The organism is Kosakonia sp. YIM B13588 (assembly GCF_042788165.1).
In the GTDB taxonomy this organism is placed as follows: domain Bacteria; phylum Pseudomonadota; class Gammaproteobacteria; order Enterobacterales; family Enterobacteriaceae; genus Kosakonia; species Kosakonia sacchari.
The window spans coordinates 216,866-266,829 of record NZ_JBHZPO010000006.1 but is presented as its reverse complement, the minus strand read 5'-3'; the positions used below and the strand labels follow the sequence as shown (position 1 = coordinate 266,829).

51 protein-coding genes (1 of these 51 cut by a window edge) are annotated in these 49,964 nt (G+C 54.7%); 21 read left to right on the top strand and 30 right to left on the bottom strand.

The window, feature by feature from the left end:
* Positions 1–162 precede the first annotated feature (162 nt).
* Positions 163–618 carry a YehR family lipoprotein gene (locus tag ACFX4U_RS13240; RefSeq protein WP_249881323.1) on the top strand — a complete coding sequence of 152 codons (456 nt, stop codon included), beginning with the start codon at positions 163–165 and terminating at the stop codon, positions 616–618.
* A gap of 84 nt (positions 619–702) precedes the next feature.
* On the opposite strand, the gene ACFX4U_RS13235 is transcribed toward ACFX4U_RS13240, so the two are convergent.
* From ACFX4U_RS13235 to ACFX4U_RS13225, 3 genes are read right to left on the bottom strand one after another with little or no spacing between them, the layout of a single operon-like run.
* On the bottom strand, positions 703–1,188 hold the full coding sequence (locus ACFX4U_RS13235; RefSeq protein WP_305735536.1) for a DUF1456 family protein: 486 nt from the start codon (positions 1,186–1,188) through the stop codon (positions 703–705).
* A gap of 53 nt (positions 1,189–1,241) precedes the next feature.
* The gene (btsR, locus tag ACFX4U_RS13230) at positions 1,242–1,961 is read right to left on the bottom strand and encodes a two-component system response regulator BtsR (protein ID WP_017459820.1); all 720 of its coding nucleotides are present in this window, start codon (positions 1,959–1,961) and stop codon (positions 1,242–1,244) included.
* The gene (locus ACFX4U_RS13225; RefSeq protein WP_349350520.1) at positions 1,955–3,643 is read right to left on the bottom strand and encodes a sensor histidine kinase; all 1,689 of its coding nucleotides are present in this window, start codon (positions 3,641–3,643) and stop codon (positions 1,955–1,957) included. The genes btsR and ACFX4U_RS13225 overlap by 7 nt, the downstream gene beginning before the upstream one ends.
* Positions 3,644–3,862: 219 nt before the next feature.
* On the opposite strand from ACFX4U_RS13225, the gene mlrA reads away from it, so the two are divergent.
* Together mlrA and ACFX4U_RS13215 are read left to right on the top strand one after the other, a co-directional pair.
* Entirely contained in the window at positions 3,863–4,594 is a 732-nt protein-coding gene (mlrA, locus tag ACFX4U_RS13220; RefSeq protein WP_313506687.1) for an HTH-type transcriptional regulator MlrA, read from the top strand.
* 60 nt (positions 4,595–4,654) lie between these two features.
* Entirely contained in the window at positions 4,655–4,768 is a 114-nt protein-coding gene (locus ACFX4U_RS13215; RefSeq protein WP_086868231.1) for a protein YohO, read from the top strand.
* On the opposite strand, the gene ACFX4U_RS13210 is transcribed toward ACFX4U_RS13215, so the two are convergent.
* The 4 genes from ACFX4U_RS13210 to ACFX4U_RS13195 are packed head-to-tail and all read right to left on the bottom strand — an operon-like array spanning position 4,743 to position 8,484.
* Positions 4,743–5,480 (bottom strand): ABC transporter permease, encoded by a 738-nt coding sequence (locus ACFX4U_RS13210; RefSeq protein WP_305735532.1) that lies wholly within the window; start codon positions 5,478–5,480, stop codon positions 4,743–4,745. The genes ACFX4U_RS13215 and ACFX4U_RS13210 overlap by 26 nt on opposite strands.
* Complete coding sequence (locus ACFX4U_RS13205) at positions 5,464–6,411, bottom strand: ABC transporter ATP-binding protein (protein ID WP_305735531.1); 948 nt, start codon at positions 6,409–6,411, stop codon at positions 5,464–5,466. The genes ACFX4U_RS13210 and ACFX4U_RS13205 overlap by 17 nt, the downstream gene beginning before the upstream one ends.
* Positions 6,404–7,558 carry an ABC transporter permease gene (locus ACFX4U_RS13200; RefSeq protein WP_313506684.1) on the bottom strand — a complete coding sequence of 385 codons (1,155 nt, stop codon included), beginning with the start codon at positions 7,556–7,558 and terminating at the stop codon, positions 6,404–6,406. Before ACFX4U_RS13200 ends, ACFX4U_RS13205 begins: the two co-directional genes overlap by 8 nt.
* A gap of 8 nt (positions 7,559–7,566) precedes the next feature.
* Complete coding sequence (locus tag ACFX4U_RS13195) at positions 7,567–8,484, bottom strand: ABC transporter substrate-binding protein (protein WP_065370526.1); 918 nt, start codon at positions 8,482–8,484, stop codon at positions 7,567–7,569.
* A 688-nt stretch (positions 8,485–9,172) separates the two neighbouring features.
* Here ACFX4U_RS13195 and ACFX4U_RS13190 point away from each other — a divergent pair.
* Genes ACFX4U_RS13190 through ACFX4U_RS13170 form a run of 5 tightly spaced genes read left to right on the top strand, consistent with a single transcriptional unit; the run spans position 9,173 to position 14,326 of the window.
* Entirely contained in the window at positions 9,173–11,452 is a 2,280-nt protein-coding gene (locus ACFX4U_RS13190; RefSeq protein ID WP_313506683.1) for a fimbria/pilus outer membrane usher protein, read from the top strand.
* Positions 11,443–12,483 (top strand): spore coat U domain-containing protein, encoded by a 1,041-nt coding sequence (locus tag ACFX4U_RS13185; protein ID WP_313506682.1) that lies wholly within the window; start codon positions 11,443–11,445, stop codon positions 12,481–12,483. Before ACFX4U_RS13190 ends, ACFX4U_RS13185 begins: the two co-directional genes overlap by 10 nt.
* An 18-nt stretch (positions 12,484–12,501) precedes the next feature.
* A complete protein-coding gene (locus tag ACFX4U_RS13180) occupies positions 12,502–13,029 on the top strand; it encodes a spore coat protein U domain-containing protein (protein ID WP_313506681.1) in 528 nt (175 codons plus the stop codon).
* A gap of 23 nt (positions 13,030–13,052) precedes the next feature.
* Positions 13,053–13,769, top strand: a complete 717-nt coding sequence (locus ACFX4U_RS13175) for a molecular chaperone (RefSeq protein WP_313506680.1) — start codon at positions 13,053–13,055, stop codon at positions 13,767–13,769.
* A 26-nt stretch (positions 13,770–13,795) separates the two neighbouring features.
* Positions 13,796–14,326 carry a spore coat U domain-containing protein gene (locus ACFX4U_RS13170; RefSeq protein ID WP_305735525.1) on the top strand — a complete coding sequence of 177 codons (531 nt, stop codon included), beginning with the start codon at positions 13,796–13,798 and terminating at the stop codon, positions 14,324–14,326.
* A 56-nt stretch (positions 14,327–14,382) separates the two neighbouring features.
* Here ACFX4U_RS13170 and bglX read toward each other — a convergent pair whose 3' ends face one another.
* Positions 14,383–16,680, bottom strand: a complete 2,298-nt coding sequence (bglX, locus tag ACFX4U_RS13165) for a beta-glucosidase BglX (protein ID WP_044489420.1) — start codon at positions 16,678–16,680, stop codon at positions 14,383–14,385.
* A gap of 308 nt (positions 16,681–16,988) precedes the next feature.
* Between bglX and dld the strand changes: the two genes are divergently transcribed.
* The gene (gene dld, locus ACFX4U_RS13160; protein ID WP_313506678.1) at positions 16,989–18,725 is read left to right on the top strand and encodes a D-lactate dehydrogenase; all 1,737 of its coding nucleotides are present in this window, start codon (positions 16,989–16,991) and stop codon (positions 18,723–18,725) included.
* Between the two features lie 100 nt (positions 18,726–18,825).
* On the top strand, positions 18,826–19,380 hold the full coding sequence (locus ACFX4U_RS13155; RefSeq protein ID WP_313506677.1) for an N-acetyltransferase family protein: 555 nt from the start codon (positions 18,826–18,828) through the stop codon (positions 19,378–19,380).
* On the opposite strand, the gene pbpG is transcribed toward ACFX4U_RS13155, so the two are convergent.
* Positions 19,381–20,325 carry a D-alanyl-D-alanine endopeptidase gene (gene pbpG, locus ACFX4U_RS13150; RefSeq protein WP_313506676.1) on the bottom strand — a complete coding sequence of 315 codons (945 nt, stop codon included), beginning with the start codon at positions 20,323–20,325 and terminating at the stop codon, positions 19,381–19,383.
* A gap of 170 nt (positions 20,326–20,495) precedes the next feature.
* Positions 20,496–21,083, bottom strand: a complete 588-nt coding sequence (locus ACFX4U_RS13145; protein WP_017459802.1) for a Yip1 family protein — start codon at positions 21,081–21,083, stop codon at positions 20,496–20,498.
* A 170-nt stretch (positions 21,084–21,253) separates the two neighbouring features.
* On the opposite strand from ACFX4U_RS13145, the gene ACFX4U_RS13140 reads away from it, so the two are divergent.
* Positions 21,254–21,838, top strand: a complete 585-nt coding sequence (locus ACFX4U_RS13140; protein ID WP_200550414.1) for a DedA family protein — start codon at positions 21,254–21,256, stop codon at positions 21,836–21,838.
* On the opposite strand, the gene ACFX4U_RS13135 is transcribed toward ACFX4U_RS13140, so the two are convergent.
* Positions 21,835–22,608 (bottom strand): SDR family oxidoreductase, encoded by a 774-nt coding sequence (locus tag ACFX4U_RS13135; protein ID WP_313506675.1) that lies wholly within the window; start codon positions 22,606–22,608, stop codon positions 21,835–21,837. The genes ACFX4U_RS13140 and ACFX4U_RS13135 overlap by 4 nt on opposite strands.
* Positions 22,609–22,714: 106 nt before the next feature.
* Here ACFX4U_RS13135 and yohP point away from each other — a divergent pair, with 106 nt between their 5' ends.
* On the top strand, positions 22,715–22,801 hold the full coding sequence (yohP, locus tag ACFX4U_RS13130) for a small membrane protein YohP (RefSeq protein WP_017459799.1): 87 nt from the start codon (positions 22,715–22,717) through the stop codon (positions 22,799–22,801).
* A gap of 39 nt (positions 22,802–22,840) precedes the next feature.
* Here the strand turns inward: yohP and ACFX4U_RS13125 are convergent, their stop codons facing one another.
* Entirely contained in the window at positions 22,841–23,797 is a 957-nt protein-coding gene (locus ACFX4U_RS13125) for an MBL fold metallo-hydrolase (protein WP_313506674.1), read from the bottom strand.
* Between the two features lie 73 nt (positions 23,798–23,870).
* On the opposite strand from ACFX4U_RS13125, the gene ACFX4U_RS13120 reads away from it, so the two are divergent.
* On the top strand, positions 23,871–24,785 hold the full coding sequence (locus tag ACFX4U_RS13120) for a LysR family transcriptional regulator (protein ID WP_313506673.1): 915 nt from the start codon (positions 23,871–23,873) through the stop codon (positions 24,783–24,785).
* 32 nt (positions 24,786–24,817) lie between these two features.
* Positions 24,818–25,096 carry a hypothetical protein gene (locus tag ACFX4U_RS13115; RefSeq protein WP_305735518.1) on the top strand — a complete coding sequence of 93 codons (279 nt, stop codon included), beginning with the start codon at positions 24,818–24,820 and terminating at the stop codon, positions 25,094–25,096.
* A gap of 124 nt (positions 25,097–25,220) precedes the next feature.
* Here ACFX4U_RS13115 and dusC read toward each other — a convergent pair whose 3' ends face one another.
* Positions 25,221–26,171 carry a tRNA dihydrouridine(16) synthase DusC gene (gene dusC / locus ACFX4U_RS13110; RefSeq protein ID WP_305735517.1) on the bottom strand — a complete coding sequence of 317 codons (951 nt, stop codon included), beginning with the start codon at positions 26,169–26,171 and terminating at the stop codon, positions 25,221–25,223.
* 220 nt (positions 26,172–26,391) lie between these two features.
* Between dusC and ACFX4U_RS13105 the strand changes: the two genes are divergently transcribed.
* The 4 genes from ACFX4U_RS13105 to sanA all read left to right on the top strand — a co-directional run bounded on the left by ACFX4U_RS13105 (position 26,392) and on the right by sanA (position 29,340).
* Positions 26,392–26,790, top strand: a complete 399-nt coding sequence (locus ACFX4U_RS13105; RefSeq protein ID WP_313506671.1) for a CidA/LrgA family protein — start codon at positions 26,392–26,394, stop codon at positions 26,788–26,790.
* Complete coding sequence (locus tag ACFX4U_RS13100; RefSeq protein WP_200550409.1) at positions 26,787–27,482, top strand: CidB/LrgB family autolysis modulator; 696 nt, start codon at positions 26,787–26,789, stop codon at positions 27,480–27,482. Before ACFX4U_RS13105 ends, ACFX4U_RS13100 begins: the two co-directional genes overlap by 4 nt.
* A gap of 129 nt (positions 27,483–27,611) precedes the next feature.
* On the top strand, positions 27,612–28,499 hold the full coding sequence (gene cdd, locus ACFX4U_RS13095) for a cytidine deaminase (RefSeq protein ID WP_313506669.1): 888 nt from the start codon (positions 27,612–27,614) through the stop codon (positions 28,497–28,499).
* A gap of 121 nt (positions 28,500–28,620) precedes the next feature.
* Positions 28,621–29,340, top strand: a complete 720-nt coding sequence (sanA, locus tag ACFX4U_RS13090) for an outer membrane permeability protein SanA (RefSeq protein ID WP_017459792.1) — start codon at positions 28,621–28,623, stop codon at positions 29,338–29,340.
* Between the two features lie 4 nt (positions 29,341–29,344).
* Here sanA and ACFX4U_RS13085 read toward each other — a convergent pair whose 3' ends face one another.
* The 9 genes from ACFX4U_RS13085 to ACFX4U_RS13045 all read right to left on the bottom strand — a co-directional run bounded on the left by ACFX4U_RS13085 (position 29,345) and on the right by ACFX4U_RS13045 (position 38,513).
* Positions 29,345–29,770 (bottom strand): hypothetical protein, encoded by a 426-nt coding sequence (locus ACFX4U_RS13085; RefSeq protein WP_313506668.1) that lies wholly within the window; start codon positions 29,768–29,770, stop codon positions 29,345–29,347.
* A gap of 135 nt (positions 29,771–29,905) precedes the next feature.
* Positions 29,906–30,133 carry a hypothetical protein gene (locus ACFX4U_RS13080; RefSeq protein ID WP_305735514.1) on the bottom strand — a complete coding sequence of 76 codons (228 nt, stop codon included), beginning with the start codon at positions 30,131–30,133 and terminating at the stop codon, positions 29,906–29,908.
* A 179-nt stretch (positions 30,134–30,312) separates the two neighbouring features.
* On the bottom strand, positions 30,313–31,323 hold the full coding sequence (gene mglC, locus ACFX4U_RS13075; protein WP_017459789.1) for a galactose/methyl galactoside ABC transporter permease MglC: 1,011 nt from the start codon (positions 31,321–31,323) through the stop codon (positions 30,313–30,315).
* A 15-nt stretch (positions 31,324–31,338) separates the two neighbouring features.
* On the bottom strand, positions 31,339–32,859 hold the full coding sequence (mglA, locus tag ACFX4U_RS13070; RefSeq protein WP_305735513.1) for a galactose/methyl galactoside ABC transporter ATP-binding protein MglA: 1,521 nt from the start codon (positions 32,857–32,859) through the stop codon (positions 31,339–31,341).
* 81 nt (positions 32,860–32,940) lie between these two features.
* Positions 32,941–33,939, bottom strand: coding sequence for a galactose/glucose ABC transporter substrate-binding protein MglB (gene mglB / locus ACFX4U_RS13065; protein ID WP_313506664.1), 999 nt, complete (start codon positions 33,937–33,939; stop codon positions 32,941–32,943).
* A gap of 294 nt (positions 33,940–34,233) precedes the next feature.
* Positions 34,234–35,259 (bottom strand): HTH-type transcriptional regulator GalS, encoded by a 1,026-nt coding sequence (gene galS, locus ACFX4U_RS13060; RefSeq protein WP_305735511.1) that lies wholly within the window; start codon positions 35,257–35,259, stop codon positions 34,234–34,236.
* A gap of 155 nt (positions 35,260–35,414) precedes the next feature.
* Positions 35,415–36,575 (bottom strand): DUF418 domain-containing protein YeiB, encoded by a 1,161-nt coding sequence (yeiB, locus tag ACFX4U_RS13055; RefSeq protein WP_313506663.1) that lies wholly within the window; start codon positions 36,573–36,575, stop codon positions 35,415–35,417.
* Between the two features lie 18 nt (positions 36,576–36,593).
* Positions 36,594–37,259 carry a GTP cyclohydrolase I FolE gene (gene folE, locus ACFX4U_RS13050; protein WP_017459784.1) on the bottom strand — a complete coding sequence of 222 codons (666 nt, stop codon included), beginning with the start codon at positions 37,257–37,259 and terminating at the stop codon, positions 36,594–36,596.
* Positions 37,260–37,385: 126 nt separating this feature from the next.
* The gene (locus ACFX4U_RS13045; protein WP_313506662.1) at positions 37,386–38,513 is read right to left on the bottom strand and encodes a YbfB/YjiJ family MFS transporter; all 1,128 of its coding nucleotides are present in this window, start codon (positions 38,511–38,513) and stop codon (positions 37,386–37,388) included.
* 150 nt (positions 38,514–38,663) lie between these two features.
* Here ACFX4U_RS13045 and fghA point away from each other — a divergent pair, with 150 nt between their 5' ends.
* A complete protein-coding gene (gene fghA, locus ACFX4U_RS13040; RefSeq protein ID WP_313506661.1) occupies positions 38,664–39,500 on the top strand; it encodes an S-formylglutathione hydrolase in 837 nt (278 codons plus the stop codon).
* A gap of 39 nt (positions 39,501–39,539) precedes the next feature.
* Here the strand turns inward: fghA and cirA are convergent, their stop codons facing one another.
* The 7 genes from cirA to yieE form a co-directional block, all read right to left on the bottom strand.
* Positions 39,540–41,519, bottom strand: coding sequence for a catecholate siderophore receptor CirA (gene cirA, locus ACFX4U_RS13035; RefSeq protein WP_313506660.1), 1,980 nt, complete (start codon positions 41,517–41,519; stop codon positions 39,540–39,542).
* A 275-nt stretch (positions 41,520–41,794) separates the two neighbouring features.
* Entirely contained in the window at positions 41,795–43,264 is a 1,470-nt protein-coding gene (locus ACFX4U_RS13030; RefSeq protein WP_313506658.1) for an amino acid permease, read from the bottom strand.
* A 182-nt stretch (positions 43,265–43,446) separates the two neighbouring features.
* On the bottom strand, positions 43,447–44,184 hold the full coding sequence (locus ACFX4U_RS13025; RefSeq protein WP_313506657.1) for an amino acid ABC transporter ATP-binding protein: 738 nt from the start codon (positions 44,182–44,184) through the stop codon (positions 43,447–43,449).
* Positions 44,165–44,821 (bottom strand): amino acid ABC transporter permease, encoded by a 657-nt coding sequence (locus tag ACFX4U_RS13020; protein ID WP_017459776.1) that lies wholly within the window; start codon positions 44,819–44,821, stop codon positions 44,165–44,167. The genes ACFX4U_RS13025 and ACFX4U_RS13020 overlap by 20 nt, the downstream gene beginning before the upstream one ends.
* Positions 44,821–45,486, bottom strand: coding sequence for an amino acid ABC transporter permease (locus ACFX4U_RS13015; protein WP_313506655.1), 666 nt, complete (start codon positions 45,484–45,486; stop codon positions 44,821–44,823). Before ACFX4U_RS13015 ends, ACFX4U_RS13020 begins: the two co-directional genes overlap by 1 nt.
* 3 nt (positions 45,487–45,489) lie before the next feature.
* Positions 45,490–46,269, bottom strand: coding sequence for a transporter substrate-binding domain-containing protein (locus ACFX4U_RS13010; protein WP_313506891.1), 780 nt, complete (start codon positions 46,267–46,269; stop codon positions 45,490–45,492).
* 182 nt (positions 46,270–46,451) lie between these two features.
* Complete coding sequence (gene yieE, locus ACFX4U_RS13005) at positions 46,452–47,318, bottom strand: DNA-binding transcriptional regulator YeiE (RefSeq protein ID WP_200550397.1); 867 nt, start codon at positions 47,316–47,318, stop codon at positions 46,452–46,454.
* A gap of 101 nt (positions 47,319–47,419) precedes the next feature.
* Here yieE and ACFX4U_RS13000 point away from each other — a divergent pair, with 101 nt between their 5' ends.
* A complete protein-coding gene (locus tag ACFX4U_RS13000; RefSeq protein ID WP_313506654.1) occupies positions 47,420–48,469 on the top strand; it encodes a YeiH family putative sulfate export transporter in 1,050 nt (349 codons plus the stop codon).
* Positions 48,470–48,540: 71 nt separating this feature from the next.
* On the top strand, positions 48,541–49,398 hold the full coding sequence (gene nfo / locus ACFX4U_RS12995) for a deoxyribonuclease IV (RefSeq protein WP_305735503.1): 858 nt from the start codon (positions 48,541–48,543) through the stop codon (positions 49,396–49,398).
* A 50-nt stretch (positions 49,399–49,448) separates the two neighbouring features.
* Here the strand turns inward: nfo and fruA are convergent, their stop codons facing one another.
* Positions 49,449–49,964, bottom strand: partial view of a PTS fructose transporter subunit IIBC gene (gene fruA, locus ACFX4U_RS12990; protein WP_305735502.1) — the final stretch only. The gene runs 1,176 nt beyond the window's last position; only the last 516 of its 1,692 coding nucleotides appear in the window; its start codon lies beyond the right edge, outside the window; it ends in the stop codon at positions 49,449–49,451.

Below are 49,964 nucleotides of genomic sequence, written 5' to 3'. Positions count from 1 at the left end.
AAAGGGGTTTTAATAACTGGCTTAAAGCTGAAAGCTTTACGGAACCACCAGCCTAGCTGGTGGTTTTCTATAGACAAAAATAAGGCGCTGAATTCAGCGCCTTTTTCTATACTCAATTTTGCATTACCAAACATTACTTCACATGGAAAACAGGGGATTATCGTGAAATTCAGTAAACTCATCGCCGCACTCTTTTCTGTCGCTTTACTCATTGGTCTGACCGGCTGTGGGGAAAAAGAGCAGAGCAAAACCTTTACCTTTGCTCAGGCGGGCACAGAAGTGACGTTGACCTATTACTACAAAGGTGACGAAGTTGAGCGTCAAACTGCCAAAAACAAAATTGAGTACGCCTCTATCGGTGCGAAAACCAAAGAAGATGCCATGAAAGTGCTGGATCCGATCAGCAAAAAATACCAGAGCATTAAAGGGATCAAAGAGAGCGTCGATTATCAGGAAACCTACGCGCAAGAGACGCTGGATGTGGATTACAACGAAGTCGATTTTGCTGCGCTGAACAACCTGCAGGGTTCCGAGTTTACCGGCACGGTCAATGGCAAAATCAGCATGAAGAAATCAGAAGAGCTGCTGAAATCACGCGGCTTTAAAGAAGTTCAGTAAGTCCTGTTCTCCTTCAGGCTGCGCGTTGTTGGCGATGCCCGCCTGGCGCTAAACCACCAGCGATGCAGCCTGAAGGATTATCGATTATTCCGCGTCGGTTTTACCCTTCGGTTTTTGCTCGCGTACCGCCAGACCACGTAGAAAATAGCGCATCACCTGATCGCCGCATTCGCGGAAGTTCTTATGATCCGGCGCACGCATCATCGCAGTGATTTCCGGCATCGAGATGCGGAACTGCTGGGCGGTCAGAATAGCCAGAATATCGTCCGTCTTTAGCGAGAAAGCGATACGCAGTTTTTTCAGCACGATATTGTTATTCAACTTGCGCTCAACAACCAACGGCGGCGCGGTTTCATCTTTGCCTCGCTTTTCATAGATAAGGCCATTCAGAAACGCGGACAACACAATATCCGGGCACGGCTTATAACCTTCCTCGTCTTCTTTGCGCAGCCAGGGTGCCAGCTGTTCAACGGTCACTGCCGTGTCCGCCAGCGCCAGAATGCGCACCAGCGCGGTGTTATCAGCTTGCAGGGTGTAACGCACGCTGCGCAGGATATCGTTATTAAGCATATTTATTTCCGGAAATGATGAACCAGCGCGCAGTGTAGGCATCGCACAGGAATTTACAACCCCAACGCCTCTTTTAAATTTTTCAGATAACGTCGGCTCACCGGCACCGTCAGGCCATCGCGCAGCAGTAGCTCCGCCTGGCCGTTATCCTCGAGGCGGATCTCTTTAAGGTGCGCCATGTTGACCAGGTACTGGCGGTGGCAGCGCACCAGCGGCGTACGGCTCTCCAGCGTACGCAGCGTCAGCTCGGTAAACCCCTCTTTGCCTTCCTGGCTGGTCACATACACGCCGCTCATGCGGCTACTGACAAACGCCACTTCATCCATCTGCAATAGCCAGATCCGGCTATGCCCGGTACAGGGAATAAATTTCAGCGCTTCCTGGTTTTCCGGCAGCACCGACACATCCTGCACGTTTCGCTCAAGACGCAAACGGCTGAGGGTTTTCTCCAGGCGGCGAGCTTCTATCGGTTTGAGCAGGTAATCGAACGCATGTTCTTCAAACGCCTGTACTGCGTATTCGTCAAACGCCGTCAGGAACACGACATACGGCCGGTTTCCCGGATCGAGCATCCCGACCATCTCCAGCCCGCTAATGCGCGGCATCTGGATATCAAGAAACAGCACATCCGGGCGCAATTTATGCACCGCGCCAATCGCTTCGACGGCGTTGCCGCACTCTCCCACAATCTCAATGTCGCTCTCTTCCTGAAGCAGAATACGCAGGTTTTCCCGGGCCAGCGGTTCATCATCAACAATCAGCACTTTTAACATGCGTGTTCCTCCAGCGGGAGTCGTAGGGTAATGCGGGTAAACCGATCCGGCTCACAGGCAATGGTAATGCCGCACTCATCGCCAAACCGCGCGCGCAGGCGCTTATCCACCAGGCTCATGCCTAATCCACTGGCGTCGGTTTTCGGCTGGTACAACCCGGCATTGTCTTCAATGTCCAGCACCAGATGCCGCCCGTCCTGGCTGGCGTTAATCACAATCTCGCCCACGCCAAGCAGGTGCGACGTGCCATGCTTGATGGCATTTTCCACAATCGGTTGCAGGGTAAACGCCGGAAGTTGCAGGTGCGACAGCGCCTCAGGCACATGCAATTGCACCTGCAAACGCGACTGAAAACGCGCTTTTTCAATTTGCAGGTAGGCATTCACATGTTCAATTTCGTCCGCGAGCGTCACCACTTCCGACGGGCGTTTTAAATTTTTACGAAAGAATGTCGAGAGATATTGCACCAGCAATCCGGCCTGATCGCTGTCGCGGCGGATCACCGCTTTTAGCGTGTTCAGAGCATTAAACAGGAAATGCGGGTTTACCTGCGCATGCAGCAGCTTAATTTCCGACTGAGTGAGCAGCGCCTTTTGCCGCTCGTACTGCCCGGCAAGGATCTGCGCCGAGAGCAGTTGCGCTATCCCCTCGCCCAGGGTGCGGTTGATGGAGCTGAACAGGCGGTTTTTCGCTTCATATAATTTGATGGTGCCCACCACGCGCTGGTTTTCGCCACGCAGCGGGATCACCAGCGTTGAACCGAGTTTGCATTGCGGATGGAGCGAACATTGGTAGGGCACTTCGTTACCGTCGGCATAAACCACTTCGCCGGTTTCAATGGCGCGCTGCGTCCACACCGACGAGATAGGTCGCCCCGGCAGATGGTGATCGTCCCCGGTGCCGGTGAAGGCCAGCAGTTTTTCCCTGTCGGTTATCGCCACCGCGCCAATATCGAGCTCTTTATAGAGCACCAGCGCCACCTTCATGCTGTTCTCTTCGTTAAAGCCCTGGCGCAAAAACCCTTCCGTCGACGCCGCCACTTTCAGTGCGGTAGCGGAAAACGCCGAGGTGTACTTTTCGAACATCGCGCGCTTATCGAGCAGGATGCGCATAAACAGCGCCGCGCCAACGGTATTGGTGACCATCATCGGCGCAGCGATGCTTTGCACCAGGTGCAACGCGCTATCAAACGGACGGGCGATAAGCAGGATAATCAGCATCTGGATCAGTTCCGCCACGCAGGTCACCGCCCCGGCGGTAAACGGGCTAAACACCAGATCGGTGCGCCCGCGTTTGATCAGTGCGCGGTGTACCAGGCCGCCGAGCAGCCCTTCAACAAACGTAGAGAGCATGCAGCTCAGCGCGGTCATACCGCCCATCGAATAGCGGTGAATACCGCCGGTTAACCCGACAAGCCCCCCCACCAACGGGCCGCCGAGCAGACCGCCCATTACCGCGCCAATCGCGCGCGTGTTGGCGATAGAATCTTCGATATGCAGGCCGAAATAGGTGCCGAGGATGCAAAAAATGGAGAAGGTGACATAGCACAGCAGCTTATGCGGTAAGCGCACGGTTACCTGCATCAGCGGAATAAACAGCCGCGTTTTGCTCATCAACCAGGCGATAACCAGAAACACGCACATCTGCTGAAGCAGCAGCAACACCAGATTGAACTCGTACATACCCGCAACACCACATCAACCAAAGCGCGTAACATACAGGGTGTTTTCAGATGTTTCTTTGAAGCGCTGCAAAAAAATACAAAATCGTGCTCCGCATCACAAAGTAAGCCAGTGTGATTAACCGTTCGCACACATTTTGCGCAATTTTGCGGCTGCGCATCCTGTGCCAGGCGGCAGCGGCTACAGTTATACAGGGAGTCGGCTGGCGAGGGTAACACCATGGCGCTTTACACAATCGGTGAAGTGGCGTTGTTATGCGACATCAACCCCGTGACGCTGCGGGCCTGGCAGCGACGTTATGGACTATTACAACCCCAGCGCACGGATGGCGGCCACCGGTTATTCACCGAAGAGGACATTGACCGTATCCGGGAGATCAAACGCTGGATCGAGACCGGCGTGCAGGTCAGCAAAGTGCAAAAGCTGCTCTCCCCGACACTGGAAGAGACGCAAGATGGCTGGCGCGCCCAGCAGGAAACCGCCCTGCAATACCTGCAACAGGGCGACCCGCATCGCCTGCATCAGTGGATTAAAGAGCACGGGCGCGATTACCCGGCGCAGGCGCTGGCAACGCATCTGCTTATCCCCTTACGATTGCGGCTACAAACTCAGCAGCCCGCCCTGCTGGCGATGCTGAGCCTGCTTGACGGGATCCTTATTAATTACATTTCCGGCTGCCTGGCGTCTGCGCGTAAAAAACCGGGCAAAGACGCGCTGGTGATTGGCTGGAACGTGCAGGACACCACGCGGCTGTGGCTGGAGGGCTGGATGGCAAGCCAGCAGGGATGGCGGGTGGATATTCTGGCGCACGCCCTGCCCCAACTGCGCCCGGAGATGTTCCCCGGACGGACACTGCTGGTATGGTGCGGTGAAACGCCGGGTGAAGCACAGCAACAGCAGATGCTGGCATGGCGCGAAGCGGGGCACAGCGTCTGGTTGCTCGGCATTTAATGTTTTATTAACAACTCAACTTGCCTTTATAATGTCAGCCTGATTCAGAAGGAGCATAAAATGAAGTCTGGTAAAATTCTGGTTATCGCTATCTTTTTGCTGATGGCTATCGGCGGCATTGGTGGCGTGATGCTCGCCGGTTATTCGTTTATTGTGCGTGGCGGTGTCGGTTGAGCCGCTGCGCCAGTCGCTCAAATCCCCGATCGACAATAATTGCTGCCAGCGCCACCAGCACCGCCCCCTGCACCACATAAGCCGTATTAAAACCGCTCAGGCCAATGATGATTGGCGTACCCAGCGTACTTGCGCCCACCGTTGACGCGATGGTGGCGGTGCCGATATTAATAATTACCGACGTGCGCACCCCGGCGATAATCATCGGTGCTGCGAGCGGCAACTCCACCTTTAACAACCGCTGCCACGCGCTCATGCCCATGCCTTTCGCCACGCTTTGCACGCTTTCCGGCACCGAGGCGATCCCCGCCAGCGTGCCCTGCAAGATCGGCAATACGCCATACAGTACCAGCGCAATTATCGCCGGTTGTTTACCAAAGCCCATTACCGGCACAGCAATCGCCAGCACCGCCACCGGGGGAAAAGTTTGCCCTACGGCGGCAATGGTTTCCGCCAGCGGGCGAAACTCCCGCCCGGCAGAACGTGTGACCGCAACGCCTGCCCCAACGCCCAGCACAATCGCAATCACGCTGGAAACCGCGACCAGCGAGAAATGGGCGACGGTCAGCGAAATAAAACTCTCCTGCAGATAGACCGGGCGCGGAAGTTGCGGAAAGAACGCGCTAAACAGCGCCGCACTGTGCGGTAACCAGACCAGTAGCGCAACAAACAGCGCCATCAGCCACAGCAGCGGGTCACGCAGGATCTTCACAAGCGGCCTCCACGCGCAGCAAATCGCGAAAATGCAGGCTGCCGCAGGGCTGTCCCTGCGCATTATTCACCGGCAGCACCTCGCACTGCTGAGCAACAAACGCCGAGAGCGCTTCACGCAGTGTCATCGCCTCCTGAAGCGGTTCGCCGATATCAACGCGTTCACTGCGCAGATAACCGCTCACCTGGCGCAGCGAGAGCAGCCGCACGCCAAGCTCGCTGCGGCCAAAAAACTCGCGCACAAAATCGTTATGCGGCGCAGTCAGCATTGATAACGGCGTTCCCTGCTGGACCACCTTTCCGCCATCCATCAGCACCAGGTGATCGGCCAGTTGCAATGCTTCGTCAATGTCATGCGTCACCAGCACAATGGTGCGCCCGAGCAAGCGGTGAATGCGCACCATCTCTTGCTGTAACGCCGCGCGCGTAACAGGATCAAGCGCGCCGAAAGGCTCATCCATTAACAGTACTTCCGGGTCGGCGGCAAGCGCGCGGGCAACGCCCACACGCTGCTGCTGCCCGCCAGAAAGCTGATGCGGGAAGCGCTCACGCAGAGCAGGCTCCAGCCCCAGCAGGGCCATGAGCTCATCGACCCGCGCGTCACGCTTCGCGCGCGACCATTTTTGCAGTTGCAGCACGGTGGCAATGTTCTGCGCCACCGTCCAGTGAGGAAATAAACCAATCGACTGAATGGCATAACCCATGCGACGGCGCAACTCCAGCACCGGCAGCGAGCGGATATCCACCCCGGCAAAGGTAATTGTGCCTTCGTCATGCTCCACCAGCCGGTTAATCATCTTCAGGGTGGTGGATTTTCCGGATCCCGAGGTGCCAATCAGCACCGAGAACGCGCCAGTTTTAACCTGTAAATCGAGATGGCTTACCGCGGGCTGCCCGGCAAAGGTTTTACTGACGTTGTTAAATTCAATCATGATGTTTCACCTTCAGCAGCGCTATCCCTAAGGCAAATAACGCATCAACGATCACCGCCATGGCGATGACCGGAATGACGCCCAGCAGCACCAGATCCAGCGCGCTGCTCAGCAGCCCCTGAAAGACCAGCGCACCAAACCCACCCGCACCAATCAATGCGGCAATCACCGCCATCCCGACCGTTTGCACCGCCACTACCCGCAGGCTGCGCAGCAACAGCGGAAGCGCCAGCGGCACGCGCACCTGCCAGAAACGCTGGCGCGCGCTCATGCCCATCGCTTCGGCGCTTTCCAGCACCTCCTGCGGCACCTGGTTTAACCCGGCGACCACACCGCGCACCAGCGGCAGCAAGGCATAGAGGATTAACGCAATCAGAGCCGGTGTCATGCCGGTGCCGGCAATCCCCAACTGGCTAAGTTCGGGGAATTGTTTTACCAGCCCGGCTAACGGCGCAATCAGTAAGCCAAACAGTGCCACCGACGGAATGGTTTGAATGACATTGAGCACCGCGAACACCGGTCCCTGGCGGGAAGGATGACGATAGCACCACAGCCCGACGGCAAAGCCGACCACCAGCGCAGGCAGTAGCGTGCCAAACAACAGCGTTAAATGCTGCGCCAGCGCATCGTTGAACACATCCTGGCGATTGGTGTATTCGCGTAACAGCGAGAGATTATCCAGCGCGCCGCTGAGCAATAAATAGAGAGGAAAGCACCACACCTGCGCATGCAGCAGCCAGCGCCATACGGGGTTGGAGACAACCCGGCGAATCGCATCGCTACAGGCCAAAAGCGTTAGCGCCAGCCACAGCCACAACCCGCTGCCGGGCGACGTGCGCGCCAGCGGGCTGCCGGTCTGCACAAGATCGGTCGCCGCCCTGCCCGCGCTCCATACCAGCACGCAGAACAGTACTTCGGTGAACAGCAGAGTTGCCACCTGCGCACCGCGACCGGGAATAAAGCTCATCGCCAGTAAGAGACAGGGTGCAACTAGCCACAACGCGGAAAAAAGCTGCCATAAGGCGCGGCTTTCACCGGAAACCAGCCGGTTTGGCGCATAGTTCACAAACGGCAGCCACGCCGCCAGCCCGCCCAGCACCGCCAACAGCAACAACACACGGTTATGGCAGCGTATCGAAACATCCATAGGGGTAATTATTTCACCAGGCCTTTTTCTTTCAGGTAGTCTGCCGCGACTTTCTTCGCATCCAGCCCCTCAACCGCAATGCTGGCGTTGAGTTTTTGCAGCGTTTTTTCATCCAGGCTGGCAAAGACCGGTTTCAGCCACGTATCCAGTTCCGGGTAGGCTTTCAGTACAGATTCACGCACCACTGGCGTTGGCGCATAAATGGGTTGCACACCTTTCGGATCGCTCAGGGTTTGCAGACCGAGCGCTGCCACCGGGCCATCCGTACCGTAGGCCATCGCCGCATTCACGCCTGAGGTTTGCTGTGCCGCCGCTTTGATGGTTACCGCTGTATCTCCACCGGCCAGCGACAGCAGTTGATCCTGTTTCAGCTTAAAGTCATAGGCTTTTTCAAAGGCGGGCAGCGCATCGGTGCGCTCAATGAATTCAGCCGAAGCGGCGAGCTTAAAGTCACCGCCCTGTTTCAGGTAGCGGCTCAAATCCTCAAGCGAGTTAAGCTTGTTTTTCTGCGCCAAATCCTGACGCACCGCGATAGTCCAGGTGTTATTCGCCGGGGCGGGGGTTAGCCATACCAGCTTGTTTTTTTCAGCATCCAGCTTTTTGACTTTCTCGTAGCCCTGCTGCGCATTTTTCCACGCGGCATCGTTCTCATCTTTAAAGAAGAACGCGCCGTTGCCGGTGTACTCCGGGTAAATATCCAGCTCGCCAGAGGTAATCGCGCCGCGCACCACTGGTGTGGTGCCGAGTTGCACTTTATTGACCGTTTTTACGCCGTGACTTTCCAGAACCTGCAAAATGATATTGCCCAGCAGCGCCCCTTCGGTATCAATCTTGGAACCGACCTTTACCGGCTCCGCCGCCTGCAGCGGCAGGCTCACCGCAGCCATCAACCCTATTGAGCACGCAATCTTTTTCATGATTGTCATTGTACTTCCCTCATTTTTTACCGACTTTTTCAGCAGCTTGAGAAAAAAGCGTAGACGAAAAACACAGTTTTGCCTGGCTAAGGCCCCAGCGGGAAATGCGGGGGTTAAACACGTTGTATTACCCACAATGCGTAACGCATCCTCGCTTTGAATTGAAAATCATGCCAAAAAAAAGCGACTTATCGATATTATATTTTGTTTTATCATATTTCCCTTTTGAATCGCCGTCGGTTAATGAGAACAAAAGTATGAAAGTTCTTAATATCCAAATTTTTAAAGAGAAAACAACCAGTATTAAACTTTCCGTCTCTCCACTACCTTTGAGCAAAAATAAAAATTAAAAACTAAATTTAATGACATGACACGTTAATTAAATAACCAAAAGCAAAACTGATGATGTTTAAACCTGCTCATTGATGAATTTTCAATATCAAACCGCATTCAAATGATGATATGGCAAACCCGATTCGTATTAATTTTTTTACTCAACTACAGCACTGTTTATGGTCTGGCGCAGGCGCAGAGAACGCCGCTTTCGCCGCTCACTATACCGCCAAGCAACCAGGATATTACCCAGCTTTCTGTACCGCAACCTTCGTCGGAAGAATTAGTACGCTATCCCTCTCCACTGGTTATTCCAAAGAACACGATAATGAAAAATAGCGACCTTACAGCCCTGGTACTTGATGTGAGAATTAATCAATCAAAAACCGAAGATTTTGGTCAATTCCAGCAAAACCCGCAGGGTGAAATATTGGCGTACGGTCGTGATCTGCGTAAATTACGCATTAACATCGCATCTGATATTGCCGATAACCAATTGGTAAAGCTTAACGACATTCCTCAATTACGTTATCAATATCATGTTGAAACCCAGAGCATTGATATTAACCTACCCACCACCAGGCTTACTCCTTACCAGCTAAACATGGCTTCGGATCAATATCAGGAAAAAACCAATATGGATGCCGGGGGAATTAACGCAGGGGTACTGAATTATAACCTTTATAATGAAAATAATGACGCGGGTAATTTCTTCTCAGCCAATATGGAAGGAATTTTCAGCAGTAACTACGGTAATTTCGTCTCATCCGGGCTTTATAATAATGGCAGTTCTCGTTTTGTTAATAATGATTTCGTTCGCCTCGACTCTTACTGGCAATATGTCGATGCGAAGAATATCCGCTCATGGCAACTCGGGGATTTTGTCAGTAACACGGTTGAATGGGGCAGTAGCGTGAGGCTCGCCGGTTTACAGATTGCCAGCGCTTACCAGCAACGCTCCGATATTATTACCACTGCTCTGCCCTCTTATTCTGGTTCGGCAGCACTGCCTTCTTCACTCGATCTCTATGTTAACCAGCAGCGTATTTACAGCGGGGAAATTCCCTCTGGCCCGTTTGATTTGAAAATGTTGCCTTCGGTTTCCGGTAATGACGTCACACTGATCACGCGCGATGTTAACGGTCGGCAAATAGCTACAACCCAATCTTACTACTACACGCCGAAGGTATTGCGTGAAGATCTCAAAGAGTACTCGGTTGATATCGGTGTTCCCCGCTTTGGCTATAGCACCGCATCAAATGATTACGATAATCATCTGTTTGCCATCGGCTCTGTTCGTTATGGCTGGCGACCGACCGCAACATTAACCGGCCACACGGAATATACCTCCGATGGTCTAGCCAATATTGGTGGCGGCATAGCTAAAACCCTTGCCGGAATATCAGCCATCAATCTTGATGCTGCCCACAGTGAATATAAAGGGGCATCGGGTAACTTAGTGCTGGCAGGAATTGAGGGCCGCGTGACGAAAAACGTCTCTTTTAATGCCAGCACACAACGTACTTTCGGTAATTATTATGATGTAGCCCGGGTGGCAAATATTATCGCGCAGAAAAAATATGCCAATGTATTACGCACACGAACCTATGCAGAAGATTTTATTAACACCAGCGCTATTGCCGAGCGCATCGATCGCTATGGTTTATCCTGGTCACCGACGTCGGGATTGTCTTTTAGCGCCTATTACAATGAAATAGCCTGGGCGCAGGACACCTATCGAACCGTATCGCTTAACGCCAATAGCAGTATTCGTAACAACGCAACGCTATATGCCAACCTTTATAAAGATCTTAACCACAACGATAACTGGAGTCTGTGGCTGGGGCTTCGCATCAGTTTTTCCGATCGCCTTGACGCGACGACGAGCGTCGTAAAAAACAGCAATGACACCAGCTATAGCCAGGAAATCAGCAGTAGCAGCAATCAGCAACTTAATTCATTTGGCTGGGGTATCAATGCAACCCACTACGATAATGGCAACAATCTGCTCAGCGCGCGTGGTGATTACCGGGCGCGCGCCGCATGGCTGAATGCGCAACTCTCGCAATATGGCAGTCAGCGGCAATCTACCCTTGCCGCCAGCGGCTCGCTGGTCGCTGCCGGAGGCCATCTCTTCGCCGCCAATGAAATTGGTGACGCATTCGCAGTGGTGAAAAATGCCGGGCCAAACAGCACCGTCCTGAACGGCGGCGTTGATTTAGGCAAAAGCGATGCGAACGGTAATTTTCTTATTCCGCACATTTTACCCTGGGTTGATAACGAGATTTACCTTGATACCAGCGATATGCAGGAGGGCTGGGAAGCCGCCAGTACCGAACAAATCGCCGTTGCTGGTTGGCGGCGCGGCAGCATTGTCGATTTCCGCACGGAGCAAATCAACAGCGCCACGGCAAAACTGTTGCTTGCGGATGCACACCAGATGATTTCGCCGGGTTATGCGGTAACGCTCAACGGTCAACAATCCGGCGTCGTTGGCTATGACGGGTTGGTTTATCTGCGGGGATTAAAAGAAGGCGCAAACGATCTGAGCGTGGACCTGCTTGATAAAGGCAGTTGCCGGTCGCGTTTTAGCTGGCATAAAGCCACTGCACGCCATAACGCAGGAGAGATCGTATGCCGCTAAGCCGCCTGCTCCGCTGCGTGATGGCTCTGGGTTTAGCCTGTGCGGCCTACTTTGCACCGATGCGCACTGCTCAGGCGGATTACTGTACCAGCAGCAATCACGCCACGACATTCACCTATACCGCCGCAACGATTGCCCAGGCGCAGACCATCACCATCAATGACAGCTGGAGTTGCAACTCGGGGACTATTTTCTACCCCAGCTACAGCGACTGGGTCTGCCTGTATATGGACGCCTATACCGGGCAGTCGAGTGCGATAGCCTATAACGGAACCAACTACACCCTGGGCTACAGCCTGTTTTCCACTGCGGGTACAGGTGCAGCTTCGCCCAACCCCGCGCCAGCCAGCGTCGCGGCGGGTGCCGGTAGCTGGTATGGAACCGGCGGTACCACAACCGTCGGCACCTCGGGGACATCCTCCGGGCCACTGCTCAGTTCAATCCGCATCACGATCCCGGCAGGCGCGGCGAGAACGGTTCCCCCGGGTGTTTATACCGTTACGGTTCGCTTTACCCTCGATATGCAGGGGGGGTCCACCAGCACTTCCCTGTGCAATAAAGCCGGTCAGGGCGGCCCCAATGGCGACGGGCAGGACTGGGGCACTACCACTTACACGTTTACGGTTGTTGTACCCAAGGTCTGTTCCATTAACGCGGTGGATACCATCAATTTCGGTAATATCGCCGCCGTTAATACCCTTGCAGCTGATGTCAGAGCACAGGGTAATGTCTATTTCACCTGTAGTCTCAGTACCCCTTACACCCTCTATCTGGGCGATGGCCTGAACCGCGATGCAGCAGGCAGCGGCAACCGCAATATGCTCGGCAGCGACGGTAGCAGCAGGATACCTTATCAGCTGTATACCACAGCGGCGGCGACCACGATTTGGGATAGCGTCAACGGCATGAGCGGTACCGGCTCGGCAACCCAGACCTTTAATACTGTTTACGGCAAGATTGCCGCCGGATCCGCCCTGCCCTCCGCGTTAGGGACCTATCAGGACAGGGTGATTGTGACGGTTTCCTATTAACAAGAGGAGGACGTGGAAATGAGAGCAACACTATTTAGCAGCGCAGTCAGCGTGTTGTTTTGCGCCTGTGCGATTGCAGATACCGCCACGGACACCATGACGATTCAGGCGACGCTGGTGGCAACCTGCGTCGTCAACACCGGCAACTTTCGCGACGCGCCATCACCTGCGTTGCTCAATTTCGGCACCATTACCGCCGGGCGCCCCACCCGCGCGGATACTAACGCAGCGGCCGCAGGCTCAGGTGCCGCGTCTGTCATCTGTTCAACGGGCGTACCGTGGACGCTCACCGCCGATGGCGGCAACCACCTTAACGGCACACAGCGGCAGATGAGTGACGGCGTCATGATGCTGCCCTATAGCCTCTATAGTGATGGAGGATACGCCTTTCCGATTGGCATCAATGACCCGGCGAACCCCGTCGCGTCTGGCACCGGAACCAGTGCCGTGCAACTCACGCCAATGTACGGGATCGTCACGGCGGATACGCCTATCCCCAGCGTGGGAAATTACAGCGACAGTGTGACGCTGACGGTCAACTACTAGCAGCGGGAAGGAGGAAAACGGGTATGAGAACGTCACTGCGGCCCTGCTGCATGCTGTTTTTGCTGATAACAGGCCACGCAAGTGCGGTTGCGCTGACAATTTCCCCGGTCTCTTTGCAAATGGATGCCGGGCAAAAAGCCATTTCGATGACTATCAAGAATGACTCAGCAGACGCCGCGCCGATTCAGCTGCGCGTCTTTCGCTGGACGCAGGAAAAGGGCAATGACCAGTTTCGTGAAACCGATGAGATTGTGATTAGCCCACCGTTTGTCACCCTCTCCGCCAGCCGCTCCTATAACGTGCGGATTTTCAGGAAAGATACGCGCACACCCGCGCAAGAGCTGACGTATCGCATCATTATCGATGAGATCCCGCGTCCTGTTGACGCCCGAAGCGCGGGCGGCGGCGTCAAAATGAGCCTGCGGACATCACATCCTCTGTTTATCACCACGCAAGAAGCGGTTGCCACGGTGACATGGGGCATGAAGCGCGACAGCCGTGGCTGGTACGTTTCCGCGCGCAATGACGGCAACCGCCACGCCTTGTTGACCGATGTTTACCTGGTTGATCACAACAGCAGTCAAAAAGTGGCGCTGAATGTTAACTCCGTGAATGGCTACATCCTTGGGCATAGCTACCGGGATTATGACATTCGCGGTACGCCGTTCACTCCCATGACCGGCCACCGATACGCCGTTGAAGCAAAAATCAATGGCAAAGCCATTACCGGTACGTTGTAACGGGAACCCACCCGGAGGAGAACGAAATGAAGAGTTCAAATTTGTGCTTATACGCGTTGTTATCCGTCCCGTTTGCCGCCAGCGCCGTGACAGCAACCGGGACGTTACAGGTCCAGGCGGTGGTGCAATCCACCTGCTCAGTCAATACCACCTCGACGGGTGCGACCGGCCCGGCGCGGCTTAATTTTGGCACTATTACCAATCTGACCGCCGATGTCACGGCCGATACCACCTCCGGCACCGTCGCCAACGGCGCGGTATCAACACTTTGCTCTACCGGAACGGCGTGGACACTGACCGCTGACGGCGGTTTGCATGCCAGCAGCTCGCAGCGTCAGATGGCGGATACAGCAACAGGTTTGCTGCCCTACAATCTCTACTCCGATGCCGCACACAGCAGCACGATTGGCATTAATGATGCACAAAACCCGGTAGCGACGGGAACGGGGACAGGATCGGCGGAAACCACGCCGGTTTACGGTTTAATTCCGGCGGGAACGCCAATGCCTGAAGCGGGAAGTTATGCGGATACGGTGACCTTAACGGTCACCTATTAGAAAGGTGATTAAAAGCACCGCGCCAGCTGCGCGGTGCTTTGACTGCGTCAATTCGGTTAACGCAGTTCAAACTCGCCTTGGTTAACACGCGCGGAATCAACGCCGATAAAGACATTGAATTTGCCCGGCTCCGCATCGTACTTCATCTTCTGGTTCCAGAATTTCAGCGCATTAATATCGATCGGGAAGCTAACGGTTTGGGTTTCGCCCGGTTTCAGGTTCACCTTATCAAAGCCGCGCAGTTGTTTTACCGGGCGACTCATTGACGCGGTGACATCCTGCAAATACATCTGAATAACCGTTTCGCCTTCGCGTTTGCCGGTGTTGGTCACTTCAACGCTGGCGGTCACTTTGCCGGTGCGCGTCATCGACGGTGCAGACATCTTCACGTCAGAAACCTTGAAGGTGGTATAGCTCAGGCCATAACCAAACGGATAGAGCGGGCCGTTCGCTTCGTCGAAGTAACGAGAGGTATATTTGTTCGGTTTATCGGCATCATACGGACGCCCGGTGTTGAGGTGGCTGTAATAGACCGGGATCTGCCCGACAGAGCGCGGGAAGGACATCGGCAGTTTGCCGGACGGGTTGTAATCACCAAACAGAATATCGGCAATGGCGTTGCCGCCTTCGGTGCCGGCAAACCAGGTTTCCAGAATCGCGTCGGCTTGCTGATCCTCTTTCACCAGCGCCAGCGGACGACCGTTCATCAGCACCAGCACCAGCGGCTTACCGGTGGCTTTCAGCGCGGCAATCAAATCGCGCTGGCTCTGCGGAATGGTAATATCGGTACGGCTGGAGGCTTCATGCGCCATGCCCTGCGCTTCACCGACAACCGCAACAACCACGTCGGATTTTTTCGCTGCGGCGACCGCTTCATCAATCATCGCTTGCGGTGAGCGCGGATCGACAACCACAGCCGGTTCATAAAGATTGAGGAAATTAACGATGTCTTTGTCATTGGTGATGTTTGCCCCTTTGGCGTACACCACTTCCCCTTTCCCGGCCAGCGCGTTACGAATACCGGTCAGCACGGTAACGGACTGATCGGCAACGCCTGCCGCAGACCAGCTGCCCATCGAATCGCGTTTGCTGTCGGCCAGCGGGCCAACCACCGCCACGGTGCCCGATTTTTTCAGCGGCAGCGTTTCCAGACGGTTTTTCAGCAGCACCATGCTTTCACGCGCCACTTCACGCGCTTCTTTGCGGTGCAGACGGCTTTCGGCATTGGTGTCTTTCGGGTCGCTCTCTTTCGGTCCCAGGTGGCTGTACGGATCGTTAAACAGCCCCATATCGTATTTCACATTCAGCACGTGGCGGGTGGCATCATCCAGCTCAGCCATCGTCACTTTGCCGGATTTCACCAGGCCCGGCAGGTATTTGCTGTAGTACTCATCACTCATACTCATGTTGATGCCGGATTTCAGCGCCACGCGCACGGCGTCTTCCGGGTCGGCGGCGGTGCCGTGTTTAATCAGCTCTTTAATCGCCCCGTGATCGGAAATGGTGATGCCTTTAAAGCCCCACTCATCACGCAGCAGATCTTTTAACAACCACGAGTCAGATGACGCCGGCGTGCCGTTAAGTGAGTTCAGCGCCACCATCACGCCGCCGCTGCCAGCGTCCAGCGCGGCTTTGTACGGCGGCATATAGTCGTTGAACAGACGCTGCGGGCTCATATCAACGGTGTTGTACTCTTTACCGCCTTCTACCGCGCCATAAGCAGCGAAATGTTTCACGCTGGTCATCACCGCGTAGCGATCCGCCGGGCTTTTGCCCTGCATCGCTTCGACCATGGTGCGCCCCATTTCTGAGGTCAGGTACGTATCTTCGCCAAACCCTTCGGAAACGCGGCCCCAGCGCGGATCGCGCGAGACATCGACCATCGGCGCCCAGGTCATATTCAGGCCGTCATCAGCGGCTTCATAGGCTGAAACGCGGCCAACCGTTTTGACCGCATCAAGGTTAAAGCTGGAGGCAAGACCGAGGCTAATCGGGAAGACGGTACGCTGGCCGTGTACCACGTCATAGGCGAAAAACAGAGGGATTTTCAGGCGGCTTAGCTGCATCGCCTGATCCTGCATGGCGCGAATATCCTGCCGGGTGACGGTGTTAAAAATCGCGCCGACCTGGCTTGCTTTGATCATGTCGCGAATGGCTTCTTTTGGGTTATCCGGCCCGACGCTGATTAAACGCAGCTGGCCGATTTTTTCATCGACCGTCATTTTCTTGAGCAGTTCAGTGACAAACGCATCCCTTGCTTCTGGCGTCAGCGGATGGTTGCCGAACATCTCTTCCGCCAGCGCTGGTTGCAGCGCGAGGCTCACAGCGACACCTACAGAACATAGCCATTTCATGTCGTTTACTCTCTTGTTTTTTCACCCATAACCGCGGTCACTGGCCGCGAAAGAAACGCAGTGTGCCATAATCCTGGCACGTGTTGCAGAGTGGGACTCTGATTTTTATGCGAATTCGCTCCCCCGTTTGGTTTTACAGGGCTAACATTAATGCGCACTTTACACGTCATCATGCATAACGCGCCAAAGCGGCAGGTCTTCACATTCTTATGAGGCTTACTGAGATAAGCTTCCGGGTGCCAACACCACTCAAAGGTGGCCCGAAGAATGAAGTGTATTGAACAATGATTAGCCACAAGGAGTGGATAATGTCACATCCAAACAACGCCTTTATCAGCGAACTCAAACGGCTGGTTGGCGCTTCTCACCTGCTTACCGACCCGGCCAAAACGGCCCGCTATCGCAAGGGTTTTCGTTCAGGCCAGGGCAACGCGCTGGCGGTGGTTTTTCCCGGTTCGCTGGTCGAATTGTGGCGCGTTCTGCAGGCCTGTGTTAACGCCGATAAAATTATTCTGATGCAGGCGGCGAACACCGGGCTGACAGAAGGTTCGACACCAAACGGCAATGATTATGACCGGGACATCGTGATTATCAGTACCCTGCGCCTTGATAAGCTGCACCTGCTGGATAACGGCGAACAGGTGCTGGCCTACCCAGGTACCACGCTCTATTCGCTGGAAAAAGCGCTTAAACCGCTGGGCCGCGAGCCGCATTCGGTGATCGGCTCCTCGTGCATTGGCGCATCGGTGATTGGCGGGATCTGCAATAACTCCGGCGGTTCGCTGGTACAACGCGGCCCGGCCTACACCGAAATGTCGCTGTTCGCGCGTATCGATGAGCAGGGCAAACTGGTGCTGGTGAACCATTTAGGTATTTCGCTGGGGGAAACGCCGGAGCAGATCCTCAGCAAGCTTGATGACGATCGTGTCAGCGATAGCGACGTGCTGCACGACCAGCGCCACGGCCACGATCATGATTACGTGACCCGCGTACGCGATGTCGATGCCGACACCCCGGCGCGTTACAACGCCGACCCGCAGCGGCTGTTTGAATCTTCCGGTTGCGCAGGGAAACTGGCGGTTTTCGCCGTGCGTCTGGACACTTTCCCGGCCGAAACACGCCAGCAGGTCTTCTATATCGGCACCAATCAAACGGCAGTGCTGGCGGAGATCCGTCGTCATATTCTGGCGAACTTCGAACACCTGCCGGTCGCCGGGGAGTATATGCATCGCGATATTTACGATATCGCCGAACGCTACGGCAAAGACACCTTCCTGATGATCGATAAACTCGGCACCGACAAAATGCCGTTCTTCTTCACCATGAAAGGCCGCACCGAAGCGCTGCTGGAAAAGGCGACGGTATTTAAGCCGCATTTTATTGATCGCTCATTGCAAAAAATCAGCGGCTTTTTCCCGTCTCACCTGCCGCCGCGCATGAAAGCGTGGCGAGATAAATATGAACATCATCTGCTGTTGAAGATGTCCGGCGATGGCATTGCAGAAGCAGAAAACTGGCTGAAAACCTACTTTGCCAGTGCCGAGGGTGATTTCTTTGTCTGCACACCGGAAGAAGGGAGTAAAGCATTTTTACACCGCTTTGCCGCCGCCGGTGCGGCAATTCGTTACCAGGCGGTCCATGCCGATGAAGTGGAAGATATTCTGGCGCTGGATATCGCGCTGCGCCGCAATGACAGCGACTGGTTTGAGCATCTGCCGCCGGAAATCGACAGCCAACTGGTGCATAAACTCTATTACGGCCACTTTATGTGCCATGTTTTCCACCAGGATTACATTGTGAAAAAAGGCGTGGATGCCCATGCGCTGAAAGAGCAAATGCTGGAACTGTTACGCCAGCGTGGCGCGCAGTACCCGGCTGAGCATAATGTCGGGCATCTGTATGAAGCCGCCGAGCCGTTAAAACGTTTTTATAAAGAAAACGACCCGACAAACAGCATGAACCCCGGCATCGGTAAAACCAGCAAGCGTAAGTTCTGGCAGGAAGAATCTGCTACGGATAACGCATCGTCAACGGCGATGAAATAACCCGGCGACGGGCTGTATTGTGTGCTCCTTTCGTAATAGAGTAGCGAACAGCGCCAGAGAAACGTTTCTCTGGCCGCCTCTTTGAAGGAGCACACCCGTCATGTCAGCTGTCGATATCTTATCCGGTCCTGCGGTGGTAGTGCGCGACGCCTGCCCTGACGACGTTCACGCCATCGCCTCGCTTTATGCCTGGCATGTTCTGCACGGCCGCGCCTCCTTTGAAGAAGTCCCGCCCACTATTGATGAAATGCGCAGCCGTATGAATCGCATCGCGAAAGAGGGTTTGCCGTGGATGGTGGCGCTCTATCACGGCATCGTGGTCGGGTATTGCTATGCCGGTTATTACCGTCCGCGCGAGGCCTATCGTTATACGCTTGAAGAGTCGATTTACGTGGATGCCAGCATGACCGGGCGCGGCATTGGCAGCACGTTGATGAGCGCGTTGATCGCACGCTGCGAAGAGGGCCCGTGGCGGCAACTGATTGCGGTGATTGGCGATGGCAACAATAATTTGGGTTCGCTGCGGCTGCATAAAAAGCACGGGTTTGAGATTGCCGGGCAGTTGCGAAGCGTCGGCTACAAGAAAGGCGACTGGCGGGATACGCTGATTATGCAGCGTCCACTCAACGACGGTGACTGGACGCTGCCGGAATAATTAATCGTTTTGCGCGGTCTGCTCACCCGCAGACGGATTTTGCGCCATCTGCGCCGCTTTCTGGCGCTTATAGCTTAATGCTGACGCCGGAACCGGCTGCACTTTGCCGGTTTCAATCCAGGTGCGTAAACGGCTGGCATCGGCAAAGTGGGTAAATTTGCCAAACGCATCCATCACCACCAGCGCCACCGGTTTGTTGTTAATCACGGTGCGCATCACCAGGCAGTGCCCTGCCGCATTGGTAAAGCCCGTTTTGGTCAACTGAATGTTCCAGTTATCGCGGTACACCAGGTGGTTAGTATTGCGAAACGGCAGCGTATACGCCGGGTTGGCAAAGGTCGCCATCTCTTCTCGCGTGGTACTGAGCTGACCAATCAGCGGATACTGTTTGGTGGCAATCAGCAGCTTGCTCAGATCGCGGGCGGTCGAGACGTTGTGAATCGACAAACCGGTCGGTTCAACATAGCGCGTATTCGTCATGCCTAACGCTTTCGCCTTGGCGTTCATCGCCGCGATAAAGGCGTTATAACCGCCCGGATAGTGGTGCGCAAGGCTCGCCGCCGCGCGGTTTTCCGAGGACATCAGCGCCAGCAGCAGCATATCTTTACGGCTGATTTCGCTATTAAGGCGCACGCGAGAGTAAATCCCTTTCATCTCCGGCGTCTGGCTGATATCCACTTTGAGTTTCTCATCCAGCGGCAGGTGCGCATCCAGCACCACCATCGCCGTCATCAGCTTGGTAATGGAAGCAATAGGACGCACCAGATCAGGGTGGCTGGAGTAGATAACCTGATTGGTTTGCAGATCGACAATCATCGCGCTACCTGAAGCGATTTCAGGTTGTACGGCGGTGGTCGCCGCTGTGGTTTTCGCGACGGCAAACGGCGCCACGGGCGCAGCCAGTATTAACGCCAGGCTTAATAAGGAAACTCGAAATTTCTGCATGGTGAGACTTCTGAAAATTATTCACGCACGTTATTACGCACACCGCTTCTGTCAGCCGGAGCAATAACAGAGCTGGCTTTGGCATAATAGCCGCCACGCAGGGTTGTCGCCAGAGGATAATCGTTGCGAGAGATTGCGTTGCCGACATTTACGCCAGCAACGCAACAGGTTTAGAACAAGCGGTAACCGTAACCCCACAGGATCACCGTCAGCGCCAGCAGCACTTCGAGCACCAGTACACCGATCGCCAGCGTCGAGCTTGAGAAACTTAAGCCCTCTTCTTTGTTGATATTCAGGAAGGTCGGGATACCGACATACAACAAGTAGCCGGTGTAAAACAGCGCCACCGTCCCCACCAGCGCGCAAAGCCACACCAGCGGATAGAGCGCCACAATCCCACTGAGAAACAGCGGCGTCGCCACATAACCGGCGAACACCATACAGCGCCCTAATGAAGGCCGCTGCGGCAAGCTACGCGCCATCCACCAGATAACGCGGCCCATCACCGCCACGCCTGCCAGCATCAACGCATAGAACAGCACAGCCAGATAGAAACCGGTAAACAATGACAGCGTCACCACACTGTTTTCGCCAAAATTCCAGCCGATTTGCGTGGTACCAATAAACGCACAGACAACCGGAATGGCCGCCATGATTAATACATGGTGGGTGTAGTGATGCGAAATTGTCTCGTTTTCGCCTTTGATAACCTGCATTTCACGATCGGGATGGGAAAAGAGTCCCCAGACATGGTTCATAACGCCCCCTCGCTGAAAGCCCGAACATCGACACAATCAGTATAATTCACTATTGAGATTATTTTTTGTACAGCAACAAAAATGCCGCGACAACGAAACGGCGTCATTCCGGCGAAGGCGCGATATCGGGTGTATGCTTATAAGCGTTTTACCGGGAGGACGTAAAAACAATGGATATCAATCATCTGATTAGCCAGTACGGCTACGCCGCGCTGGTGATTGGCAGTGTGGCTGAAGGGGAGACAATTACCCTGCTGGGCGGTGTTGCCGCACACCAGGGGCTGTTACGGTTCTGGCTGGTGGTGGTATCCGTGGCGCTTGGCGGCATGATCGGCGATCAGCTGCTTTATCTCGTCGGCAGACGCTACGGCACGAAAATCCTGCGCCGCTTCTCCCGCCACCGGGACAAAATCCACCAGGCGCAGTCGCTTATTCGCCGCCATCCCTACCTGTTTGTTATCGGCTCACGTTTTATGTACGGCTTTCGCATTATTGGCCCGCTGTTGATTGGCACCAGCCGTTTGCGACCGAAAATTTTTCTGCCGCTCAACATTGTTGGCGCCATCGTCTGGGCTCTGCTGTTTACCACGCTCGGTTACGTAGGCGGGGAAGTGATTGGCCCGTGGCTACACCAGTTCGACCAGCATGTAAAACGCTGGATCTGGCTGATTCTCGCCATCGTGCTGGTGGTCGCGCTGCGCTGGTGGTTCCATCATCGGCGGAAAAAACGCCAGCGCAACGCGTCAAACGACTAAGCCGTTTTCGGTTTGAACTGCGGGTTAGCCAGCATAAAACCGCCATCAATAATCAACGATTGTCCGGTGGTGTAGCTGGCATGTTCTGAACAGAGCCAGGCGACTATGCTGGCTATCTCTTTGGTGGTGCCCGGTCTTGTCAGCGGAACAATAGGCAACGAACCCGGTTTTGCATCTTCATCGCGCATGTTATTCATCGGCGTGGCTATCGCCCCCGGCGCGACGGCGTTCACCAGAATATTGTGATCCACCAGCTCCAGCGCCATCGATTTGGTTAACCCGCCGAGCGCGTGTTTGGCGGCGGTATAGGCGCTGGCGTCCGGCAACGGCGTGTGCTCGTGCACCGAGGTGATATTGACGATGCGCCCGCCCTGCCCCTGCTGCACCATATGCCTGGCGGCGATTTGCGAACAGAGAAACGCGCCGTCGACATCCACGGTGAAAATGCTGCGCCAGTCCTCAAATTTCATATCAAGAAACGGGGCTTTGCTCATCGCCCCAGCGTTATTCACCAGTACATCAATGCGCCCGAAGCGGGAAATCAACGTCTCAATTGCCTGCGCCCCTTCCGGCAACTGGCTGAGATCAAGGTGGATGGTTTCCGCCCGCTGCCCAAGATCCTCAACATGCAACGCAGCCTCTTTCGCGCCATTTTCGTCCGAATGCCAGGTAATGCCGATATCAAATCCCTGTTCCGCCAGCATCAGCGCACACTGTCGGCCAATCCCGGAATCGGCGGCGGTCACAATCGCAACTTTGGTTACAGGCATAGGTCGTCCTCTGGTTAACAAATAGACAGGTAAGTATAGGAAAAAGGCACAACTGCGTGAGATTGCCTACGCTTTTACCTACCTGCATATAAAAAGGACGAAGAAAATGATGAAGATATTGCTTTGGGCAATCCTGATTATCTTTCTGATTGGTCTGCTGGTGGTCACCGGCGTGTTTAAGATGATCTTCTAAATGCACCGCCGGGTAGCGCCCGCTACCCGGCATTACGGATTAATTCCCTTTCGCGCTGTAATTCACCGGCACCCAGCGATAGCCGTTCTCCGCTTTCATCACTTTACCGATACCGGGAAAAGCAATATGCGCCGCTGCGACCCAGTCCCCTTCGCGCGCGACCTGCGCCAGCACGTTTTCACGGGTTTTTACCGCCTGCTGCTGGTTAACATCGAAATGGATCGCCACTTCCGGCTGCGGTAGTTGCACCGGATGCGCATGAATAATATCGCCCCACAGCATCAGCGTCTTACCACCGTGGGTGACACGGTAAATCACGCTACCTGGCGTATGTCCCGGCGCCGGGATCGCTTCAATGCCGGGGATAATTTGCGTCGGCGCGCGAAAGGGGCTGAGCTTACCGGCATCCATCACCGGGCGCAGTGAGCGTTCCGATTCCGCAAAAGTATGGCGCTGCCCCTCTTCCACCTCTTTTTCATGTGCCGGGTTGAGCCAGAAATCGACATCCCGCTGATCGACCCGCACGGTGGCATTCGCAAACACCGGTTTGCCGTCGCGCTGCACGCCGCCGGAGTGATCGGCATGGATATGCGTTAACAGCACAGTATCGATGGTGGTCGGATCAATGCCCGCCGCGCGCAGGTTTTCCGGCAGATGACCGCCTGCATCACCAAATAACTGCCCGGCTCCGGCATCCACCAGGATTAACTGCTTACCGGTGTTAATCACAAAGGTGTTGATCGAGGTTTCGGCATTGACGGGTAAACTGGCCTGCGCCATCCGTTCCTGCAACTGCTCCGGGCTGATATGGGTCAGCAGTTTATCAAACGGCACCGCGACGGTGCCATCGGAAACGGCGGTGATTTGCCAGTCGCCCATTGCCATGCGGTAAAAGCCCGGCGCTTGCAGCTGGTGCGTTGAGAGCGGTGTGGCAGCAATAGCGCCAAAACTCAAACCTGCCGTCGCCAGCGCCAACAGAAGTGGATAATGTTTCATACTCTTCTCCAGTCGTTTTCATTGCGCCAGTATCCGGCAACGGCTACTATCACTCCAATTGATTGGAGCAATAATGACTATCAAAGAGAATGATTTCCGCAAAATCGATCTTAACTTATTGATCGCTTTTGCCGTGCTGTTTCGCGAACAGAGCGTTTCTGCGGCGGCGGATAAGCTGCATCTGGGTCAACCGGCGGTGAGCGGTGTGCTGTCGCGATTGCGCACCTTGTTTGACGATCCGCTGTTTATTCGTAGCGGCCATAAAATGCAGCCTACCGCGCGCGCCGTAGAGCTGCATACCGAGCTGCTGCCGTTGCTGGAGCAGTTGCAAAGCGCGCTGTTTCAGCAAACAGCCTTTGATCCACAAACGGCGACCGTTACGCTGACGCTCGGCATGGCGGACTGGGTGGAAATGTGGTTGATGCCAAAGTTGATCCCGGCGCTGCAACAGGCCGCGCCCGGTATGCGTCTGAATGTGGTGGCCAGCGATCCGTTCAGCGACGCAGGTCGGCTGGAAGGCGGCGAGATGGATATGGCAATAAGCGTCGCCGAGGCCGGGCCACGCTGGCTGGAGCGCGAAGCGCTGACCACCATGCCGTTTATCACGCTCTGGCACCCGCAACAACTGACGTTGAGCGCACCGCTGGATATCGACACCTTTTCCGCGCAGCCGCATTTAATGGTCAGCTACCGGGAAGCCACCAGCAGCCACTTCGACACGTTGCTGGCAAAAACCGGCCATCAGCGCCGCATCCACTACACCACGCCGCATTTCGCAGCCCTGCCGGGATTACTGGAGACCATGCCAGCACTGGCGACCGTACCAGCAGGTCTGGCGCAGGAGTGGCAGCGCACGCGAGGGTTTGCCAGCAGCCCGCTGCCGCTGGATGTGCAGCCAATTGAGGTGGCGATGCTGTGGCATCAGCGTCACAGCAGCGATCCGGCGGTAATGTGGCTGAAAGAATTTATCGCGAAACGCCTTAACTGACGCGTCTGCCCGGTTTCAGCGGGAAGACGCGTGTGTTATTTCAGGCTTTCACCGTTACTGGCGCGATACCCGTAGAAATTTTTCTCAGGGCTGCGCGTCCTGGGTGCCTTGCGGTTATCATCGCGATCGGCATCAATAAAACCGTAACGCCTGGCGCTCTCCGCTTTGGCGGCGCTTTCCAGATCAACCGGCTTTCACCAGGTGTAACTTATCACTACTTGTGCGCGCGGCTGCCGCCCGGCGCCACGACAACAACGTGGTTTACTATTTTGGCGCTATTCATTCCGACCCCGGAAACAAAAAAAACCTGACCTCCGGCAGTTGCCAGATGATCAGGTTTCGCCTGCTTACGCAGTAACAATCGCCGCCCGCACTGCAAACCAGCTTTATTCGAGCGAATAACGAGACAGCCTGCGAAAGGTTCATCGGCACAAGTCAGACGCCAATGCGGCTGCGCTGGCGTGCGATCGCTTGTGCGATATCGGCGGAATGTTTATAGGCGCGGATCTCGGTAAACAGCTCGCTGGCCTCAAGATATTCTTTGCGTAAATAGCCGAGCCACTGTTTGATGCGCGCAACATGATACAAACCGGTATCGCCCTGCTTTTCCAGCCGTGAATATTTCGCCAACAATTCGACAACCTCCGGCCACGGCATACGCGGTTCGTTATATTTCACCACCCGGCTCAGATTGGGCACATTCAGCGCGCCGCGACCAATCATCACCGCATCGCAGCCAGTGGCAGCCATACAATCCTGCGCACTTTGCCAGTCCCAGATCTCGCCGTTGGCAATCACCGGAATGGTTAAGCGCTTGCGGATCTCGCCGATGGCGTGCCAGTTGATGCACTCCGCTTTGTAGCCCTCTTCTTTAGTGCGCCCGTGTACCGCCAGTTCGCTGGCGCCGGCCTGCTGCACCGCATCGGCAATTTCAAAAGCGCGTGCGGGGCTGTCCCAGCCCAGCCGCACTTTTACCGTCACCGGCAGGTGCGACGGCACAGCTTCACGCATCGCTTTTGCGCCACGGTAAATAAGCTCAGGATCTTTGAGCAACGTCGCGCCGCCGCCGCTGCCATTGACCAGCTTCGACGGGCAACCGCAGTTGAGATCGACGCCCCAGGAGCCCAGTTCAACCGCGCGCGCCGCATTTTCCGCCAGCCACTGTGGGTATTGCCCTAAGAGTTGAATACGCACCAGCGTACCGGAAGGCGTACGGCTTTGACGATGCAGTTCAGGGCAGATTTTATAGAAGGATTTTACCGGCAGGCGTTGATCCACCACGCGTAAGAATTCGGTGATGCACAAATCATAATCGTTAACCTCGGTCAGCAGCTCGCGCACCAGCGAATCGAGCACACCTTCCATCGGCGCCAGTAATACACGCATATCTCGCCCCATAAAAAAGAGGCGCCATAGTAGCGTCTCTGTTCAGACGTGGAAAGTGCCTTTCTTCACTACACTTTGGGCTATGCCTGGCGGTAAATCTTGTGGGAATGCATAAAGTTCCTGAATGGAATGTTTGGTATGCTCACAATTCATGATGTGATCAGTAGCACGTTTTTAGCTTTAATTGTATGATGAATGCGTTTCGACAAGGGCTTTCACCATGAGTAACTCACTGAATATTATCTGGCAGTATCTTCGTGCGTTTGTGCTTATTTACGCTTGTCTCTACGCAGGCATTTTTGTTTCATCGCTGCTGCCTATTGCTATTCCGGGCAGCATTATCGGCATGCTGATTATGTTCGTGCTGCTGGCGCTGCAAATTCTGCCCGCCAAATGGGTTAACCCCGGCTGCTTTATTTTGATCCGTTATATGGCGTTGCTGTTCGTGCCCATTGGCGTAGGCGTGATGCAATATTACGACCTGCTGCGCGCGCAGTTCGGCCCGATTGTTGTTTCCTGTGCGGTGAGCACAATTATCGTCTTTTTGGTGGTGAGCTGGAGCACCCATCTGGTGCACGGCGAGCGCAAAGTGGCAGGACAAAAAGGTCGGAAAGAATGATGACGTATATCTGGTGGTCGTTACCGCTGACGCTGGCGGTGTTTTTCGCCGCGCGTAAACTCGCCGCGCGTTTCAAGCTGCCGCTGCTCAACCCGCTGCTGGTGGCGATGGTAGTGATTATCCCGATCCTGCTGGTGACGGGCATTCCGTATGACCACTATTTCCAGGGCAGTAAAATTCTTAACGATCTGCTGCAACCCGCTGTTGTCGCGCTGGCGTTTCCGCTCTATGAGCAGTTACATCAAATTCGCGCCCGCTGGAAATCGATTATTACGATCTGCTTTATCGGCAGCATGGTGGCGATGTTTTCCGGTACCGCCGTGGCGCTGCTGATGGGCGCGACACCGGAAATTGCAGCGTCGATATTACCGAAATCCGTCACCACGCCGATTGCAATGGCCGTTGGCGGCAGCATTGGCGGTATCCCGGCAATCAGTGCGGTCTGCGTGATCTTTGTCGGCGTATTGGGCGCCGTGTTCGGCCATACCTTGCTGAACCTGATGCGTATCACCACGAAATCAGCACGTGGGCTGGCGATGGGTACCGCCTCGCATGCGCTGGGTACCGCGCGCTGCGCCGAGCTGGATTATCAGGAAGGGGCGTTCAGTTCGCTGGCGCTGGTGATTTGCGGGATTATCACCTCGCTGGTCGCACCGTTTCTGTTCCCGGTTATCCTCGCGTTGCTGGGCTAAAATTTGCGATACGTCGCGCATTTTTAATTTGAGTTTCATAAGTTGCACATACAGTGTGAAGTGAATCACACATAGAGGCTATGCAGCCCCGTAAACTACGATTCCAATACACTGCTATGAGGCACAGCTATGCATTCACGTTTTCACCCTGCTTTTTCCGGGCTTGCGGAGAATTTACAGTCCGCACTGGCTCCTCTGCTGGCGGATGAGCACTTCCCCGCCATGCTGAGCGCAGAGCAGGTGGCAACATTGCAAAGCGCGACGGGGCTGGACGAGGACGCGCTGGCGTTTGCGTTGCTGCCGCTCGCCGCCGCCTGCGCCCGCACCGACCTTTCCCACTTTAACGTGGGTGCGATTGCGCGTGGCGTCAGCGGAACATGGTACTTCGGTGCCAATATGGAATTTGCTGGCGCGACGATGCAGCAAACCGTGCATGCCGAGCAGAGCGCCATCAGCCACGCCTGGCTGCGCGGTGAAAAAGCGCTCTCTTCCATCACCGTCAACTACACGCCGTGCGGCCACTGCCGTCAGTTTATGAATGAACTGAACAGCGGCCTGAATCTGCGCATTAACCTGCCGGGGCGCGCACCGCATACGCTGGGCGATTACCTGCCGGACGCGTTTGGTCCCAAAGATCTGGACATCAAAACGCTGTTAATGGACCAACAGAATCACGGTTTTTCACTGAACGGGGATGAGGTAACGCAGGCGGCCATTCATGCAGCCAATAAAAGCCACTCGCCTTACACTACCTCACCCTCAGGCGTGGCGATTCTTTGTCGCGACGGGCGCATCTTCAGCGGGAGCTACGCGGAAAACGCCGCCTTCAACCCAACGCTGCCGCCGTTGCAAGGCGCACTGAATCTGCTTAGCCTCAGCGGTTTTGATTACGCGGATATTCAACACGCGGTACTGGCGGAACGTGCCGATGCGCCGCTCACCCAATGGGATGCCACCGCCGCTACGCTGCGCGCGCTGGGATGTGATAAAGTCAAACGCGTTTTGCTGAGTAAATAATTCTCGCTGCGGGTTCGCGCCCGCAGTGATGAAAAACCCCGCAATTGAACTGCCGTTTCTTGCGCTTGCCGTACGGGTAAAGTAGCCTGAGGGACATTCTAATCCTGTTCGAGTCTGCTGCATGTTAAAGCGTTTTACTTACAGCTTGTTAGTCCTTATCGGCTTACTGCTGTTGACTGCGCTTGGCTTAGACCGCTGGATGAGCTGGAAAACCGCTCCCTATATTTACGACGACTTGCAGGATCTCCCCTGGCGCCAGGTCGGCGTCGTCCTCGGCACCGCGAAGTACTACCGCACCGGCGTTATCAATCAATATTACCGCTACCGGATCCAGGGCGCGCTTAATGCGTATAACAGCGGCAAGGTTAACTACCTGTTGCTGAGCGGCGATAACGCGCTGCAAAGTTACAACGAACCGATGACCATGCGTAAGGATTTGATTGCTGCCGGTGTCGATCCTGCCGACATCGTGCTGGATTACGCCGGTTTCCGTACGCTGGATTCGATAGTGCGCACCCGGAAAGTCTTCGACACTAACGATTTCATTATCATTACCCAACGTTTCCATTGCGAACGCGCGCTGTTTATCGCCCAGCATATGGGCATTCAGGCGCAGTGTTACGCCGTGCCGTCGCCGAAAGATATGTGGAGCGTACGCGTACGCGAGTTTGGCGCGCGGCTGGGCACTATCGCCGATCTCTACATCTTCAAGCGTGAGCCGCGCTTCCTCGGCCCGCTGGTGCCCATTCCGTCAATGCAGGAAGTGCCGGACGACGCGCAAGGCTACCCGGCCGTCACCGCCGAGCAGCTTATCGATATGCAAAAGAAAGGAAAAAACTGAAGCGTCAGTTAATGGATGCGTTGCGGCTGTTGGTTTTTACTGGACGGACAAGCGTAAAACCACGCTCAACAAAATGGCGGTGATCAATAACCGCACGGCTGGCTTTATCGAGCGTCCAGTGACCATTAAGCGCGTTGAAGGACAATGCTTTCTCCCCGTCCGGCGTATTAACCAGGTATTCCCCGCTTTTTAAGTACCCTGTGCTACATACAATTCGCGCTGGCGGGCTGTTCTTCATTCTGAACTCTATTTTGCGAAAGCCGGTGGGTACCGGGCAAAAGTAAAAGAACGGCAAGGACGTGATTTTGATATCGCCAAGTGAAGCAATCACGTCGCCATCGCGCAACAGTTCGACATTTTTCAAAGAGAAGTTAACAGGTGAGTTTTTTTCATGCGGTAAGTTATCAACAGTAAAATAAACAAAATTCATAAGCGCCCCTGAGCTGCGGATACAACCTCATTCACAGATTCATTCTTTCAAGCGTAAGTAGCTATGGGCATACAGGCATTCAGAATTGACTTAAATATCGGGCACATGGAATGTACCCGAAGTGCAAGCGAAGCGTCAGGCCACTTTGCTCTCATGCTGTTGCAGGCTACGCTCAAGGTCGTAGATCAGGCTTCTCACCATATCAGGCGTTAAATTAAAAAAGGGCGAATCAAACGTCGTTGCTCCCGCCTCGCAGGGGCCTGTGCTGCACCCAAACTTCACGACCACACCATCTAAATCTTCAACCACCCCAACCTGCCAGCCAATCACCGAAAGTGCAGGAAATGCGCACTCACTGTTCATCCCCAATCTCCTTATTAATATTGCGACTTTATTGAGCGTAGCACCGAAGCAAAAAATTTAACAACTCGCCGCGAGCGAAGTTTTTTGGGGGGAAGGCCGTGGGTTTAATCCATGGCAGAAGGCGGCAAAACAGGCAAAAAAAGCCCGCTCGTTGAGCGGGCCGGGTACAGACGATGGGATTATTTTTTACGGGCGTATTTCAGCGAATCCAGCGCCACGGCGAAGATAATGATGCCGCCCTTGATGATGTACTGCCAGTACGGGTTAATACCGATATAGGTCAGACCGTAGTTGATGACGGTGAAGATAATCACACCGGTCACTACGCCAAGCACGGTACCCACACCGCCGCTGAAGGAGACCCCGCCAACCACGCAGGCGGCGATGGCGTCCAGTTCATACATAAAGCCAAGGTTGTTGGTGGCAGAGCCGATACGACCCGCTTCCAGCATCCCGCCGAAGGCATAGAACACACCGGACAGCGCGTAAATCATCAGCAGGTTCAGCGCCACGTTAACGCCAGAGACTTTCGCCGCTTCCGGGTTACCACCGATGGCGAAAATGTTTTTGCCAAAGCGGGTTTTGTTCCACAGCACCCAGACGAACGCCACAGCGATCAACGCATAGAAGGTGATATACGACAACCGGAAACTGCCCAGCGCAATAAAGCCCTGCGTAAAGGTCGAGAAGCCGCTGTCGAAGCCGGAAATCGGCGACGCGCCCACAAAGTCGTAGTACAGGGAGTTGATACCGTAAACGATGATCATCGTACCCAGCGTGGTGATAAACGGCGTCACGTTGAGGTATGCAATCACGATACCGTTCACCAGGCCAATCACCGCACCGATGGCGCAAACAATCAGGATCACCACCGGAATCGGCATTGTCGCCATATCCGGGAATACCTTGTTGACGTTTTCCATCGATTGCAGCAGCGTTGCGGCAACCACCGCCGCGAGGCCAACCTGGCGCCCGGCGGAAAGGTCAGTACCCTGAGTAACAATCAGCCCCGCCACACCCAGCGCGATAATAATACGCACGGAGGATTGGGTCAGAATATTACTTAAGTTCAGCAGACTTAAGAACGTGGGATCCTGAAAAATGATAATGGCCAGTAACACTAAAAGAACAACGTAAATACCGCCGTCTTTCAGATAAGTGAGAAAAGTTTTCTTATTTAACGCACTCATGAGGAGCCCCTGATCTTAAAGGTGCAAAGACGCAAGACGGAGAATTTCGTTTTGCGTTGTCGTTTTAGTATCAACAATTCCGGAAACGAGGCCATTGCTCATAACCAGAATACGGTCAGTGATGCCTAACAACTCAGGCATTTCAGAGGAAATAATAATGATCCCCTTATTCTTTTTCGCCAGTTCGGCAATCAGTTGGTAAATTTCAAATTTAGCCCCAACATCAATACCACGGGTCGGCTCATCGAGCATTAAAATTTCTGGCTGTGTTAATAACCAGCGACCAATAACCACTTTTTGCTGGTTACCACCGGAAAGCGAACCAATTTGTGTACGGTGACCGGGTGTTTTAACACGCATGGAGTCAATAACCCACTGGGTATCACTCTTCATGCGGCTATTATCCAGCAAGCCGACTTTATTTTTGTAATTCTGAATATTCGAGATTAATGAGTTAAATCCGATATCAAGATACGCATAAATACCGGTAGAACGGCGTTCTTCGGTCACCAGCGCAAAGCCATTATTAATTGCTTCATTAGCGGTGTGATTATTAATCAGTTTGCCATGAAGTTTAATGGTGCCAGCGGACTTTTCACGAATGCCAAATAACGTCTCAACAATATCAGTACGTTTCGCCCCGACCAGACCTGCGATACCGAGAATTTCACCTTTGCGCAAATCAAAGGAGATATCGCGAATAGAGGGCTGGCGCAACGAGGTGAGATTACGCACTTCAAGAATGGTTTCGCCCGGCACGTTGTGCTTGTCCGGGAAGCGCTGGTTCAGGGAACGACCAACCATCATCGCGATGATCTTGTCCATATCCAGCCCTTCCAGCGGCTGGGTGGCAATCCACTGGCCGTCGCGCAGAATCGTAATTTCATCGCACAGCTGGAATATCTCTTCCATTTTATGGGAGATATAAACAATTCCGCAGCCACGCTCTTTCAGTTTACGGATAATTTTAAACAGATGATTGACTTCTTTTTCCGTCAGCGAAGAAGTCGGTTCATCCATAATGACAATTTTGGCGTCGTAAGAGAACGCTTTGGCAATTTCAATCATCTGCATTTGCGATACAGATAATGTTCCCACGCGTGCTTTAGGGTCGATATCAATATCCAGCTCATCAAAAATGGCTTTGGTATCGTGGAACATTTTCTCCTGATCGACAAACATGCCTTTGGTCGGGTAACGACCCAGCCACATATTGTCCATCACGGAACGTTGCAACACCAGGTTGAGTTCCTGGTGAACCATCGAAATACCATTTTCCAGCGCTTCTTTCGCGGAATGGAAGTCGATCTCTTTCCCCTGAAAAAGAATGCTACCGGAATCTTTTTGATAGATCCCAAAAAGACATTTTAATAATGTTGATTTCCCCGCACCGTTCTCGCCCATTAATGCATGGATCGAATGCGGACGGACTTTCAAATTGACATTATCGAGTGCCTTTACGCCTGGAAAAGACTTGTTGATATTGCTCATTTCCAACAAGAATTCACCTGACGACTGAGTATTATTGCTGACCATAATTATACCTTGTTGGCCTGGCATATCGTGTTATAAGGGCGCAACAGTCGTTGCGCCCAATGAGAACATGCTTTCTTAATATTATTTACCGGCGATTTCAGCCAGGTTGTCTTTATCTACACCTACGTAAGGAATACGAACAATTTTATTTTCGATTTTCCAGTTGGTGCCATCTGCCGCGCCTTTACCTTCGGCCAGGTTTTTCGCCAGATCAAAGCTTGCTTTCGCCTGGTTGTTCGCATCGTTCAGCACGGTACCGGCCATTGCACCGGATTTCACCAGCGCCAGAGCTTCTGGCAGCGCATCGACGCCAAATACCGGAATAGCAGATTTGTTGTGCGCTTTCAGTGCTTCAACCGCGCCCATTGCCATCGCGTCGTTGTTAGCGATAACCACTTCAATTTTGTTAGCGTTCGGGCCAGAGAGCCAGGCGTCCATTTTGTCTTTCGCCTGAGCGGTATCCCACATTGCGGTATCCAGAGCCAACTGCTGGGTTTTAATGCCCTTATCGTTCAGCTCTTTGATAACGTAAGTGGTACGCGCTTCAGCATCCGGGTGGCCCGGCTCGCCTTTCAGCAGTACGAACTGGATCTGGCCATCTTTGTTCAGATCCCAGCCCGGGTTCGCCGCCCAGTGTTTAGCAATCAGGTCGCCCTGAATCACGCCAGATTCTTTGGAATCGGTACCCACGTAGTAGGCTTTATCGTAGCTATCCAGCGCTTTGCGAGAAGGTTCTTTGTTAAAGAAAACAACCGGAACGTTTTGACCACGCGCTTTCTCAATCACCGTACCTGCCGCAGCCGGGTCAACCAGGTTGATCGCCAGTGCTTTTACGCCTTTCGCCAGCAGCACGTCGATCTGGTCGTTCTGTTTGGATTGGTCATTCTGCGAGTCGTTCATCAGCAGCTGAACATCTGGCGCTGCTTTGGCGTCTTTCTCAATAGCCTTACGGACAACGGACATAAAGTTGTCGTCATATTTATAGATGGTCACACCAATGCGGGTATCCGCTGCGTGTGCGGCTGCGCCAAAAAGCATGCTTGCCATAACAGCAGACAGAGTCAACACCTTCTTATTCATGGTATCTCCGGTTTTTTTATATGCAGGGTAGTTCTTGTGAATAATGCTCGGCGGGTCAGTTGTTACGAAGACGTTACTGCCGACCGAAGTTCACTCTAAAAATCCATTCGTCCGTGTCCGGGTAACGCTCCAGAAGTTCGCTTTCTTCGATGTTTCAAAGCGCTCACTAATAGTGAAAGTGATTAATCACCGTTACATCGTGTTTCAGCTTCTAAAACGCTGACATCATAGTCAGCGCCTTGTTAAGATACTGTGAATTTACTCACAGATTGAAAACGGTTACATCATCGAAGTTTATAAGTTAGTGATCGGTGCCACAGTTTGCCGCGCGGTCACGGAATGGCGACGTACCAGCGTCGGCATAAAGCAGTGCGCAGCCTCTGGATCCAGCTTACCTGCGGCTCCCTGCAACGCCAGCTCGGTTGCCAGGCGCGCCATTGACGCGACCGGATAACGCACCGTCGTCAGTTGCGGGTCGGTGTAACGCGCAATGGGAATATCATCGAAACCAATCAGTGATAAATGCTGTGGCACCGCAATGCCGTTGTCTTTCAGCGCCGTCAGTGCACCCGCCGCCATGCTGTCGTTATAGGCGAAGACCGCGGTCAGTTGCAGGTTGCGCCCGAGCAATTCCACCATCGCCGCTTCACCACCCTGCATGTCCGGCGAACCGGTGCCAACCCAGCTGTCCGGGGCGTTAATCCCCTGCTCTTCCAGTGCGCGGAACCACCCCTCGCGGCGCATATCGTTGTCTTCGATTTGATGGCTGGACGCCAGATAACCGATGCGCTGATGGCCGTTATTGAGCAGCATGCGTGTCGCCATCACCGCCCCGCTGACGTTATCAAGGCAGACGCAGCGGTGCGCATAGCCTGGCACCAACCGGTTGATCAGCACCATGCCGGGGATCTGCTCCATAAAGCCTGTCAGCTCCTCATCGCTTAGTGCTTTTGAGTGAACAATCAGGGCGTTACACCGCTGGCGGATCAGGACTTCAATGGCGTGACGCTCCTTTTCCGCCTCGTGATAACTGTTGCCAATCAGCACATATTTTTGGTGCTGCTGCGCAACCGTATCTACTGCTTTCACCAGCGCACCGAAAAAGGCATCAGAGACGTCCATCACCACCACGCCAATGGTGTCGCTAACCTGCGTCGCCAGCGCCTGGGCGTTGGCATTCGGGCGATAACCCAGCTGGGCGACGGCTTTCATCACCGTTTCGCGCGTTTCCGGGCTGACCAGCGCGCTGTTATTGAGCACGCGGGACACCGTCGCGACAGAGACGCCCGCATGCCGGGCAACGTCACGAATGGTGATCATTTTTACCCACCTTTTCTGGATTGCGGCAGTTCACAGCCACCCCCTGTGTTAAGTAAGGAGGCTATTCTGGCAGCGAGCAGGCGATTGCTACGTGAGTGGCATCACATGAATGGAAACGGTTACATCCGTTTTGTTAATGATTGTGATCCAGATCGTTATCTGGATGTGCGTGCTAATGATGTCCCTGCAGCACGAGCGGTCAATTGCCGCCATAGCCATTCCAGTGGTCCCTGACGAAAACGCCTGAGCCAGAACAGAGAGAAGAGGATATTCACCGCCCACACCGCAGGCACAAAAGCCAGCAATTGCAAGCGATCGAACTGCATAAACAGCCCGAAACGATTGAATAAGGTGATGCAGATTAGCGTTTGCAGCAGGTAGTTAGTGAGCGCCATGCGTCCAACGCAGGCAATGGCATTGACCAGTTTGTAACCGCAGATTTGCGGCCAGAATCCCCACGCCAGCGCCGCGTAACCCACCGCCTGTAGCGGCGCGCCAAGTTCACGCGGCGCTTGCAGAAGAAAAGCGCACCAGCGATACGACCAGCCAAGCTGCCACTGGGCAATAATCGCCGGGATATTTATCAGTAGCCCTAAGCCAATCAGCAGCGCCCCCGTTCGGCGGTAATGGCGCAGGCTGAATTGCCCTTTCAGCCAGCCGCTGCGCATCAGCGCCGCGCCTATCAGCATCATGCCCGCCAGTTGCCAGCCATATTGCGCCCCCAGCGCCAGCAGCGCGTTAGAGAGCATATCCGCACGATTGCTGATGGCCTCACCGAGGCTGCCACTCACTCGCCACCAGGTTTCGTACTGGACATTTGCCGCATCCGGCAACCAGGAGCGGTTCGGCTGCGAACCCGAAATGCCCGCCAGCAATAACAGAACAGCAATGCCAATCAGGTACAGCACCACGCCGGTATTAAACATTGTCTTCACGTTCTGCGCATCGCGCACCATGCGCCAGGCAATCAGCCCCACCAGCCCATAAGCCAGCAGAATATCGCCATCCCAGAAAAAAAGACCATGAATGAAACCGAGCAGCACCAGCAGCGTCAGGCGCGACTGGATCCAGCGCTTACCACGCGGCAGCAACATTTGCAGACCCGCACCAAACAAAATGGCAAACAGCGAGAGGAATTTCACCTGCGCGAAGAGATCAAGCAGCGCCCAGGTCCACGCATCCGACGCGGTGATGTCGCCGTACCAGGCAGGGTTAAGATAGGCCGCCTTTGGCAAACCAAAGGCGGTGATATTCAGCAACAGGATCCCGAGAATGGCGATGCCACGAATAAAATCCAGCGTGACATTCCTCTCCATGTCGGCGGCTCCAGCGAATTAGTTAGTGTGGCGGACTGCGCGCAGGAACTCCTGGCGGGTATTCTGGCTCGACTTGAACAAACCACCAAGCGAAGTGGTCGTCGTCGCGCTGGTTGCGTCGCGGATACCGCGCGCTTTCACGCAATAATGCACCGCATCAATAGAAACCGCGACATTGTTAGTGCCGAGCAGCGTTTGCAGCGCGGTCAGGATCTGCTGGGTCAGTCGCTCCTGTACCTGCGGGCGCTGCGCAAAAAACTGCACGATACGGTTAATTTTCGACAGGCCAATCACCGAGTCCTTCGGAATATAGGCAACGGTGGCTTTGCCGTCGATAGTGACAAAATGGTGCTCGCAGGTGCTGGTCAGCGTGATATCGCGCACCGTCACCATCTCATCGACTTTCATTTTGTTTTCAATGACGGTGATCTTCGGGAAATTGGCGTAATCGAGGCCGGAGAAGATCTCATCGACATACATTTTGGCGATGCGATGCGGCGTTTCCATCAGGCTGTCATCATTCAGATCGAGATTCAGCAGTTGCATAATCTCGGTCATATGCCCGGCGATAAGACGTTTACGGGATTCGTTATCCATTTGCACCGGTGGGCGCAGCGGCGTTTCCAGACCACGGGCAACCAGAGCCTCGTGAACAAGCGCCGCTTCTTTACTGAGTGATGACATGTTTATTATTCTCCTGCAGGTGTGGCGAACTTCGCGTTGTTAACGCAAAGTGAGCGAACATTGTGCGTGAGGTCGCGCACATAATCCAGCCCCGGCGGCGATAATTATTGAAATCGCTGCCGCCTTTCAGGCCGTGCGTTTCCAGACTAAAACCCCGCCAATGGCCAGGGCAATTGCCGCCACGCCAAGCGCCGGTTCAAGCCGCTGTGTAAGCCAGGTGGAAAGCGCGGAAGTTATAGGGCCAACCAGTTGCCCCATCGCATAACCGGTAGTCAATAACCCGGCCATATAACGCGTGTGATTGGGCGCGAGCTCGCGTCCATACAGCAGTGAAAGCTGCACGGCGCAAAGAAATCCGCCGCCCACCAGCAACGCACCGCACACCAGCCCGCTCATTCCCGGCAGTAACCATGCCGCCAGTACGCCCGCGCCCTGCAACCACAGCACGACCGCCAGCCGCTGATGGCTGTGACCAACGTGGCGCAGCAAAATACTGAGCGCTATCCCCAGCACCGCTGCGGCACCGAACACCGGCCAGACAAACTGGGCAAACAAGCTACCAGGAAAGCGCAGCGCCGCCATTTGCGACAGAAATGTCGCCGGTAAGATATAGCCAAACCCGGCCAGGCTATAACTCCATACCAGCCGTTTAAGATCGGTGGTTAACTGTAGCGGCTGCGGCTTTTCGCCCGGTCGATGCCACTCGCCAGGACGCGGCAAATAGCGAGCAATTAACGCCACCAGCAGCAGCGCCAGCACGCCATAAACCTGCCAGGCGGAGGCAGCGCTTAACCCTTTTGCCTGGATCGCCACCGCCAGCAGGCCGCTTAATGCAATACCCGCGCCCGGCCCGGCGAATACCGCGGCGCTCAGCCCTGGCTTTCCGGCATGTGCCAGCCGCTCGTTGGTCCAGGCGGCAATCAGCACCATCGCCCAGCCGCTCATTGCGCCAATTACCAGGCGCAACGCGCCGTGAACCAGCGCGTTATCTGCAAGCGAAGAGAGAAAAGTGAGCGCCACCGCGCCACCAATACCAAGATAAAGACGGACTTCGATATGCCGCTGCGCGCGCATTGCGTCCCAGGCACCAAGTAGATAACCGAGGTAGTTAATCGCCGCCACCAGCCCGGCGCTGGTCAGGGTCAGTTGCTCGTCGCGGATCATCAACGGTACCTGCGGCGTGAAGGCAAAACGCCCGATGCCCATCGCGACCACCAACACAATAAACCCACAAAGCGCCACACGTTGCGCCATTAGCGCCCCCAAATGTTAACGTAAAGTTATGTTTATGATGCAGTATGTTGCGCTTATGCGGAAGTGAAAGTTACTCACAGCAAAGGGAATAGTCTGTATGATGACAACAAGTCACCTTACTTTGTTTGTAAAAATTCTAAGGAGCCCCGCATGGAAATGCTTGAAGAGCACCGCTGTTTTGAAGGCTGGCAACAGCGCTGGCGCCACGACTCCGCCGTACTGAACTGCACCATGACATTTAGCATCTTCTTACCGCCGCAATACAGCGCAACACCGCCGCCGGTGCTGTACTGGCTCTCCGGTCTCACCTGCAATGATGAAAACTTCACCACCAAAGCTGGCGCGCAACGCGTGGCCGCAGAGTTGGGCATTGTGCTGGTGATGCCGGATACCAGCCCGCGTGGCGACGATGTAGCAGATGCGGACAGCTATGACCTCGGCAAAGGCGCGGGTTTTTACCTCAACGCCACCGAGCAGCCGTGGGCGGCGCATTATCGTATGTATGATTACCTGCGCGATGAATTACCCACGCTTATCCAGTCACAATTCAAGGTCAGCGACCGCTGTGCTATCAGTGGTCATTCAATGGGCGGTCACGGTGCGTTGATCATGGCGCTGAAAAACCCCGGCCGTTACACCAGCGTTTCCGCCTTTGCACCGATCGTCAACCCGATGCAGGTACCGTGGGGGCAAAAAGCGTTTCGCGCCTATCTGGGCGACGACGCGCAGCAGTGGCGTGAATGGGATAGCTGCGCACTGATGCTGGAAAGCAACGAAACTGACGCGATCCCAACACTTATCGATCAGGGGGATAATGATCAGTTCCTCGCCGATCAGCTACAGCCCGCGCGGCTTGCGGAAGTGGCACGGCAAAAATCATGGCCGCTGACGCTGCGCATCCAGTCCGGCTACGATCATAGTTACTTCTTTATTGCTGCGTTTATTGAAGATCATTTGCGCTTCCATGCGCAGCATCTGCTGAAATAGCATTAGTCCCGGCGGCGTCCTGCTGCCGGGCTTTCCATATCAGAAGCGGTAATCCAGCGCCATAAAATAGCGGCGACCATCTTCGTTGTAGCTGTAATCGTCGCGGCTGAGATCTTTATCGCCAAGGTTAAGCACACCCGCGCGCAGCTTGACGTTTTTCGTCGCCTGCCATGCGCCGCCCGCATTCCAGATTACGTAACCACCCGGCGTTACGCCCTGCGATACAGAGCGTTTTTCCCCGCTGTAGTTAGCGGAAACATAGAATGACCAGTCTTGCGTGGCTTGCCAGTCCAGCGTGCCATTGGCGGTGTGGAACGGCAGATCCTGCAACGGTTTGTTACCGCCACCGCTCAGGTTGCGGCCATCGTTATAGGTGTAATTCAGCGTCAGCTTCCACGCCTCATCGAACGGAATTTTCACTTCGGTTTCCACACCCTGAATCCGCGCTTTATCAACGTTGTAGTAACGGAATACCGGCACCAGTACGCCGCTGGCATTCCGCTCAAAACCGACGAAGTTAGAGTAACCCGGTGCTTCGCTCAGGCTCGACGTACGGCTGATATTGATCATGTCATCGATATTGTTCTGGAAGGCGGTTACGCTGCCCTGCACGCCTTCCAGCCAGCCCTCTTCGCCGCTGTAGTAAAGTCCCAGTTCGAAACTTTCGCTGGTCTCTGGTTTTAGCTCCGGGCTGCCAACAATCCGGCAGCCGCCCCGGCAGGAGTTGGAGGCCCAGTCCGGACTGAGCTGTAACAGAGAAGGCGCTTTAAATGCCGTCGCCCAACCGCCTTTCACGGTCAGCGTGTCGGTGGCGCTATAAACCAGGTAAGCACGCGGGCTCCAGTGATCGCCATAGGTGTCGTGGTCGTCCATACGGACACCGGTGGTCAGCGCCAACGGCTCGAAAATACGCCATTCATCTTCAACGAACAGCGCGTACTGGCTGGTCGAGGTTTCACTGCTGTCGCCGCCGGTCAGGTTAACAGGATCTTTTAAGGTGTCGTGACGCCACTCGCCCCCCAGCGTAACAAGCTGATTATATTGCCCCAGCGGCAGCACCACTTTGCCGTCGAGCGTGTTGCTTTCCGAACGAATTGCGCTGCTGTTGCCCGGGTTTTTGTTATCGATCTGTTCACCGTAGAAACGCAGTTCACTGTTTACCTCACCCCAGCGGCCATTGTGCGCCAACGCGTAGTTTTGCCGGTCAAGGCGGTTTTTATCCAGCGAATCAGAGTTCCTGTCCTGGCGGTCGTAGCCATATCCGGCGGTAAAATCGTGATCGTCGGTTGGCGTCCAGGCAAACTCGACGTTGCCATCGCGGCTGGTGAATCCTTCAATACGCGGCGACTGGCCGCTGGCATCCGTTTGCGAGCTCTGCTGTTCATCTTTTTCGCGTTTCGCCACGCTGCCAAAGGCTTTTAGCCCAAGCACACCATCAATCAGCGGGCCGCTGGTGTAGAACTGACCGTTCCAGGTGTCACCGCGATCGCGGTGTTCCTGAATGGTGCTGTCGGCAGTAATACTGCCCGTCCAGCGCTGGCCGATTTTTTTCGTGATGATGTTCACCACGCCACCAAGGGCGTCCGAACCATAAAGGGAAGACATCGGGCCACGCACCACTTCAATGCGCTCAATGGCGTCGACCGGGATCCAGTTAAGGTCAAAATCATTATGGCGGAAAACAGCATTGCGGGAGTTGACGCGCTTACCGTCAATCAGGATCAGCGTGTAGCTACTGTTGAGACCACGCAGGCTGACGCCTTTACGGTTGTCCCCTTCATTGGTGAGCTGAACGCCAGGCACCTCTTTCAGCACATCTTTCAGGTTTTGCACCGGTTTGCGCTGCAAGTCTTCCTGGGTGATCACGCTGATACTGGCCGGCGCATCTTTCAGGTTCTGCTCCGTTGCCGACGCGGTAACCACCAGCGTTTCGCCATTCTCTACGGCCATTACCGGCAGCGCCAAAGAAAGTGCGGACGCGCAGAGGCCTCCCCGGACGATGGGATTCAAGGTAAACATTCCGTAACTCCATGAGGTAACTACAAAAAATTGCGAAGAATACTGCTCACATACTGCAAAACACGTCAGCGTTACATTGACCCTGACGGGGAAAATTATTGGCTTTCGGGCACAGCAAGTCCGGGCTGGCACCCTTGTTATTCAGGCACTTACCTTAATGTAAACGATAATGATTATCAATTTCGACAAATTAAAGTTATGTAAATTATCGCAGCGGGAGGGAATGTTGGCAGGGGCAAAAAAAAGCCCTCCATACAGAGGGCTAAAGAGTGAATTTATTTCGTGAAACGTTCCGGAAACTCCATTTCACTATAACGCACAAAACGGGTTCCTTTGGAAAATTTATAGCCTAACCAGATAATAAGGAATAGCGGAATACCGATATATGTCGCCGCAACGGCGCCCCAATCAATGCGGTCTGCCAGGAAAGCCTGATAATTCTGCCCAAGCGTAATTATCAGGCACAGGGCGAAGGCGAAAATCGGCCCCAGCGGGAAGAAACCTGAACGGTACGGCAGGTTATCCAGCGAATGTCCCTGCGCCACATAACCGCGACGAAAACGGTAGTGGCTGATGGCAATGCCCAGCCAGGCGATAAAACCAGTCATGCCGGAAGTGTTCAGCAGCCACAAGTACACGGTCTGGTTGCCAAACATTGAGGTCAGGAAGCACAGCGCGGCAATAACCGTGGTGGCATACAGCGCGTTACGCGGCACGCCGCCTTTCGATAATTTCGCGAAAATGCGCGGCGCTTTGCCATCACACGCCAGCGTGTAGAGCATACGCGTGGAAGCGTACATTCCCGAGTTCCCCGCCGACAGCACTGCCGTCAGGATCACCGCGTTCATCACCGCCGCCGCCGAGAGCAGACCCGCGTGCTCAAACACCAGCGTGAACGGACTGACACTGATATCTTTTACGTCATTACGCAGCAGGCTCGGATCGGTGTACGGAATAATCAGGCTGATAATCAAAATCGCGAACACATAGAACAGCAGAATACGCCAGAACACCTGGCGTACCGCGCGCGGAATGTTCTTCTCCGGATCTTCCGATTCCCCCGCCGCGATACCAATTAACTCAGTGCCCTGGAAAGAGAAACCGACAATCATTGCCACACCGATCATGGCGGAAAAACCACCGGCAAATGGCGCATCGCCAATCGCCCAGTTGCTCCAGCCGGCCGGTTTTTCCCCCTGGAAAATACCGACAATCATCATCACGCCAACGATGATGAAAATAATGACGGTGGCCACTTTAATCAGCGAGAACCAATACTCCGCTTCGCCGAAGCCTTTCACAGAGATGTAGTTAAGCAGAAAAATCACCGCGAGGAACAGCGCGCTCCAGATCCAGCCTGGCGTGTCCGGGAACCACCAGGTCATCACTAATTGCGACGCCACCAGGTCAACGGCGATGGTCACCGCCCAGTTGTACCAGTAATTCCAGCCCAGCGCGAAGCCGAAACCTTCTTCAACATATTTTTGACCATAGGTGGAAAACGAACCGGAAACCGGCATGTACGCCGCCAGTTCGCCCAGGCTGGTCATCAGGAAATAGACCATCAGGCCAATCAAAATATAGGAAAACAACGCGCCGCCGGGGCCCGCTGAAGAAATGGTCGCCCCTGATGCGACAAACAAACCTGTACCGATGGAACCGCCAATGGCGATCATCGTCAGATGACGCGCTTTGAGTTCTCGACGAAGCGTGGGCGCTTCTGTGGTTTTAGTTTCGGAAACCATAAGAAAATGCTATCCATCCAAAAAATGAGGCGCGATTGTAGCAAACGAAACGCAGGCCTTCCGGCATAAAACGCCTCTTATTAGAGACCTTCATGATCGGCAACGGATTATAAGTAAAGCAGTGAATGAACGATGTTGCGAGGCGGTAAACAGGCTCCCGCGCGGATGCGGGAGCAGAAAGATTAATTCAGACCGCGTACCGAGGCGATAAACTGCTGCAGTTCCGGTGTTTTCGGCTGCGTGAAAAAGTGCTTGCTGTCACCCTGCTCCCAGACTTTTCCCTGATGCATAAACACCACGCGGTCGCCCACTTCGCGCGCAAAATTCATTTCGTGGGTCACCAGAATCAACGTCATCCCCTCGCGGGCAAGCTGCTCCAGCACGCGCAGCACTTCACCGACCAGCTCTGGATCCAGTGCCGAGGTGATTTCATCGCACAGCAGCACTTTCGGTTTCATCGCCAGCGCACGGGCAATCGCCACGCGCTGCTGCTGGCCGCCGGAAAGATTGGCTGGATAGTAGTCGACACGCTCGCCGAGCCCCACTTTCTCCAGCATCTCAATAGCCAGCCGACGGCATTCATCGGCAGGCAGTTTCAGCACCCGGCGCGGCGCCAGCATGACGTTTTCCAGCGCCGTCATATGCGGGAACAGATTAAAGCTCTGGAATACCATCCCCACTGAGCGGCTGATTTCACGCGCCTGCGATTCCCGGTCTGTTACCGTCATGCCGCCCAGTTTGATGCTGCCATCCTGGTAGCCTTCCAGCCCGTTCATGCAGCGCAGTAAGGTGCTTTTGCCCGAACCGCTGCGGCCAATAATCGACACCACTTCGCCCATTTCAATGTCGAGGCTAACGCCCTTCAGCACATGGTTGTCGCCATAATATTTCTGCACTTCATTAATGGTGATGAGCGGCATGGAATTTCTTCTCCAGATAACGGCTGTAGCGCGACAGCGGATAACACAGCAGGAAGTAGCCTAACGCCACCAGACCGAACACTTTGAACGGTGCAAAGGTGACGTTGTTGAGCATGGTGCCGGCTTTGGTGAGTTCGACAAAACCGATAATCGACGCCAGCGCCGTGCCTTTAATCACCTGCACGGAAAAGCCCACCGTCGGCGCAATGGCGATTCGAATGGCCTGCGGCGCAATCACGCGAAACAGCGTTTGACCAAAACTCAGTCCCAGACAACGACAGGCTTCCCACTGCCCTTTTGGCAAGGCTTTGATGCTGCCGTACCAGATATCAAGCAGGAAGGCACTGGTAAACAGCGTTAGCGCCAGCGTCGCCGCCGTCCATGCGCTGACGTCAATACCAAACAGCGCAAGGCCAAAAAAAGCCAGGAACAGTTGCATCAACAGCGGTGTGCCCTGAAATAGCGCGGCATAGGCGCTGATAAAACGTTTTGGTAAACGCCAGCGGCTAATGCGCAACACCAGCAGCGGCAGCGTCACCAGCGTGCCGCAGACAAAGGCGATCAGCGACAGCAGCACCGTCCAGCGCGCCGCCAGCAGCAGGTTGCGCAGAATATCCCAGTCGGTAAACGTACTCATCAGCTCTCGCTCCCCAGCCATTTGCGCCCAATTGCCAGCAGTAACTGGCGCATCAACAGCGACAGCATCAGGTACAGCAGCGTGGTGACAAAATAGACTTCAAAACTTAAAAACGTGCGCGACTGAATCAGGTTGGCCATAAAGGTCAACTCTTCATAAGAGACTTGCGACACCACCGAAGAGCCCAGCATGACGATAATGCACTGACTCACCAGCGCCGGATAAATGCGTTTCAGCGCGGGAGGCAAAATCACCCGTAAGAAGGTTTGCGATTTGCTAAGCCCCAGTACGCGGGCGGCTTCCCACTGCCCTTTCGGCGCTACCTGGATCCCGGCACGGATAATTTCAGTGCTGTAAGCACCAAGGTTAACCAGCATGGCGATCAGCGCCGCTTCACCGGCGGTGAGTTTCAGCCCGAGGCTCGGCAAACCAAAAACAATAAAGAACAGTTGCACCACAAAAGGCGTGTTGCGGATAAGCTCAACATACGCGCCCCAGATGGCACTCATCACGCCGGGTTTACCGCTACGCAGCGCCGCACCGACGATGCCTATCGTCACACCGCCAACCGTCGCCAGCGTGGTTAAGGTCACCGTGGTCCAAAGCCCTGCCAGCAGCTCCGGCCAGAACGGCCAGAGTGCGGCGAAATCAAGCGACGTCGTCATGCGTTACGCGCCAAAGTTGGCCGGTAACGGCGCCTGCATCCATTTCTGTGACAAGCTGTTGAGTTCGCCCTCTTTCAGCGCCTGCTCGACCAGTTTGTCGACTTCCGCTTTCAACGCTGGTTCGTTTTTCATCAGCCCGATATAGCATGGCGAATCTTTCAGCATGAACTGGCTGACCGGCGCTTTTTGTGGGTTCTGCCGTGCGATCGCCGCCACCACCACGTTCCCGGTGGCAAGGTACTGCACCTGGCCGGACATATATGCAGAAAGCGTGGTGTTGTTATCTTCGTAGCGCTTCACATCGGCATCTTTCGGCGCGATATCGCTCAGCACCATGTCTTCCACGGCACCGCGGGTAACACCGATGGATTTGCCGCTCAACGCTTTCGCATCGGTCACTGTGGCCTCTTTCGGGCCAAACACGCCAAGGAAGAACGGCGCATAAGCACGGCTGAAGTCGATCACTTTTTCGCGCTCCGCATTTTTGCCAAGGCTGGAAATTACCAGGTCAACTTTATGCGTTTGCAGATACGGCACGCGGTTGGCGCTGGTTACGGGCACCAGTTGCAGTTTCACCTTCATCCCTTTTGCCAGGTATTCGGCCATATCAATGTCGTAACCCTGCGGTTTGAGATCGGTGCCGACAGAGCCAAACGGCGGGAAATCCTGCGGTACTGCCACGCGCAATACGCCGCGCTTTTGAATATCCTGTAATTGATCCGCCATGGCCTGCGAGGTACATGCCATCATTACTGTCGCCACCGCGGCGGCCTTCATCCACATTTTCATCATCAACACCTCATCGTTCATGAAACAAAAGATTCTTTGAATCACTTTCTGCAACTAATGTGCCAATACGATATATTCTGGCGGAGCGTGACATGCGGGAGATTGAGGGATGAATCAAAGGTTGCAGCGCTGCGTCTGCACCACCAAAACGGTGCAGACGCCTGCTGATGGTGCAATCAAATCTCGCAGTAGCGAATAAAGCGGTTTAGTGCGCTGGAGAGGTGCTTCTGACGATGGTGGATACGCCACAGCGTGCGCACCAGACGGGGCAGCGGAATCGGCACTTCCTTTAAGCTGCCGGTTTCCAGTTGTTCGGCAATGACGCGCCGCGACAGGCAGCTAATGCCCAACCCGTGACGCACCGCGTGCTTAATGGCTTCTGAGTTGCCAAGCTCCATGCCCAGGTGAAACTGCGGCAGATGCGAGAGTAGTAAATAGTCGACGATTTCGCGCGTGCCGGAGCCGCGTTCGCGCAGGATCCACGGCGCTGCAGCGAGTTGCTCCAGCGTTACGCGCCCTTGCAGCAGCGGGGATGACGGCGGAGCAAACACCACCAATTCATCTTCCAGCCACGGCTCGGCGATAATTTCCGCCGTGTGGCACGGGCCTTCAATTAAACCGATATCAACGCGGAAATCCGCGACCGCGTTGATCACATCCTGGCTGTTACCCACGCTCAGTTCCAGCGGCAGATCGGGGAAATCACGGCGGTAGTGGGCAATCACCTCCGGCAGGATGTAATTACCAATCGTGCTACTGGCGAAGACGCGGATAGCGCCGTTATCTTCACGAAACAGTTGCTCGATTTCTGTTGCCTGTTCGAGCGCTGCCAACGCGCGGGGATATAGCAAACGCCCGTGCTCATTCACCACCAGCCTTTTACCAACACGATCGAACAATTGCACACCCAACTGGCCTTCAAGGTCGGTCAGCGCCGCACTAACCGCCGATTGCGAGAGCGCCAGCCGCTGCGAAGCCTGAGTGGTGGAGCCGCTTTTCAGCACTTCAGCAAACACTTCAAGCTGGCGTAACGTTATATGCATAGAGGTCACTTACCACTTATAAAGATTGATTATAAATATATAATCAATTTTACCTTTAAACCAGTTCGCCGTAACCTTTTCTCCATTGAAAGGAGAAGGTTATGACAGAAATCACGTTACAGACTCGACGCCATCCGGTCTGGCATTTTATTCCTGGCTTGTTGTTGACCGGCCTGATTACCGCCGCCGCATTATGGCTTGGCTCGATGCCTTCCGTCGCCGGCCTTGGGCTGAGCGCCTTAACGCTGGCCATTCTTATCGGCATGTTGCTTGGCAACACACTCTACCCGACATGGCACCACCGCTGCGACAGCGGCGTGCTGTTCGCCAAACAGCACCTGTTACGACTGGGGATCATTCTTTATGGTTTTCGCCTGACGTTTTCGCAAATTGCCGATGTTGGGGTCAGTGGAATCGCCATAGATGTGCTGACGCTATCCAGTACTTTTTTGCTGGCCTGTTTTCTTGGGCAAAAAGTGTTCGGACTGGATAAAAAAACCAGCTGGCTCATTGGCGCAGGCAGCAGTATTTGCGGCGCGGCGGCCGTGCTGGCAACCGAACCGGTGGTCAAAGCGGAAGCAAGTAAAGTGACCGTTGCGGTCGCCACTGTCGTGATTTTCGGCACGCTGGCGATTTTTATTTACCCGGCACTCTATCCGCTGGTTGGTCACTGGTTTAGCCCGGAAACCTATGGCATTTGGGTAGGTTCAACGGTACATGAAGTGGCGCAAGTGGTTGCCGCCGGACACGCTATCAGCCCGGAAACGGAAAATGCCGCAGTGATTGCCAAAATGTTGCGCGTAATGATGCTGGCACCGTTTTTACTGCTGCTGGCGGCACGTATCAAACAGCTCAGCCCGCAGCAAGGCGCAGAAAAAAGCAAGCTGACGATCCCGTGGTTTGCGCTGGGCTTTGTGGCTGTCGCGGTGTTTAACTCGTTTCATCTGCTGCCAGCATCGATGGTGAACATGCTGAACACGCTGGATACGCTGCTGCTGGCGATGGCTATGGCGGCGCTAGGATTGACCACACACATCAGTGCGCTGAAGAATGCCGGGGCAAAACCGCTGGTCATGGGGCTGATTCTGTTTATCTGGCTGATTGTCGGCGGCGGTGCCATTAACCTGGCAGTTCATCACCTGATGGCATAAACCACTACATCTCTGCCCTGTTGACCCGCTATGATGGGCGTTTTCCCCTGGCGGGTTTAACAGGAGTTTTTATGAAATACATTGGTGCGCATGTGAGCGCCTCCGGCGGCGTGGCAAATGCCGCCATTCGCGCGGCTGAGATTGGCGCGACCGCCTTTGCGCTGTTTACCAAAAACCAGCGCCAGTGGCGAGCCGCGCCGCTGAGTCCGGAAACCATCGACGAATTCAAAGCCGCCTGCGAAAAATACCACTTCACACCCGGTCAGATCCTGCCGCACGACAGTTACCTGATTAACCTGGGTCACCCGGTGGCTGATGCACTGGAAAAATCTCGCGAAGCATTTATTGATGAGCTGAGCCGTTGCCAGCAACTGGGGCTGAGCTTGCTGAACTTCCATCCGGGTAGCCACTTAATGCAGATCCCTGAAGATAAATGCCTGGCGCGAATTGCCGAATCCATCAACATTGCGCTGGCGCAAACCGAAGGCGTCACCGCAGTGATTGAAAACACCGCTGGTCAGGGCAGCAATCTGGGGTTTAAGTTCGAGCATCTGGCAGCGATTATTGACGGTGTGGAAGATAAATCCCGCGTCGGTGTGTGCATTGATACCTGCCATGCGTTTGCCGCAGGCTATGATTTGCGCACCGAACAAGCCACGGCAGACACCTTTGCGGAATTCGAGCGTGTGGTTGGTTTCCAGTATCTGCGCGGTATGCATCTGAATGATGCCAAAAGTACCTTTGGTAGCCGCGTTGACCGCCACCACAGCCTTGGCGAAGGGAATATCGGACATGACGCGTTTCGTTGGATCATGCGCGATGCGCGTTTCGACGGCATTCCTATGATCCTGGAAACCATTAATCCGGATATCTGGGCCGAAGAGATTGCCTGGCTGAAGGCGCAGCAAACCGCTGAAGCCACCGCATAAAAAAAGGGCCGCTAAGCGGCCCTTCTCATTTCCCGGGTGTCGGCAATTTTTTATGCTACTTTCGCGACGGCTTCTGTTTCCGGCCGTTTCAGGAAGGCATACACCAGCCCCGCCAGCAGCGTACCCGCGACGATAGAGAGCAGGTAGCCCAGTACCGGCGTGATAGCGCCTGGGATCAGCAGCACAAACAGACCACCGTGCGGTGCCATCAGTTTCGCGCCAATCGCCATGGAGATAGCACCGGTCAGCGCACCGCCGGCGATACAGCACGGCAGAACACGCATCGGGTCGCGGGCGGCGAACGGGATAGCCCCTTCGGAGATAAAGCACAGACCCAGTACCAGCGCCGCTTTACCACCTTCACGCTGACCTTTGTCGAACTTGTTGCGGGCAACAATGGTCGCCAGACCCATCGCCAGCGGCGGCACCATACCGGCAGCCATAATCGCCGCCATCGGTGCGTAAGTTTGCGTACTCAGCAGACCCACACCAAAGGCGTATGCCGCTTTGTTGACCGGGCCACCCATGTCGGTACACATCATGCCACCGAGGATTGCGCCCAGCAG

What these genes read in the sequence shown, in the direction of transcription:
- ACFX4U_RS13235 (WP_305735536.1), bottom strand. Translation starts at nt 1,188, where the DNA reads ATGCTTAATAACGATATCCTGCGCAGCGTGCGTTACACCCTGCAAGCT.
- btsR (WP_017459820.1), bottom strand. Translation starts at nt 1,961, where the DNA reads ATGTTAAAAGTGCTGATTGTTGATGATGAACCGCTGGCCCGGGAAAAC.
- ACFX4U_RS13225 (WP_349350520.1), bottom strand. Translation starts at nt 3,643, where the DNA reads ATGTACGAGTTCAATCTGGTGTTGCTGCTGCTTCAGCAGATGTGCGTG.
- mlrA (WP_313506687.1), top strand. Translation starts at nt 3,863, where the DNA reads ATGGCGCTTTACACAATCGGTGAAGTGGCGTTGTTATGCGACATCAAC.
- ACFX4U_RS13215 (WP_086868231.1), top strand. Translation starts at nt 4,655, where the DNA reads ATGAAGTCTGGTAAAATTCTGGTTATCGCTATCTTTTTGCTGATGGCT.
- ACFX4U_RS13205 (WP_305735531.1), bottom strand. Translation starts at nt 6,411, where the DNA reads ATGATTGAATTTAACAACGTCAGTAAAACCTTTGCCGGGCAGCCCGCG.
- ACFX4U_RS13200 (WP_313506684.1), bottom strand. Translation starts at nt 7,558, where the DNA reads ATGGATGTTTCGATACGCTGCCATAACCGTGTGTTGTTGCTGTTGGCG.
- ACFX4U_RS13195 (WP_065370526.1), bottom strand. Translation starts at nt 8,484, where the DNA reads ATGACAATCATGAAAAAGATTGCGTGCTCAATAGGGTTGATGGCTGCG.
- ACFX4U_RS13185 (WP_313506682.1), top strand. Translation starts at nt 11,443, where the DNA reads ATGCCGCTAAGCCGCCTGCTCCGCTGCGTGATGGCTCTGGGTTTAGCC.
- ACFX4U_RS13180 (WP_313506681.1), top strand. Translation starts at nt 12,502, where the DNA reads ATGAGAGCAACACTATTTAGCAGCGCAGTCAGCGTGTTGTTTTGCGCC.
- ACFX4U_RS13175 (WP_313506680.1), top strand. Translation starts at nt 13,053, where the DNA reads ATGAGAACGTCACTGCGGCCCTGCTGCATGCTGTTTTTGCTGATAACA.
- ACFX4U_RS13170 (WP_305735525.1), top strand. Translation starts at nt 13,796, where the DNA reads ATGAAGAGTTCAAATTTGTGCTTATACGCGTTGTTATCCGTCCCGTTT.
- bglX (WP_044489420.1), bottom strand. Translation starts at nt 16,680, where the DNA reads ATGAAATGGCTATGTTCTGTAGGTGTCGCTGTGAGCCTCGCGCTGCAA.
- dld (WP_313506678.1), top strand. Translation starts at nt 16,989, where the DNA reads ATGTCACATCCAAACAACGCCTTTATCAGCGAACTCAAACGGCTGGTT.
- ACFX4U_RS13155 (WP_313506677.1), top strand. Translation starts at nt 18,826, where the DNA reads ATGTCAGCTGTCGATATCTTATCCGGTCCTGCGGTGGTAGTGCGCGAC.
- pbpG (WP_313506676.1), bottom strand. Translation starts at nt 20,325, where the DNA reads ATGCAGAAATTTCGAGTTTCCTTATTAAGCCTGGCGTTAATACTGGCT.
- ACFX4U_RS13145 (WP_017459802.1), bottom strand. Translation starts at nt 21,083, where the DNA reads ATGAACCATGTCTGGGGACTCTTTTCCCATCCCGATCGTGAAATGCAG.
- ACFX4U_RS13140 (WP_200550414.1), top strand. Translation starts at nt 21,254, where the DNA reads ATGGATATCAATCATCTGATTAGCCAGTACGGCTACGCCGCGCTGGTG.
- ACFX4U_RS13135 (WP_313506675.1), bottom strand. Translation starts at nt 22,608, where the DNA reads ATGCCTGTAACCAAAGTTGCGATTGTGACCGCCGCCGATTCCGGGATT.
- yohP (WP_017459799.1), top strand. Translation starts at nt 22,715, where the DNA reads ATGATGAAGATATTGCTTTGGGCAATCCTGATTATCTTTCTGATTGGT.
- ACFX4U_RS13125 (WP_313506674.1), bottom strand. Translation starts at nt 23,797, where the DNA reads ATGAAACATTATCCACTTCTGTTGGCGCTGGCGACGGCAGGTTTGAGT.
- ACFX4U_RS13120 (WP_313506673.1), top strand. Translation starts at nt 23,871, where the DNA reads ATGACTATCAAAGAGAATGATTTCCGCAAAATCGATCTTAACTTATTG.
- dusC (WP_305735517.1), bottom strand. Translation starts at nt 26,171, where the DNA reads ATGCGTGTATTACTGGCGCCGATGGAAGGTGTGCTCGATTCGCTGGTG.
- ACFX4U_RS13105 (WP_313506671.1), top strand. Translation starts at nt 26,392, where the DNA reads ATGAGTAACTCACTGAATATTATCTGGCAGTATCTTCGTGCGTTTGTG.
- ACFX4U_RS13100 (WP_200550409.1), top strand. Translation starts at nt 26,787, where the DNA reads ATGATGACGTATATCTGGTGGTCGTTACCGCTGACGCTGGCGGTGTTT.
- cdd (WP_313506669.1), top strand. Translation starts at nt 27,612, where the DNA reads ATGCATTCACGTTTTCACCCTGCTTTTTCCGGGCTTGCGGAGAATTTA.
- sanA (WP_017459792.1), top strand. Translation starts at nt 28,621, where the DNA reads ATGTTAAAGCGTTTTACTTACAGCTTGTTAGTCCTTATCGGCTTACTG.
- ACFX4U_RS13085 (WP_313506668.1), bottom strand. Translation starts at nt 29,770, where the DNA reads ATGAATTTTGTTTATTTTACTGTTGATAACTTACCGCATGAAAAAAAC.
- ACFX4U_RS13080 (WP_305735514.1), bottom strand. Translation starts at nt 30,133, where the DNA reads ATGAACAGTGAGTGCGCATTTCCTGCACTTTCGGTGATTGGCTGGCAG.
- mglC (WP_017459789.1), bottom strand. Translation starts at nt 31,323, where the DNA reads ATGAGTGCGTTAAATAAGAAAACTTTTCTCACTTATCTGAAAGACGGC.
- mglA (WP_305735513.1), bottom strand. Translation starts at nt 32,859, where the DNA reads ATGGTCAGCAATAATACTCAGTCGTCAGGTGAATTCTTGTTGGAAATG.
- mglB (WP_313506664.1), bottom strand. Translation starts at nt 33,939, where the DNA reads ATGAATAAGAAGGTGTTGACTCTGTCTGCTGTTATGGCAAGCATGCTT.
- galS (WP_305735511.1), bottom strand. Translation starts at nt 35,259, where the DNA reads ATGATCACCATTCGTGACGTTGCCCGGCATGCGGGCGTCTCTGTCGCG.
- yeiB (WP_313506663.1), bottom strand. Translation starts at nt 36,575, where the DNA reads ATGGAGAGGAATGTCACGCTGGATTTTATTCGTGGCATCGCCATTCTC.
- folE (WP_017459784.1), bottom strand. Translation starts at nt 37,259, where the DNA reads ATGTCATCACTCAGTAAAGAAGCGGCGCTTGTTCACGAGGCTCTGGTT.
- ACFX4U_RS13045 (WP_313506662.1), bottom strand. Translation starts at nt 38,513, where the DNA reads ATGGCGCAACGTGTGGCGCTTTGTGGGTTTATTGTGTTGGTGGTCGCG.
- fghA (WP_313506661.1), top strand. Translation starts at nt 38,664, where the DNA reads ATGGAAATGCTTGAAGAGCACCGCTGTTTTGAAGGCTGGCAACAGCGC.
- cirA (WP_313506660.1), bottom strand. Translation starts at nt 41,519, where the DNA reads ATGTTTACCTTGAATCCCATCGTCCGGGGAGGCCTCTGCGCGTCCGCA.
- ACFX4U_RS13030 (WP_313506658.1), bottom strand. Translation starts at nt 43,264, where the DNA reads ATGGTTTCCGAAACTAAAACCACAGAAGCGCCCACGCTTCGTCGAGAA.
- ACFX4U_RS13025 (WP_313506657.1), bottom strand. Translation starts at nt 44,184, where the DNA reads ATGCCGCTCATCACCATTAATGAAGTGCAGAAATATTATGGCGACAAC.
- ACFX4U_RS13020 (WP_017459776.1), bottom strand. Translation starts at nt 44,821, where the DNA reads ATGAGTACGTTTACCGACTGGGATATTCTGCGCAACCTGCTGCTGGCG.
- ACFX4U_RS13015 (WP_313506655.1), bottom strand. Translation starts at nt 45,486, where the DNA reads ATGACGACGTCGCTTGATTTCGCCGCACTCTGGCCGTTCTGGCCGGAG.
- ACFX4U_RS13010 (WP_313506891.1), bottom strand. Translation starts at nt 46,269, where the DNA reads ATGTGGATGAAGGCCGCCGCGGTGGCGACAGTAATGATGGCATGTACC.
- yieE (WP_200550397.1), bottom strand. Translation starts at nt 47,318, where the DNA reads ATGCATATAACGTTACGCCAGCTTGAAGTGTTTGCTGAAGTGCTGAAA.
- ACFX4U_RS13000 (WP_313506654.1), top strand. Translation starts at nt 47,420, where the DNA reads ATGACAGAAATCACGTTACAGACTCGACGCCATCCGGTCTGGCATTTT.
- nfo (WP_305735503.1), top strand. Translation starts at nt 48,541, where the DNA reads ATGAAATACATTGGTGCGCATGTGAGCGCCTCCGGCGGCGTGGCAAAT.